Here is a 57,671-nt window from a genome sequence, read left to right as displayed (position 1 = left end):
ATCGTACGAACTACGAGTCGTCGAAGGTCCAACGTTCAGCTTCGATCCTTCTAAGGGAACCATGAAGGGTGGAACTGCTATTTCGCCATATGACGACCTTACTATTGATGGCGATTACATTAAGTCAGAGGCACAAGCCGGACGAATGCGGCCCATCATGTATGCGGTCGGCTGGCGTGCTACAGGTCGTCCTGGGAAGCGGCCAGGAGCTTTGACGTTTCGGACTCCGACGGATGTCGAGCAGCGCGCATTAGAACGCGCGAGCGAGGCAGTTGCGGTAAGCATGGACGAGTGGGCCCGCCTAGACCTCGTACCAAGCGAGGATATACCTGATGTGTCGAACTATAATCGAGGGCACCGCCTGTATGGAATCAATAACTGGCGCTCCATGTTCACCGATCGCCAGTTACTCACACACGTAACTTTCGTCCAACTATATCAGGATATAGTTGGCGAGGTTCGTGCCGAGTGTGGCGAACATGCTGAAGCGGTCTTAAATTTACTTACCCTAATGCACGGAAAGATGCTTGATTACAACAGCCGTATGTCGGCATGGAACATTAGCCAGAGATCGGTGCAGCATACCTTTGAGAGTCACAATTTCTCATTCAAAAGTACTTTTGCCGAGAAGATGACTCCGGGCCACCTACTTCGCTGGGCTTCTGCCCAGGTCACTAAGGCCTCCAGGATATCGTCCGAATTGCTTCAACAATCGCGAGGAGAACACGACCCCGAGGTAATCCTCTTCCAAGGAAACGCGGCGAACATCCCTGGCGTCGAAACCGGGTCCATCTCGCATATTTGCATTGATCCACCATATTATGACAATGTGATGTATGGAGAATTATCGGACTTTTTCTATGTTTGGCACAAGAGGACTTGGGGGCGAATCGTTCCTGAGGTGTTTCCTCAGGAGTTAGCAGATGTGGATAATGAAGCAATCGCGAACTATGCACGTTTCGCTGCAATGGGAAGACGCAAAGCCGAGTTAGCAGATGCCGACTACGAGGCGAAGATGACGGCGATATTCGCGGAGTGCAACCGCATGCTCCACGACGATGGTGTCTTGTCAGTCATGTTTACACATAAGCGGGCCGAGGCTTGGGACACGCTTGGTATGGGTCTGTTGCGGGCGGGTCTTATTATCGAAGCTTCGTGGCCAGTGAACACTGAGTTTGAATTTTCAATGCATCAGGCAAACATGAACTCCGCGGCATCGACGATAATGTTGGTCTGCCGGAAGCGTGATACTGCCCCCAGTTCCGCACATGTGTACCTCGAAGACATCGAGGGGGAAATTCGAGGTGCTGCAAGGTCTGCTGCACAGCGATTCCAGCACGACGGTATCGACGGCGTGGACTTGCTGCTCTCAACCTACGGGCCGACGCTGTCGGTGATCTCGCGGAACTGGCCGGTCTACTCGTCGATTCCGGACGCAGACGGTAAGGATCAACTGCTGCGCCCGGAGGACGCTCTAGACCTCGCCCGCGAAGAGGTCGTTCAACTTCGTCGGTCGAGGTTGGTCGGCAAAGCAGCGCACGTTGACGACATGACTGACTTCGTCCTCCTAGCCTGGGACATCTTTGGAGCTCGAGAGTTTCCGTACGACACAGCTCGACTCCTGGCACTCGCTGTCGGGGGTGTCGACCTAGATGATCTTGAGCGCGCCAGGATCATTAAGAAGAAGAAAGGCAGTGTTACCTTGCTTGCGCCGAGTGAGCGGCTCCGACGTGATGCGGACAGTGAGTTGCCGGGGGTTCGGCCTGAATCGTCGCATTTCGAGTTCACCATTGACGCCGTCGACACAGCCCTGTACATCTCCGATGTCGACGGGATGCCAACGGCTAAGCGGTTCCTCGACCGGCACGGGTTCATCAGCGACGCCGGCTTCATCTCCACCGTGCAGGGACTCGTCAACGCGATTCCACGAACGAAGGCGAAAGGGGTGTGGGTGATTTCCGAGGCGGGCCTGCTGGACACCCTGTGCACGCTGTACTTTCCCACGGTGACGCTGCCGGAGGCGGAGGACCTGGCTGCGCCGGCAGTGCAGGAATCGTTGTTCGGGGACGACTGACCCGATGAAGCCAGATCCGCAGGAATCACTGCTGCTGGGGCTGCCCGTCGCCGGACAGGCCCACCAGGGGGAGTTAATCGACCACCCCGGTTCGGACGACTCGTTCGTCGGCATTGGGCTGCAGGGCCGCTACAGCCCAAACGATCACCCGCTGAGCTCGTTCTACATCCCAATGCTGTCGCGGGCGATCGCCTATGACCGCGCTGTCGGGTACTGGTCTGCCGCCGAGTTGCAGTTCGCTGCCCAGGGGACGGCACAGTTCCTGGCCAACGGTGGCCGGATGCGACTCATTGTGGGTGCGCAGCTGAACGAAACTGACGTCCAGGCAGTGCTAGCCGGGCGCCCGTTGAGCGATGTTGTGGCGGCGCGACTGTTGGCGGATCCGGCTCTCGAGGGAACGAAGATCGTCGCGAACGAGCACCTGAGCGTGCTTGCGTGGATGGTCGCGCACGACCGGCTCGAGATTCGGGTCGGGGTGCCGCGGGTCGGTGGCAAGCTCCTGTCCTATCAGGAGTCGGGTCGGTACTTTCACACCAAGTACGGGGTGTTCACGGATCGGCTCGGGAACAAGGTCGCCTTCAACGGATCGAATAACGCCTCTGTACGGGCATGGGCCGTAAACCACGAAACCTTCGATGTGTATCCCTCGTGGATGCCAGCTGTGTGGGAGTGGAACGGGCAGGAAGCTGTTCGGGACTTCGAGCGTCACTGGCATGACCAACCGGACGAAGGGTGGGCAATTGTGCCGCTGCCCCAGGCGGTACGTGAGCACCTCATCGAGCACGCCCCCGCCGCGCCACCGCTACCAAAGACGACGCCGGATTCGAACGCCGAGGATGGTGGCGAACCAGCCGCGCCGGAAGGCGAGTCTGTGGATACGAAGGAGGCGTGGGCCGAACTCGTCGACGTCGCTGGCCGACCGACGGCGTCGCCGTACACCGCCGTCGGCACCGCGCAGGTCGAGCCGCTGCCGCACCAGGCGCGGCTGATCGACCGGGTCGTGGCGACCTACCCGCGCGGTTACTTGTTCGCGGACGAGGTGGGATTGGGCAAGACCGTCGAAGCGGGGCTCGTCCTGCGGGAGCTGTTCCTGGCTGGCAAGGTGCGCAAGGCGTTGCTTCTGGTACCAGCGTCTGTGATGCGGCAGTGGCAGGAAGAGCTTCACGAGAAGATGAACCTTGACGTGCCTCGGCTTGAGAAGGGCGAGTTTCTCGATCGGAACGACCAACCGGTTCCTGTACCGGCCGGGCTGAACCCGTGGTCGGCGTTCCCGATCGTGCTCGCCTCGAGCCACCTTGCACGCCGCAAAGACCGCCGGAAGGACATCCTCGCGGCGGGACCGTGGGACGTGGTCCTCGTCGACGAGGCGCACCATGCACGCCGGCGGGGATCCAAACCGAACGACACCCCGAATTCACTGCTCGGATTGTTGCTGGAAATGCGGGACAACGAGATGTGGGGGGCACTGTACCTTGCGTCCGCCACTCCGATGCAGATGAATCCGCATGAAGCGTGGGATCTCATCTCGCTGCTCGGGTTGACCGGGAGGTGGGCGGTGTCCGCGTCCAACTTCTTGGAGTACTTCGAGCGGTTCCGCCATAATCCACGATCCCGCGGCTGGAAACTGCAGTGCGAGATGCTGGCCGACTACTTCGCGGACCCGAGCGCCGAGCGAGACCAGCATCTCGACGATCAGATCACCGCGGCGCTCGGGTTCGTCGGCGCTTGGGCGGTGGCCGAGCTACACGTGAACCCACCCTCAGCGGAGGCACGTTCGCAGATGCCGAACGACACTTCCGAATGGATGGACAAATGGTTGCGCCGCCACAACCCGATGCGGGATCGGGTGTTCCGAAATACCCGCACAACCCTGCGTGAATACCAGGCAGCGGGAATCATCGCCGACGACGTCGTCATCCCAAACCGACATGTGAACGACGCGTTCATTCAGCTCGCACCCGACGAACGGAAGCTGTACGACCGGATCGAGGAATACATTCGGCGCCATTACAACTCGTACAAGAAGGACCAGTCCAAGCAGGCGCTCGGTTTCATCATGACCATCTACCGGCGTCGCCTTACCTCGTCGTTCGAGGCGATCAAGAAGTCCCTCACACGCCGACTCGACGTCCTCGAACAGGGCAAGAGTCTGGTCGATCTTCTGTCGGAAGACGACGACATCGATGTCGAGGACTCCCTCTTCGAACCCGAAACCCTCGAAGGGTCGGCCAGCCGCCTTCAGGACGAAATCCACGAACTCCGGTTGTTCCTCAATGCTTTGAATAAGATCACCGGTGAGGACACCAAGGCGACACGACTGGTCACCGATGTCAACCAGGCACTCCTGACCTATAACAGCCTAGTTGTGTTTACCCAGTACACCGACACGATGGACTACGTGCGCGAGCGTCTAATCGCAGCCGGGATCACCAAGATCGGCTGCTACTCCGGCCGCGGTGGACAGATCTACAACGACACAAACAAGACCTGGTCGGAAGTCAGCAAGGCCGTGATCAAGGACCAGTTCCGTGGCGGCGAGTTAACAGTGCTCATCGGCACGGACTCGATGAGCGAGGGCCTCAACCTGCAAACGTCCGGCCGACTCATCAACTACGACATGCCCTGGAACCTTATGCGGGTCGAGCAACGCATCGGCCGCGTCGACCGCATCGGCGCGTCCTTCAAGGACATTGCCGTCACGAACTACTTCTACGCAGACACCGTCGAACAGCGCGTCTACGAAGGAATCGCCGAGGACTATGGGGATTTCACCGACATCATCGGCGACGCAGCCCCCGTGCTCGCTAACATTGAGAAGGCGATCGAGCAACTCGCCCTCGGAGATGCCAGCGACGAGGCGATCGCGAAACAGGTCGACGCGCTCAAGGGTGAGGTCGAGAACCTCAACAACAACGCCATCAAAGCAACCGATCTTGGTGACTCACCAGAAGTCATCGGGCACGTCGAACAACCGCCCGAGCTGCGTGGCGAGACCGACATCGCCGATCTGGAGACGGTGCTCACCACCAATCCTTTAACCTGCCCGCACCTGACTCCGGTCGATGGGATGATTGGGGTGTATCGACTCACGCCGCCGGTGCCAGTCGCGTCGAACTCGTTCTCAATGAACTCGGGAACGACCGCGGTGGCAGATTACCGACAAGTGCCACAGGCGAACGGCGAAGTCCTCGTCACTTTCAACCGCGACATCAGCGACCATAGCCCCGAGGGCGTCATTCTGCTCACTTACGGGACCCCTGAGCTTGAGGCTCTTCTGCCAGCACTGCGCGGAGTGAGCGCGCCAAACAACTAAATCTTGTGTCCTTGCTGGATCCGTGGTGGGACGCTGGCCACCGCTACAAACCGTACTGGCCTTGACCTCCCACAGTGTGTCTGTCTGCCTACGCTTCGATGGCACCCATCGAAGGAGAACGCAATGGATGACGCCGGTTCCGCACTGAGCGCGACCCATCCCGGGAACACCTGGATAGCATCGGGCGTGAAATTGAAATCCATCGACTCAACAGGTCGTCGATATCAGCCTCGGTAGGCGCCTTGAGAATCGGTGCAATCTGGTGAAGCACCGAACGCTCATTTCGTTGCCGCCGTCGCCGAGGGCGTGATGAGCGCCAGCGTCAGCACGTAGCACCGAAATCCCACCCGGCATCCAGAGAGGAACGTCACCGGAACCTGAAACGCCGTGCTCGATGCGACCTTCCGGAACCAGCCATGTGAGCGGGACCGCTCCGGCGGACGAGCTGAACCCCAGGGCCGAGATGGCCACGAACCCCGCCGCCACGGCGGCGAAGGAACTGTCACTACGAACGCGCATGCGCCGGCCTACAAGGGCATCGCGGCACTATTGCTCGGCAACCGACTCTTGATCCTGCTCGGCGTGTTCGGCGCTCTGGACTGGATGGAGCACAAGGCCCTCGACAAGGTGCAGCACGTCCACCTCGCCGTCGACATCCATCTTATCTGGCGTTCGTGTCAGGTTTTTGAGCATCAAGGATCCCGAGCTCAACATTAGATCGAAACGGAGATCGCCAACGGCCTGCTGTGGCCGACGCCGTGGCTGGCACTGAATTCTGGGTTCGATAGTCACTGCGATCCCGGTGCCGGCACCCGGAACGTCTCGTCAGATAGGGCGATCACGGCACGCCGTCCCGCGATCAAGTGCCATCAGATGTCGAGCCGCCCGATTTGTGCAGAGGTGGCACAACCGCTTCCCGGGTTGGTGGGCGGACAGTCCGGTAGCCTCGCGACCCGGCGTGTCAGATGGCTCGGCGGGTCGCGCCGCTGAGGTCACTGTCCGCGCTAACCGCTTCGCGGATCACCGAAACCGTAATGACGCCGCGCGTTTCAACATCCCCCTCGTACCCATAAGCGATGATGACGAGATGATGGGTGATGCGTACGCCCGGTTGGCCGAGGCCGTGGATCGGGCCAAGTGTGGTTCGCCGCTGGCGGCCGTCACCGTGGTGGTGCCGAACTTCGGGGTCGCCCGGGACGTGCTCGTGTCTCTGGCGCGCACGGCGGGTGTGGCGAACACCAGCGTGCTGACCGTCGATCAGGTGGTGGCCCGACTTGCCTCGCCGGTCCTCGCGCCCCGGGTGGCGTTGCCGTACCCGTTGCTCGAGGGTGCGGTGCAGAGGGTGCTGGCAGAGGCGCCGGGCGTGTTTTCGGAGGTCGCTGACCAGCCGATCACTGCGCAGACCCTTGCGCATGCGTCGCAGCAGCTCGGTGGGGGCACGGGTATCGAGCCGCCGGATCCGACACCACTCGTTGCGGAGGTGATCAGGATCCACCGCCAGGCTACGACTGCTCATTCCGATCGTTATTTTCTGCCGCATGAGGCGTACGCCGCGGCGGGTGCCCGCGTGCACACGCTCGGGCAGGTCATCGTCTTCCTGCCGTGCGAGTCGGACCCGGCGGGTGCTGAATTTCTGGCATACCTTCAGCGGACCGGGACGACGGTCGACGACGGCGCTGATGCCACCGGCACCCTGGTGATCCACGCGTCCGACGCCGACGACGAGGTCCGGGCGGTCACCCGCCTAGTGCGCACTCATCTGGCGGCCGGGGCCCCCGGTCACCGCATCGGCGTGTTCTACGGCAGCGTCGATCCCTACCTGACGCTGCTGCACGAGCACTTCACCCAGGCGGCGATCGCATTCCATGGTCCCGAATCCCACGGCTTCGCCGACCGGGCCCCCGCACGCAGCCTGCTGCGGCTGCTGCAGCTCGATACCAACCTCATGCCGCGCCGGGAGCTGCTCGCGCTGCTCGCCGAACGCGCCGTGCAGTGGCAGGACGAGGACGGGACCACGCTCTCCGGCCGGCAGGCGGAGCTGCTGACTCGGCGCGATGTTCCGATCGTCGGCGGAGACGACTGGGTCAAACTCGACACCGTGGACCCCGGCCATCACCGTTACGGCACGGCGCTGCTGTTGCGGCGCTTCATCGCATCGCTGTGCCGCGACCTCCGCGGCATCGCCGACGCATTGACCTGGGCGGAGGTGTCGGCGACCGTGATGCATCTCGTCGACCGCTACTTTCGGACCGATCCTCGGCACCCCGCAGATGTGGTGGTGCTGCGGGATATCGCCGCCGGGCTCACCGAACTCGACGGTATCGCCGCGCCCCCCACGGCAGGGCATCGTCGACGCCGTCACCGTCCGCGTCGAGAGGCAGTACGCGAAGGTCGGTGCCGCCGGTGCGAGCGTCACCGTCGGGCCGATTCCGGGCGGCAGCGGCCGGGACCTTGATGTGTGCGTGGTGGTGGGGATGGCCGAGGGCATCGTGCCCGCGATTCGACGCGAGGATCCGCTGTTGCCGGACACGGTCACCGGCGTCACCGCGGCGCAGCGCCTCAATTTCCAGCATCGTGAGTTGCAATTGACGATCGCTGCTGGCGGCCGTCACCGGGTTCTTACCTTCCCCCGCGGGAGCCTGCGCGGCGGTGCCGAGAAAGTGCCGTCCCGCTGGTTGCTGCCGACTCTGAACGCGCTGACCGGTGCCGCGGTGAGTACCACCGGTTGGCGACGCGACACCGAGCGGTGTGAGCGCGTGGTCACGATCGAATCGTTCGATGCGGCGACGCAGCGCTGCGATGCACGCGTCGGCGTGGGTGCGGCGTCGGCCACCGAATGGCGGCTGCGGGCCCTCGCCGCGGTGCCGGCCCGGCAACGCCGGCGGTCGCTGCCCGATCCGGTGATTGCCCGGGGTATGGAGATGCGCGGAGATAGATTGTGGGGCAGGTTCACCCGATTCAACGGCAACCTCGCCGACGCGACCGAGCTGATCCGGGTGTTCGACGACCCGGTGGCGCCGACCCGGCTCGAGGACTGGGTCGCGAGCCCGTACGTGTTCTTCGTGCAACAGGTGTTGGGGGTGCGGTTGCTCGAGGATCCCGACGACGTGACGCAGATCGACCCGCTCAGCCGGGGCACCGTGGTGCACACCGTGCTCGAACGATACGTCGAGGAACTGATCGCCGGAGCGGAGGGCACCCCGGACCGACTGCTGCAGATCACCTCCGACGTGCTCGCGCAGGCAAGCGCGAACGCCCCGGGCTGGCTGCCGCAATTATGGGAACGCGACCGCACCCTCATCAGCCACGATCTCGCACAGTGGTTCGGCTACGACCGGGACGACCGCGCCGCGGGATGGGCGCCGGTGGGCGCCGAAACCGGTTTCGGTGACACGGACGAGCCCCCGCTGGTGTTCGATGTGGGAGAGGCGCGGCTTCGGTTCCGCGGCAAGGTGGACCGCATCGACCGCCACCGAGATGGCAGCCTCCGGGTCACCGACTACAAGACCGGTAAAACCGACCGTTACCTGAATCAGTCCGCGGCCGCCCCCACCGCCGGATGCACCCGGTTCCAACTTCCGGTGTATGGGCTGTTCGCGCGGACCCTTACACAAGGAGGCCGGGTGGATGCGCGGTACTGGTTCACCAGTACCAAAGGCAAATTCGAGGAGATCGGATACGAGATCACCGATACCGTGCTCGCCACGCTGCGCGCCGATCTCGCATTCGTGTACCGGTCCATCACCTCGGGGCAGTTCCCACCGAAGCCCGGTGGCCGGTTCGACGACATGACCACACTGCTCGGCCGGGAGGGCATGCAGCGATCCTGGCAGGCCCTGCTCGGGGTACCGGAGCTGGCCGAATTCGTCGCCATCCACACCGCGGAGACCGAGTCCTCATGACCGACGTGGAAGACACTCTGGTCGATCAGATCCCACGGGACCGCATTGAATGCGACACCGCGTCGAGTCTGTTCGTCGAGGCGGGAGCCGGCAGCGGCAAGACGCACTCGCTGGTCAGCCGCATCTGCCGCCTGGTTCTGCACGACGGCGTGGAACTGGACCGCATCGCCGCGATCACCTTCACCGAGAAGGCCGCCGCGGAGCTACGCGAACGCGTGCGTGCCCGGCTCTCCGACAGCGCCGAATCGGACCGACGCGCCACCGCGCTCGGGCAGGTCGACACCGCCGCAATCGGGACCCTGCACGCCTTCGCGGCCCGGATCGTCGCCGAACATCCCCTCGAGGCGGGGGTTCCGCCGCGGATCCGGGTCGTAGACGCGATGGGCTCTCAGCTGGCCTTCGAACGACGCTGGCAGCGGATGCGCTCGGCGCTGTTCCCCGACGATGCCGCAAGTGAGGTAGGGCAGGCGATGAAGGTGATCGTCACCGCCGGAGCGTCCCTCGAGCAGATCCGGGATCTCGCCGACCGACTCGACCGTCACTGGGATCGGCTCGCCCTCCCGGAGCAGGTGCCGGGCCTGCCTGTCCCCGATGTGGATGCGGTGCTGCGCCAAGCCGATGTGCTGCTGGACTGCCTCACCGACTGCACCGACCCCGACGACAAGTTCGCCGAACGGTTACACCTGGTCCGAGAATGGCGCGAAAAACTCGCCGCCGCCCGCGACAGCGACAACTGGGCGACGATGGCGTCGGCGTGCCCGACAGCCGGTCAGGGCGGGGCGGGGAAGAACTGGACCGGCGGAACAGGAAGGGTCAAGGAACTCAAGCAACAACTCAAGGACCTCGGCGCGGACGCCGCAGGCCAGTGTCAGCAGTATTGGGCGGCAGCTTTGGCGATCGTGGTCGCCGAGATCACCCGCGCCGTGCTGGACGCGGCAAACACACGACGACGCAGCGGGCAACTCGAATTCCACGACCTGCTCGTCTACGCCCGCAACGTCCTCGACGACCCCGAAGTGCAGCAGGCCCTGCACGAGAAGTACCAGCGGATCCTCCTCGACGAGTTCCAGGACACCGATCCGCTGCAGCTCGAGATCGCCGAGCGCATCGTCGCCGGCACGTCGGCCGAGGGCCGACTGTTCACCGTGGGTGATCCGAAGCAGTCCATCTACCGATTCCGCCGCGCCGACATCGCCACCTACATGGCCGCCCGCGATGCGCAGCACCCCGACGCCGTCGTGCGGCTGACCACCAACTTCCGCTCCACCCGGCCATTGCTCGAGTGGGTAAACACCGTCTTCGGCCGGTTGATCACGGCGGAGCGTCACATTCAGCCCGAATACACCCCGCTGGACTCGGCGCCCGGCCGGCCGCAATGGCAAAGCATTTGGGGACCCGTGCCATTCGTGTTCGCCAGCCCCCCAACCGACTCCGACACCACCCGCTCCGCTGAGGGGCTGCGCGCGGCCGAAGCTCGCGACGTGGCCCGCGTGATCGCCACTGCCCTCGAGAAGAACTGGCACAAGGAGGTCGGCGGCCACGGAGGGTTCGAACACGTGCCCATCAGCCTGAGCGACATCTGCATCCTCATCCCGGCCCGCACGTGCCTGCCGTTCCTGGAGAAAGCACTCGACCACGCCGGCCTCGAGTACCGGGCAGAGGCCTCCTCCCTGGTGTACTCGACCCAGGAAATCCACGACCTCCTCCTCACCGCACGGGCGTTGGCGAACCTGGCCGACGAGGCGGCGTTAAGCGCCGCGCTGCGAACACCGCTGTTCGGATGCGGGGATGACGATCTGCTGCGGTGGAAGACCGCGGGCGGGCGGTGGTTGCTGCACGCGGACACCCCCGAAGGCCTCCGGGATTCGCCGATCGCCGAGGCGCTGACGTACCTGCGGAATGTGTGGCTGGACCTGGCCGGCCTGAATCCGGGAAACCTCCTGAGCCGGTTGGCGACCGAGCGGCGGGTGTTCGAGGTGTCGACGGATTCGCCGCGACACCGGGACGTGTGGCGGCGACTGCGGTTCGTGATCGACCAGGCGCACGCCTGGTACCGCGTCGACGGGGGCGATCTGCGCGACTACCTGGCCTGGGCGGCAACCCAGCAGGACGAGAACGCCCGCGTCACCGAGGCGGTGCTCCCGGAGATCGGCGTCAACGCCGTGCGGATCATGACCATGCACGCGGCCAAGGGGCTGCAGTTCCCGATGGTGGTACTCGCCGGAATGAGCGGAGGCTTCCGCAACACCGCCGAGTCCGCGCTGTGGGACACCGACGGCCAGCTACACGTGAACCTGTCCAAGAACGTCAAATCACCCGGATTCCGGACGGTGTCTGCGACCGAGGCCGCGCACACCCGCGCCGAGCGGGTCCGGTTGCTGTACGTGGCGTGCACCCGGGCGGAGAGTTTGCTGGCCGTGTCCGGGTACCAGCCGCCGCGGGGCGAGGGCTGGGGGACGATTCTGGCGGAGGGTATCGCGGGGCTGCCCGACACGACGCCGGCGCTGGTCGATCCGACGGCGCCGGACACCGACGGGGCCGACGCAGAGGCGGACGGGATTTCGTGGCAGCAGTGGTCGGCGGAGACCCTCAGCGTGACAGCGGCGTCGATGGTGCCCTCGTCGATCTCGGCCACCCACATCGTCCATGACGGGTCGGAGGTCGGTGCGTCGATCCTCGCCGACTATCGGCGGCGGGATCTGATCCCCCCGCCAACATCGGTGGAGACGGTGCGCGCGGTGATCGACGCGACCGAGAGCGGCACCGAGGTGGGCATCGCACTGCACGCCCTGCTCGAGTCGGCCGATCTCGCGATGCCGCTCGATGCGGAATTCGACGTCCGTGCGGTCTCGGCCGCTCGAGCGGCGGGATTACAGGACACCACGCGGTTCGTCGCCGTCGCCCGGTCGGCCTTGATGTCGGAACCGGTCAGACGTGCCGCGGTGCGGGAGCATTGGCGCGAGATGCCGCTCGCGGGGACAGTTCCGGGCGTCGACGTGGTGGTCGAGGGCATCGCCGATCTGGTGTATCGGGACGACGACGGGTCACTGGTGGTCGTGGACTACAAGACCGACCTGGGCGTGTCGACCCAGACGCTCGAAGCGTACTGGGCACAGCTGTCGGTGTACGCGGACCTGCTGACGCGGGTGGCAGACGAACAAGTCAGCGCCCTGGTCCTTGTGTTCCTGCGGACAGCGGAAGCGGAGGTGCTGGAGCGGCGTTTCGGGTAGGAATTGCCAGCACCCTCACACCACATGCGCCTCGGCATAAACCGCTCCAACCGCACCGCAACCAATACGAACCTGCGGCGGCGCAACCTGGCCAGTGCTCTGGCAGACGTGCGGGCGCCTCCGGCCGCACCCGCGCCATCGCCGCCGCGATCCGCACCGGGCCAACAACCATGAGGATCCGGATGCCATCGACCGGAACAGCGGAGCCCGGGCCCGCATCCGCGGCAACCCACGGCAGACGTGGCCCCCGAACTCCGGGGCATTACGCAGCAACCGGAGACCCCGGGGCGGCCGGCGGCGTCGAACGCGGCGACGACCTGCGCCCACCGAACGAACGCACACGGCGGGCAGCTGGTGTGGTTGGTGGTGAACGGCAGCGCCCTGATCCCGCCGGCGCCTTCCTGGTCGGTCTTCGACCGGCGCAGCCGGATATGGATGCCGTCGAACCGGTGCACGCCGACGTCGCCGCAGTTGAGGGTGACGAGTTCGCTGCGCCGGAACGCCCCGGCGAACCCCATCAGCAGCAGAGCGGTGTCCCGCCGTTCGTGCACCTCGGCCGCCCAGCCGGCAACAGCCCGCCGGGCGGAGTGGACGATGGTGACGATGTCGTCGACGAGCAGTGGAGCCCGCCTGGTGTGCGCGGTCCCACGCGGCGGCGTAGGTGCGGCGGATCCCGGACAGGATCGAGCGCACCAGCTCATGGGTGTGCGGGGTGGAGTGCCCGGTGGCGCGGTGGTGATAGCCGATGGCCGCCACCCAGCGGGCCAGCGTTGCAGGGGCGTAGGCCCGCTCCCCCGCCGGGTCGTAGGTGTCGGCGGTGTCGACCAGGTAGGCAGCCACGGTCACCGGATGCGCCGGCAATGCGGTATGCCCTTGCGCAGTGCACCATTTGTCGAACCGGCGCCACGCCGACGCGTCGGTGCGGCGGATCCCCTCGGCCCGCGACGAGGACACCGCCCCGGCGATCCGGACGGTCGCCTCCCGTCAGCTCCGGCGCCGACCCCACCCGTCGGCGCGGGTGACATCCGGTGCGGCGGCGGGGTCCCGGCGGTCTGTTCGATCGTCACGATTCCGAACCCTACCGACGATCACCGACAGGGCCGCTGTACCCGGAAAAAGGTGTCGCGACATGCGGTTTCGAGGTGATGCTGCGGAAAATCTGGTGTGGCGCGAGCCCTGAAATCGTGGACGGCGGCGAGCGACATCATTCACGCCGAGGCAGAGCCGCCGCGACCTATCGTGGCCGTTTGGAAACCGATTTCTTCGCCGGCAGTTTCTTGGCCGGAGCAGATCCTTTCGGCGGAGCACCGAGCACATGCTGCGCGAGCTGTCGCCAGGCGGGTACATCGACGCCGCCTCGGTCGTCGGTCCACACAAGCGCGCCTTCCGGCCCGCCACCGTCTTGTATCGGAAGCACACCGTTGGCGCGATACCACTTCTTCTTCGCTTCCCAGTTCACCGCGTACTGCGGGTCGTCGAGCATTCCCAGGTGTTCCCAGACGATGCGGCGTCCGGTGGTGGTCACGATGGTGAAGTCGGGGTACCGGATGGTTCCATCCGTGCCGACCATCTCCTGTTCATACACCCACCGACCTGGTGCGACCGACTCCAGAATGTCGGCCAAGATCACCTCGTTCTTGCTGCGTACGAGGGCGCCGGTTCCGGTGACGTGCACCAAGTTCGAATCGACCCGGTGGGTGCTTCCCGCGACCAGGATCTCCCGCGGGGTCGGTGGGCGGAACAGATCGGTCAGTCGCGCCGCGGTTTCGGATGCGGACGGACGGGCCAGGGTACGCAGATCGTCGACCGTGCCGTCGTGCAGGATCACCACGCGATCGGTGTGCCGTGTCAGTGCCGTGTAAAGCAGTTCTCTCGATACTCGCGCCCGGGCCGGCAGTATCAAAAAAGTCTTGCCGAATTCGGATCCCTGCGACTTGTGTACGGTCACCGCCCACGCGAGTTCGAGCGGCGGATCCTCGGACGACGAGGGCCAGTAGCTGTAGGTCCAGCCCACTTGTGACGAATATTCGACGTTCGCCGGGAGGTTCTTTTTCTTATTCAGCCTGCCGACGACGACACCGATTTCGCCGTTGGCGACGTAGTCGAGGCCGGTGCCTTTGGGCCAGGCCTTCATTCTGCTATTGCGGGTGTGCATGACCTTGTCGCCGCGCACGATCAGTTCGGGCCCGATCGGTTTGGGGATGTTCCACTGCCGCGTCTTGGAGGCGAACTGGGTGTCTCGGGTGCGGAAGGTGCGCTTGAGGTGCCGGTTGAGCTCAACGCTGCCGAACTGGCGAGACCGGGTCGGGGTCAACACCTGCCATTTCTCCGAGTTCTCGCCAGCCCCACCCGGCCCCGTCTCCCAGTTCAAATAGGGATCGTTCCAGGTGCCGCCGTAGGTCAACGCGAACGCGGTCTCCGGGTCGGGATGCGCATCAAGGTCGAGTTCCTCGTGAAGGATGTCGATGAGGGTGCCTCGGGGCTTCGATCATCCCAGTTCACATGGCGGACCGTGGACAGGTCTTCGGTGCGGCGCAACTGCTCCCAGATCGCATCGTCGTCGGGGCCGAGTTCGCCGCCGCCGAACCACTTCGCCAGGGCGAGGTCAGCGCGTCCGAGACCGCCCTGCCGGCGGGTCACCTGCAGCTCGATGTAGCCGGGTCCTACTCGTTGCACCGTGTCGAATCGGCCGGGGCGCAGATGCTGGACGAGGTCGACGAACGGGCGACCGGCACCGATGGGCGGGAGCTGGCGCGGGTCCCCCACCAGCACAAGTCTTTTGATGCTGGAGAAGGAGTCGAGTGTCGCGGCGAGCATCTCCTCGGTGAGCATGGACGATTCGTCGATCACCACCAGGTCCGACCGCTCCCGCGTCGACGGCTCGTCCGTGACGCAGTACAATCCGGTGCTTCCGTCATAGCGCCCGGATCGGCTCAGGTGACTGGCCAGGGTGCGGGCCGGGTAACCAACCTTCTGCTGCAACTGGACCCGCGCCTTGCCCGTGGGGGCGAGTAGGACCGGTGCGCTGCCCGCGATACCGGGCAGGGACACCAACGCCTTGAGTAGCGTGGTCTTCCCGGTTCCCGCCGGACCGATGAGCACCGAGAGCGGGGAGGCGTAGAGCTCATCGAGGCCCACCGCCTTCTCGCTGCGGGCCGCCTCCTCCTCCAGATCACCGCCCACAGGGGAACCGATGACCTCGTCGATGACGCTGCGGGCCTGTACCAGCGACCCGAAACGAGGCGCGGCCAGGCGCGGGATGACCCAGGTGCGGATCACCTCGGCCACCTCGGCCAGACGCAGCAACTTGTAGGCCGGCACATCCTCCCCTGTGGCAGTCCCGAGAATCGGCGTCCATTCCTCCTGGTCCACCAGTGAGGCTTCGCCTCGGACCGCCGAGGTGGGGGTCTTGTCGAGGCGGTGAGCTGCGGTCACGCTGGTGGTCATGGCTGCACTGACAACGGTGAATGATCTGCTCGACGGGCATGTGATGCTCGACGTTGAGTGTCTGGACCGGATCTACCTGAACGCGTATGTGCCGAGTCTGCAGGTCGGTGGGCAGGTGGTGTCGTTCATGACCGCACACCTGGGTTACCCGATCCCGTCGCCGGCGATCCTGGAGAGGATCGGCACGGCATTCCGCCGGGCGGTGCGTCGTTTCGCCGACGACAACCACATCCCGGTGGTGCGGTTCGGCAAGCACGACCGCAAGATCGACGTGATGCGGCCGTACCTGAGCAGGCAGGCGAAGACCGGTCGGCCGGGGGTAGCCGCAATCGGCGTCGCGCAGGAGTTCGCCCCGGTGTTCACCGCGACCAAACGCACCGGGCGGACCACGGGGGTGTGGTTCTCCTTCACCAAGACCGACCGGCGAGTGACCTGCTACTACTTCTACCTCTGGGACGACGACTTCGGGCCGGCGTTCGTCAAGGTCTGCGCCTACTTCCCGTATCCGGCCAAGATCTGGGTCAACGGGCACGAGTGGGCCAAACGGCAGGCGGCCAAGGCCGGGATCGGCTTCACCGAACTGTCCAACGGGTTCGCCTCCTGCACCGACCCCACTGCACTACAGGCGATCTGCGACCGTCTCGGGCCCGGCACGATCGGGGTGTTCGCCGAACGGTGGTGGTCGATCCTGCCGCTGCCGCTCACCGGTGCCGACCGTGCGGCGGGCTACTGGTGGCAGCTGTCGATGCGGCAGGTCGAGGTCTCACGCACGATGGTGTTCGATGCGCCCCGACATGCTCGCGGATTCTTCGAGGCCCTCGTCGCAGACAATCTCGACATCGGCCGCCCGGAGGTCATCGAGCTCATCTTCAAGCGAGGCCAGCGGCGGGGACGTCCGGCGGCCGGGCAGTTCAAGACCAAGATCGTCACCTACGGCACCGAGGTCAATGTCAACGCCTTCTACCGGCACTCGCGGATCAAGCAGTACCTCAAGGACGGGCGGGCGCTGCGAATCGAAACCGTCGTCAACGACCCGGGCGACCTGGGCTGCCTACGACGACTTCCCAACCTCGACGAACTGCAGACCCGTGCCCGTGCGGTCAACCGTCGCCTGCTCGATACTGAACGTGTCGGCCAGGGTTGCGCCCTTGTGAGTCCAGCCTTTGAGCGGATCGCACGCCCCACCCTCACCGAGGACGGCAGGAGGGCCCCGGCTCTGCGGTTCGGCGACCCTCGGGTCCAGGCCCTGGCCGGCGCCCTGTGCACCACCACTCTCGCCGTCACCGGCATCACCAACAAGCGCCTGCGAGCCTTGATGACCGGACTGCTCGGCGGTGCGAACTACTCCATGAACCAGGCCAGCTACGACCTGGCCCGCCTCCGGACAAACGGGCTCATCACCCGCATCCCGGGCCGAAACACCTACCGCCTCGACCCAGACGGCCTCCGATTCGCGATCTTCTACACCAAGGTGCACGACCGGGTGCTGCGCCCCTTGCTCGCCGCCGACCAACCGCCGGCTCCATTCGCAATCCGTAAAGCACTGCACACCATAGATATTCACACCAAGCAATGCATCGATAACGCCAGGCTGCTGCCCACAGCAGCTTGAAACTCGAGACAACTCTCGTAGCGCTAGCGACCAAGGTTCGCAAGGTTCGCTAGCGACCAAGGTTCGCTAGCCGGTTAGCCCATGCTGCTTCCACCGTTGACGCTGAGCACCTGCCCGGTGATGAAGCTGGCCTCCTCGGAGGCCAGGAACAGCACCGCGGCCGCGACTTCGTCGACGGTGGCCGGGCGTTGCATCGGGATGAGCTTGACCGCGATCTCGGTGATCGTTCGGAATTCCTCGGGTAGGGTTCCCTCGGCCAGGCCGGTTTCGATTTCCGGGGTGAGCGTGTAGGAGGGGGCCACGGTGTTGAAGGTGATACCGCTGGTGGCGTATTCGCGTGCCAGGCCGACGGCGAATGCGTGTACGCCGCCTTTTGCCGCGTTGTAGATCGCGTGGCCGTCCAGACCGTTGCGCACCGATTCGGCGCCGATATTGACCACCCGCCCGTAGCGGGCCGCCCTCATCGGGGGGATGACGGCCAGCGTGGAGTTCAGCGTGGTCCACAGATTATTGTCGATGGTGCGCCGCAGGGTCTGCTCGGTGTGGCGATCGGTTGCGGTGATCACCCCGCCGCCGGCGTTGTTGACCAGGATGTCGACGCCGCCGAGGTGTTGGAGAGCCGCTGCGAGCAGTCGCTGCCCGGCCCCGGGGTGGCTGAGGTCGTCCACGTGGCCGGCCACGACGTGTCGGGGGTCTGCCGACAGTCGCGTCGTGGCGTCTTTGATCGCCGTGTCGTCGGGTCCGGCGATCAGCACCGCGGCCCCTTCGGCGAGGAATCGACGGGCGACGCCGAATCCGATCCCGGTCGCGCCCCCGGTGATCACGGCGCGGCGGCCGGTGAGTCGGCCGCCGCTCACAGGATGATGCTCACGGCGCCGGCGGGGCGAAGCACGGTCATGTCCATGACCGCGCGTTTGTAGCAGATCTGCAGGGCGCCGTCGACGCGGCGCAGCCGATAGTCGTAGCGCCCGACGTAGTGGTCGTCGCGGCCGTTGCGGAATCGCCACACCGTGAAGTAGGCGCTGGCGCGCACCTCATCGCCTGTTTGCCCGTGGATGCGCACATTGCTGACTTGGTGGCGGGTGGTGGCATGGGGGTATTCCCGGTGGGCTTTGCGGCTTTTGAGGCGTTCCACGCGGGCCAAGAGCCGGAACTTGTTGTCGTTGACCAGGACCAGGTCGTGGTCCGGTTCGGGATCGGGGAGATCGTTGGCCGGGATGAGGTATTGGGCATCGTCGGTGTACAGTTCGACCCATTCATCCAGGCGCCACTCGTCGAGCAACTCGGCTTCCAGGTACAGTAAATCCTCGACCTCGCCGCGCCGGACCGCGTCGCCTGCGGCCGCGTCGGCGCCGTGTAATGCCACAGCAGTACCCTGCTCGATGGTCATGCCACCACCTCCCGGTGCGGGCTGACCTGTTCGCGCCACTGCCGCCAGAAGGCCCGCATCTGCTCCTCGTCGGTGGCTTTGGGTTCACGGGACATGCCGCGGGAGATATCGTTCCATTCGATCCCACCGCTGACGAAGCCGTCTTGGCATGACTCCAGCGCTTCCACGTCGTCGGGGGTGGCCAGCCCTCCGGGGCCCAAGAAGCTCAGGAAACTCTCCAGCCGCAACGCCCGCGCCTGCGCCGGCTCGGAGCCCGGGGCCAGATGCCAGGCGCTGACTTCCATGTTGTCGGCTGCCGTCGGCACGAAGGTCCGGACCGTGACAGCCTGGATGTCGTTGATGATCAGGTTGGGGTAGATGAACAGGTTGCGGTTGTTCTCCGCCATCGCCTCGGCTCGTTCAACGCCGTACCGATCGACGAGCCGGGAACGCATGTTCTCCATCTCGGGCCGCGAGTCTTCGCCGAACTGTTTTTCCCATTTGGCGATCGGCCGCCCCCACGGCGCCTTGTACTCCATGACCGCGTGGCCGTGGCCCAGCGCGCGACCCCGCCCGGCCAGCCCGCCGGCGACGTCGATGCCCATGGAGCTCAGGTACTTCATGTAGGTGTCGTGGGTGGGGGCCGCGTGGTAGCCATCGATGCTGTTTTCCACCAAGAGCTTCCAGTTGGCTTTGATGGAGTACTGGTTGGAGCCCTTGATGATCTCCCAGTCCGACTCCGACTCGTCGACGAGCAGATCGAGGTAGTCGCGGGCACCGGCCAGGTAGTCGACGAGGCTCTCAGCGGTGGGGTCGAAGGTGACGAACACGAACCCGCGATAGGACTCCACGCCGGCCACCTCCTTGAGCCCCATCTCCTCGAACCGGAATGCCGGCCCGTAGCCCTGGCGGTCGGGCACTCCGACCAACTCGCCGTCGGTGTTGAACGACCAGGCGTGGTAGAAGCATTGGAACACTTTGATGTTGCCCGAATCGGTGCGGCACACCGTGGCCCCCCGATGTGGGCAGGTGTTGTGAAACGCCCGGATCTGGCCGGTCTTGGCGCTGCGCACGAAGATCAGCGGCCGCCCCCCGACCGAACGCCGCACGAAGTCGCCTGCCGCCGGGATCTCGGATTCGTGTCCCAGATACAACCAGCAGCGGTTGAACACCAGGTCCCGTTCGGCTTCGAAGATTTGCGGCGAGGTCAACGCCGACCGGTGCACGCGAAACACGCCACTTTCCGGGTCGTCAACAATGAGCTGTGTGGCAACCGCTACCATGATGGGTTCCTTTCCTGACAACTATGCCTGTTGGGTGCGCGCTCGGCGGCCGGTCATGTCTGCCCCGCAGTAGGTGACGGGGGGTTTGGGTGCTCGACCGCGACCGCGCACGGTGCTGCGCTCTTAGGCGGCGCCGCGTCCGGCGTGCCGGTCGGTCGATGCGTTGTGCCATTGCGGCCAGCCGGCTTTGCGGTTGGCCGCCATCGCCAGTTCCTTCTCGGCCGGGGAGGCGAAGTGCTCGTCCCAGTGCCGCAGCCGCGGCTTGGCGATTTTTGCTTCCCACAATGGCGGCACCAGGGCGCACACGAAACACAGGAACGCGCTGGGCATCTGCGCGCCGTCCGGGCGCGGCTTCAACTCGTGGTACTTGTAGCGGCTGTCGAAGTGGTGCTCGATGTGGGTGGTGATCTCCATGCCCAACGGGCGGATGATGGCGCCGAGGTGGTTCCAGGCGTGGTGGATCCGGATGGGCGAGCCGGGCACGCGTGCCATGCCGTAATGCTGCAGGTAGTTGAATCCTTCGGCGAGCAGCTTTGAAAACACCATGGCTCCGGCGGCCACGGCCAGCCCGCGGGGCCCGGCGACGGCGTAGACCGCGGCGCCGAGCGCGGCCAGCAGGCCGATTTCGACATAGACGGCGTTCTTCGGGTGAAACACCGACATGTCCCGTTTGCGCAGCGAGGTCAGCGAGGTGACGACGCCGTCCTTCCAGGCGCCGTAGGACGCCTGCCACATGAACGCGTAGATCGTCTGGCCGCGCCGCGGTGTGTCGCTGTCGACCTCGGTGCACAAGTCGAGGTGGTGGGTGAGCTTGTGGCCGACGTCGCGGTTGGGATCCAGGAAGACGGTGCTGTAGACCTTGGCCACAGCGCGCGGGAACAGCGAACGCCGGTGCATCAGTTCGTGCGCGATCGGCAGGTTGGGCACCGCGCCGATCCACCCGACCGACAGCACCATGCCGACGACTCCGGCGGCGCCGACGGTGCCGCCGGGCAGCGCCACCGCGGTGTGCCCGGTCCAGGCGCCCAGCCGCAGCGCGAACAGTGTCCACAGCGCGACCATCAGCGGCAGGTGCAGATACAACGGCACCTCGGCCAGCCAGGGCGCGCGGATGTTGCGGATCTTGTGGTCGGCTGGCAAGACGATGTCGAGCAGCATCAGTATGGGGAAGGTGGCGATGCCGGCCCACACCCAGCCGCCGCCCAGCCACAGCCCGACCACGGCCACCCCGACAACCAGGCTGACCACGTAGTAGCGCAGAGTATCCATTGCTTTCACTTTCTCAGGGTCGGAGGCACGTCAGGCGTGCGGGTCAGTACAGCACCACCGGTTTGATCGCGCGGCCTGTTTCGGCGTCCTCGATGGCGGTGTTGATCTCGGAAAACGGGTAACGCTCGATGATCTTGTCGAAGGGGAACCGGCCCCGCAGGAACAGCTCCACCAGGCGCGGGATAAACAGGGCGGGCACGGTGTCGCCTTCTACGATGCCTTTGACCGTGCGCCCGAACAGCAGGTGCATCAGATCCAGCGACACCTCCTGGCCGACCGCGTTGGCGCCGACCAGACCGGCGGTGCCGCCGATGTTGAGCGCGGTGACGGCCTGGCGCAGGGTGGCCGGTAGGCCGACGGCGTCCAGCGCGAAGTCCGCCCCGCCGCGGGTGATGGCCTGAATCTGTTCGACGGTGTCATCGGCGGCCCGTACCGCGTGGGTGGCGCCCAACTCGACCGCGGTGTCCAGTCGCGACGCGTTCAGGTCGACCGCGATGATAGGGTCACAGCCGGCGATGACCGCGGCCATGACCGCGGCCAGCCCGACACCGCCGGCGCCGAACACCACGATGCTGCTGCCCGCGGGTGGGGCCAGCGCGCTCAGCACCGCGCCCGCCCCGGTCTGCAGGCCGCATCCCAGCGGGCCGAGTAGTTCCAGCGGCGCCTCGGTGGGAACCTTGACCGCGCCGCGTTGCGGCACGATCACGTGGTTGCTGAACGAGGACTGGCCGAAGAAGTGGGCGTTGAGTTCGGCGCCGGTGCTGTCGCGGTAGGCCGTGGAGCCGTCGGCGCGGCGGCCACCGAAGTTCAGCGCAGTGAAGGAGTCGCAATTCATCGGGTGTCCGCGCAAACAGTTGCGGCACGCGCTGCACGACACCGGGGCCAGCACAACATGATCGCCCGGTGCGAGCCCGTGCACCTGGGAACCGACCGCCTCCACCACCCCGGCGCCTTCGTGCCCCAGGATCGCCGGCGGCCCGGGGGGCAGCACCTGGTCGCGCACGATGATGTCGGTGTGGCAGATGCCGCTGGCCACGGTGCGCACCAGCACCTCCTCAGCGCGCGGCTCACCGAGTTCGACGTCTTCGATCTGCAGCGGCCCACCTTTGGCGCGGACCACGGCCGCTCTGCTGGTTGTCATCACCATCTCCTCACGCCTCGTTCTGGGTGGCGGATGCGGCGGGGTCCAGATAGATCGACTGCTGCTGCTCGTAGGCGGCGAGTCCTTCCGGTCCCAGTTCGCGGCCCATGCCGCTGGCCTTGACCCCACCGAACGGCGCGGTCGGGTCGGGCAGGTAGTTGTTGATGCCGATCGTGCCGGTCTGGACCCGACGGGCCACCTGCACCGCCCGCTCAGGGTCGCTGGTCCAGATGGTGCCACCCAGGCCGTAGTCGGAGTCGTTGGCGATCCGCACCGCCTCCTCGACATCCGCGTACGGGATCAGCGACAACACCGGGCCGAAGATCTCCTCACGCGCCACCGAGAAACCGTTGTCCACGTCGGCGAACACCGTCGGCTCGACGAACCACCCCTTGTCCAGCTGCGACGGCCGACCGCCGCCCACGGTCACCGTGGCGCCCTCGGCGCGTCCCTGGGCGATGAAGCCCTCGACGTGCGCGCGGTGCTTGGCGCTGGCCATCGGGCCGATCTGGGTGTCGGGATCGAGCGCGTCGCCGACGGTCAGGCTCTCGACGAAGCTGGTGACGGTGTCCACGATCTGGGTGTAGCGGCTGCGCGGCGCCAGGATCCGGGTGGACAGGTAGCAAGTCTGGCCGTTGTTGAGCAGGGTCGCGCCGAACAGGTTCTGCGCGACGGCCCCTAGATCGAGATCGGCGTCGTCGAGGATGATCGCCGCGGATTTGCCGCCCAGCTCCAGGGTGACCGGGCGCAGCAGCCGCCCGCACGTTTCGCCGATCTGGCGGCCGGCGGCGGTCGATCCGGTGAAGGCGACTTTGTCGACCCCGGGATGGGAGACCAGATACGCGCCGACGTCGCGGCCGCCGGTGACGATGTTGACCACACCGGCCGGCAGCTCGGCCTCTTCTATGGCCTCGGCCAGCAGATAGCTGTCGAGCACCGTCTCCGGAGAGGGCTTGATGACAACGGTGCAGCCCGCCGCCAACGCCGGCGCGTACTTGAAGGCGGCCAGTGTCTGTGGGAAGTTCCACGGCACAATCGCGCCCACCACGCCGATCGGCTCGCGCCGCACCAGGGTGGTCCCCCCGAACAAACCTGGACGCCTCTCCTCGGGTTCACGGTCGGCCACCATGCCCGCGTAATAGCGCAACAGGGTGGCCGGAAACACCCCTTCCAGCTGTTGAGACACCGCGATCGGCATGCCGTTTTGGCTGCTGACTCGCTGCGCGATCTCCTGCGAGCGCTTGTCCAGGGCGGTGGCCAGGCTCTGCAGCGCCTCGGCGCGCCGCGCCGGTTCCCACCGCGACCAGCCCGTCGGGTCGTCGAACGCCGTCCGCGCCGCCGCGACCGCCGCGTCGACGTCTGCCCGACTGGCTTCGGGTACCTGCCCTAGCGGCTCTTCGGTGCTGGCCGACACCACCGTGATCGGCTTGTTCTCGGCCGGCGGCACCCACTGACCACCGATGAACAGCGCATCATACGCCAACGTCATCTCGTCTCCTTTGACCAATGAAGCAGGGACCCCGCATACCCCCGATATGGAGTGTGCGACAGCTCACAGTAAAAGCAGCTTAAGGTTACAACACCGGATAGTCAACTATCAAAACTAAAAGGGGATGGTCGGTACTCGGCAAGAGTGGGGCGCCGGGAAACGATCGACCTGTGTGATGGCCGATGTCGCGAGCACAGGACCGTGCAAGGCCGCCGCCCCGGCTCGCGGGCGGGCGGCGGCCAGAACGGTGGTGTGGTTCAGATTCTGGCGGCGGCGAGCGCTTCGGCGAGGTGAACGTATTTGATCCGGGGTCGTGCGGTCTCGGCGCCGCGCTTTTGCTCGGCGGTGTTGATCGCCTGCCAGCCTTGCCAGTCCACTGCTTCGACTCCCCGCCTGCTCAGCAGCTGCGGCAGTGCGTCACGGTCGGCGAGATCGCGGTCGAGCAGGCCCGCGTCGAAGTCCTCCCACAGCTGTGCCACGGTTTGTTCGGCGCAGCCGCGGTTGGTCCCGATGACGCCGCGGGGTCCCCGTTTGAGCCAGCCGGTGACGTAGCTTGCCGGCACGGGCCGGCCGTGCTGGTCGTGGTCGAGGATTCGACCGTGGTCGTTGGGCACCCGGGCGGTGACCGTGTCGAACGGGACACCGGGGATGGGGGCGCTGCGGTAGCCGATCGAGCGCAGCACCAGCGTGGTGTCGATGATCTCCGTCTGGCCGCTGTGCCGCTGGATTCGCAGGCCCTGGACGCGGCCCTCACCGAGGAACTCGACCGGGGAGACCCCTACAGATCGTCGCTGTCGATGACGATGTCGATGCCCTCGATGGTGGTCAGGGCGAGGAACTCGGCCACCGAGAAAGGTTACAACACCGGATAGTCAACTATCAAAACTAAAAGGGGATGGTCGGTACTCGGCAAGAGTGGGGCGCCGGGAAACGATCGACCTGTGTGATGGCCGATGTCGCGAGCACAGGACCGTGCAAGGCCGCCGCCCCGGCTCGCGGGCGGGCGGCGGCCAGAACGGTGGTGTGGTTCAGATTCTGGCGGCGGCGAGCGCTTCGGCGAGGTGAACGTATTTGATCCGGGGTCGTGCGGTCTCGGCGCCGCGCTTTTGCTCGGCGGTGTTGATCGCCTGCCAGCCTTGCCAGTCCACTGCTTCGACTCCCCGCCTGCTCAGCAGCTGCGGCAGTGCGTCACGGTCGGCGAGATCGCGGTCGAGCAGGCCCGCGTCGAAGTCCTCCCACAGCTGTGCCACGGTTTGTTCGGCGCAGCCGCGGTTGGTCCCGATGACGCCGCGGGGTCCCCGTTTGAGCCAGCCGGTGACGTAGCTTGCCGGCACGGGCCGGCCGTGCTGGTCGTGGTCGAGGATTCGACCGTGGTCGTTGGGCACCCGGGCGGTGACCGTGTCGAACGGGACACCGGGGATGGGGGCGCTGCGGTAGCCGATCGAGCGCAGCACCAGCGTGGTGTCGATGATCTCCGTCTGGCCGCTGTGCCGCTGGATTCGCAGGCCCTGGACGCGGCCCTCACCGAGGAACTCGACCGGGGAGACCCCGAACCGGAACACGATCTTCTTGTTGGCGGGATTCGGTGTGCGCTGGGCGCACTCGCGGGCGATTTCCAATTTGAGGGTGCGGTCGAGATCGTCGTCGGGCTGCGCGCACAGATCGTCGCTGTCGATGACGATGTCGATGCCCTCGATGGTGGTCAGGGCGAGGAACTCGGCCACCGAGAACGCCGCGTCCCGCGGTCCCCTGCGCGCCAGGATCACCACTTCCCCAATCCGGCTGGCCGCCAAGTCGTCCAACGCGTGCTGGGCGATGTCGGTGCGGGCCAGCTCATCGGGGCCGGTCAGCAGGATGCGGGCCATGTCCAACGCCACGTTGCCGTTGCCGATGACCACCGCCCGCGGGCCGGACAGGTCGAAGACCGCGCCGGCGTGATCGGGGTGGCCGTTGTACCAGCCGACGAACTCGGCGGCGGCGTGACTGCCCGCCATCTCCTCACCCGCGAGCCCGAGGTCCGCGCTGGTGGCCGCTCCGGTGGCGTATATGACGGCGTGATGGTGTTCGAGCAGCTCCTGGTGGGTGAGGTCGCGGCCGACCTCGACGTTGAAGTGGCATCGCAGGCGGGGATGCGCCAGTGCGGTGTCGAACAGCTCGGCGGCGGCCTTGGTGTGCTGATGATCGGGGGCCACCCCGGCGCGCAGCAGTCCGTAGGGCGTCGGTAGCCGGTCGAACATATCGACCTCCACGCCGGCGATGCGGGTCAACTCCCCGGCGGCGTAACAGCCGGCGGGGCCGCAGCCCACGATCGCCACGCGCAGCGCACCGGGCCGTACCGGGGGGTGGTCACGGCGCGGGGCCGGCTGATCGCCCGCCAGGGGATGTTCCCGGAAGTAGCGGGCGTTGATGTCACGGAACCGCAGCTGCTGCGGCGGCAACTCGTCTTCGTGGTAGATGGCGCCGACCGGGCATTGCTGGACGCATGCACCGCAATCGATGCACGCCGCCGGATCAATGTAGAGCATGTCGGCGGCGGTGGCCTCCCCCGGCGCGGGAACCGGCGAGATGCAATCCACCGGGCATACCGACACACAGCTGGTGTCCTTGCAGCAGCTCTGGGTGATCACATACGCCATAACAGGGCCTTTCCAGGAAATCGTTTCGGCTAGGGGGTCGGTGCGGCGACGGTCAGCGCCCGGAGGGCGGCGGCACCGGTACCACGGCACCCTCGAGCACGTGGCCTTGGCCGTTGTTGTTGACCGCGGCCAGCGGCGGGGTCGGGGACGGGCACGGAGGGGCCGCTTCGACCGAGGCCCGCAGCCGGTCCAGCAGCTGCGCCAGCTGGCGTAGCTCATCGCTGGTCAACCCGCTGGTCAGCGCCTGCAGGTAGCGCCAATGGTGGGGCAGGAACTGCGCCAGAAACGCCTCGGCGGCCGGGGTGATCTCGACCAGAAACGACCGCCGGTCGCCGGGGTTGAGCACCCGCTGCACCAGCGACCGCCGCGCGAGCGTGTCGATCAGCCCGGTGAGGTTGGCGCGCCGAACCGACAGCAACTCGGCCAGCTCACCCATCGTGACCGGCCCCTGCGCCCTGTGCAACGCGCTGAGCGCCTGAAACTGGCTCAAGGTGAGTTTGTGCGGACCCAGCTCGGCCGCGTGCGTGCGGTCCACCGCCGCCACCGCGCGGTAAAGCAGCAACATCACCGTCAACGACTCCGGGTCGAAATCGTCACCGGCTTCACGGGCGCTGCGGGCGACCTGTTCGGCCACCGACAACCGAAACGGGTCATCTTTGCCCGCCTCTCCTGATGATCTCGCGCTCACTGCACTCCCTGAGGTGAAAGCCGTCCGCCGACCCTAACACGATGCGTATTGACCGAGATATTTATATCACTGTACTATCAATCGCCAAGAGGATCTACTCGGTTCGAGCTGCACGACGACGACAGGAGGCTGGTCATGGGTGAGGTGCTGGGAATCGGATTGTCGCATTATCCGCCGCTGAGTGGCCGTGACGAGGACATGGCCGGCCTGCTGCGCAAGGCCCTCCAGGATCCGGGCATTCCCGCCGCGGAGAAGGATCCAGCGAATTGGCCGGAGTTAATGCGGCGGGAGTGGGGTTCCGACGAAGGGCGGTCGGCCGCCGCGGCTCATCGTGCCTCCCTGGTCGCCGGTTTCGAGCGTGCCCGCAACGCCCTCGACGAATTCGCTCCAGACGTGGTGCTGATCTGGGGCGATGACCAGTACGAGAATTTCCGCGAGGACATCATTCCCCCGTTCTCGGTGCAGGCCTACGACGACATGGAAGTCCGGCCCTGGGCGCACGCTGATCACTCCTCGGACATGGTCGACCGCCCCAACGTGTGGGGCGAGGCCGCCGACACGGCGGTGTTCAAGGTCCGGGGCCGCCGAGACGTGGCCAAGCACCTGGTGAGTTCGTTGCTCGAACGCGGCATCGACGCCGCCTACGCGTATCAGCCGCTGCACCATCCGGGCCTGCCCCACGCGTTCCTCAACGCCATCCTCTATCTCGATTACCACCGCACGGGTTTCGACTATCCCGTCATCCCGTTTCCCATCAATTGTTACGGGCGCCGGGTCATCAGCTATCAGGGGTTTGCCAGCCGGGTCGACGACATCCGGGAACTCGATCCGCCCTCGCCGCATCCGGCCCGGATGATGGCCGTCGGCGCGGCGGTCGGCCAGATCATGGCCGAGTCGCCGTGGCGGGTGGCGTTGGTGGCTTCGTCGAGCTGGTCACATGCCTTCTTGTGTGACAAGACCTGGCGGTTGCGGCCCGACACGGCCACCGACCGGCACCTGTACCAGCGACTCACCGCCGGTGATGTCGACGCGTGGCGTGCGGTGTCGGTGACCGATCTGGAGGAATCGGGCCAGCAGGAACTGCTCAACTGGTTCCCGCTTCTGGGAGCCATGGAAGCACTCGGAACTCCGAGACCGTCCTGGACAGAGTTCGTCGAGACCGACGTGTTCAATTCCAACAAGGTCTTCGCCCTTTACCATCCCTGACCCGGCCCACTACCCCACCATGGGGTCGCATAACAGTTACGAGGAATCGAGTGTGATGGCACAGCCGACGGTGCGGTCGGAGCGGCTCGCGGGTCTTGCCCCGGGAATGATCGATTTTCACACCCACGCGATCGACCCCGATCTGCCCGACGTGGGGGCCACGCACGCCGGGCGCTTTCCCCGGGTCGAGCGCACCGGTGAACGCAGCGCCCAGATTGTCCTCGGTGACCGGGTGTATCGCAGCATCGACGACACCTGCTGGTCGACGGCGGCGCGGATCTGCGATATGGATCGTGAAGGCATCGCCGTGCAGGTTCTTTCCCCGATCCCGGTGACGTTGTGCCATGACCAGCCCGCGCCCGGAGCCGCGGAATTGGCGCGCGTCCAGAACGACTTTCTGGCCGCCATGGTCGCTGCGGCGCCACGCCGATTCGTGGCCCTCGGCGCGGTTCCGATGCAAGACCCAGCACTCGCCGTCACGGAACTGACCCGGTGCGTGACCGAGCTCGGATTCGTCGGCGTCGAGATCGGCACCCGCGTGGGGGAACTCGAACTCACCGATGACCAGTTCACGCCGTTCTTCGACGCCGCGTCGTCACTGTCTGCGGTGATCTTCATTCACCCGGTCGACCGCGACCTTGATCCGCGTGCGACCAAGCTGGGGTTGGCGTTCGGCTTGGGCATGCCCACCGAAACCGCGGCCGCCGGCGCTGCGCTGCTGTCCTCCGGCGTCGTGCAGGCCGCGCCCGCAGCGCGCATCGTCCTTGCGCACGGAGCGGGTGCGCTTCCCGCCCTGCTGCCACGTCTGGACCGCGGGCAACATCTGACAACCGCCGCCGAAACCGGCGGGCCGATCTCTCAGACGGCGCGCCGGTTGTGGTGCGATTCGTTGACCTATGACGACGCGAGCCTGCGACTGGCGGTGCACCGCTTCGGTGACGACCACGTTGTGCTGGGCACCGACTACCCCTTCGCGGCGCGCGAACAACCCGCCGGCGCTGTCCTCGCGCATCTCGAGTCACATCTGCGGCAACGCATCGGCACCACCAACGCCTGCGCCCTGTGTGTGGGTCGGACCACCCGAACTGTGACGGCTGGGACGTGACAACGCTCGCCACCTCACCGAGCCGACACCCGCACTGCGGGCCTGGGAAAGGACATTCAGGATGACCACCAAAGTCGCGATCATCGGATCCGGCAACATCGGCACCGATCTGATGTTCAAGGTCAAACGGACGTCAGCCGTGCTGGATGTCGCCGCCCTCGTCGGCGTCGATCCGGACTCCGATGGTCTGGCACGGGCCCGCCGCCTGGGCATCCCGACCACCTCCGACGGGGTCGCCGGCCTGATCGGTATGCCGCATTTCGATGACATCGACATCGTCTTCGATGCGACGTCGGCCAAAGCGCATATCGCCAACGCCGAGGCGCTGGCCCCCTATGGCCGCCGGCTCATCGACCTCACTCCGGCGGCGATCGGTCCGTTCACGGTGCCGCCGGTCAATCTCGAGCAGCACCTCGACGCCCCGAACGTCAATATGGTCACCTGCGGCGGGCAGGCCACCATCCCGATCGTGGCCGCCGTCGCCCGGGTCACCGCGGTGTACTACGCCGAGATCGTGGCCTCGATCGCCTCGAAGTCAGCCGGGCCGGGCACCCGCGCCAATATCGACGAATTCACCGAGACCACCTCCGCGGCGATCGAACTCGTCGGCGGCGCGCAGCGCGGTAAAGCGATCATTGTTCTCAATCCCGCCGAGCCGCCGCTGATCATGCGCGACACCGTGTTGTGCCTGACCGACCGCCTCGATTCGGGGATGCGGGACAAGATCTGCGCATCCATCGACGAGATGGTGGCCGAGGTCGCCGGCTACGTTCCCGGCTACCGCCTCAAACAGCAGGTGCAGTTCAGCGACCGCACGGCATCCGATGATGTGCGCACACTCAACCCGGACCTGCAGCCGGCCGACCGGACCCAGGTCAGCGTCTTCCTGGAGGTCGAAGGCGCGGCCCATTACCTGCCCGCCTACGCCGGCAACCTCGACATCATGACATCGGCCGCGTTGCGGGTGGCCGAACGCCTCGCCGCCGTCGAACTCACCAACCGTATCCAGCCAACGGAAGGCCTCCGATGACAGCATTCACCGACCCGGACGGCGGACCCCGGGTGTACATCCAGGACGTCACGTTGCGCGATGGCATGCACGCCGTGCGGCACCGCTACACCCTCGAGCAGGTCAGCGCGATCGCCGCCGCCCTCGACGCGGCCGGCGTGGACGCCATCGAGATCGGACACGGCGACGGGCTGGCCGGCACCAGCCTGACCTACGGGCCCGGGGCACACACCGACGCCGAGTGGATCGGCGCGGTGAGCGGCGCGGTCAAGCGTGCCCGCGTGACCACCCTGCTCGTCCCCGGCATCGGCACCATCAGCCAGCTCGAGCGCGCCCACGACCTCGGCGTCACCTCGGTCCGGGTCGCCACCCACGCCACCGAGGGAGACGTCGCCGCCCAACACATCGCCAAGGCCCGCGACCTGGGCATGGACGTGTCCGGGTTCTTGATGATGAGCCACATGGCGGCACCGGATGCGCTGGCTGCGCAGGCCAAGCTGATGGAATCCTACGGCGCCCACTGCGTCTACGTCACCGACTCGGGCGGGCGGCTGACCATGCACGGAGTCCGCGACCGGGTACGGGCCTACCGCGACATCCTGCAACCCGGCACCGAACTGGGCATCCACGCCCACCAGAACCTCTCCCTGGCCGTGGCCAATTCCGTTGTCGCCGTGGAAAACGGTGTCACCCGCGTGGACGCCTCGCTGGCCGGGATGGGCGCCGGCGCCGGCAACTGCCCCATTGAACCGTTGATCGCCGTGGCCAACATCTTGGGCTGGCGCCACCGCTGCGACCTGTTCGCCCTACAAGACGCCGCCGACGATCTGGTGCGGCCCCTGCAAGACCGGCCCGTTCAAGTGGACCGCGAAACCCTCACCCTCGGCTACGCCGGGGTGTACTCCAGCTTCCTGCGCCACGCCGAACACGCCGCATCGACATACCGCCTCGACACCCGCGACATCCTGCTCGAAGTCGGTCGCCGCGGGCTAGTCGGCGGACAAGAAGACATGATCGTCGACGTCGCCCTCGACCTCGCACGCCAGAACGGACAACCCTGAGATGACCGCCAACACCGACACCACCAACCCCGCCATCGGCGCCACCGTCGACGCCGGCGCAATCAGGACCAACTATCTGGCCGCCGGCGACCCCGCCGCCGCACCCGTGGTGCTGTTGCACGGCTCCGGCCCGGGCGTGTCGGCCTACGCCAACTGGCGACTGACCATCCCCGCCCTGGCCGCAGCCCACCACGTCCTAGCGCCTGACCTCGTCGGTTTCGGCTACACCCAACGCCCCGACGGGCACGACTACACCATGGACAACTGGATCGCCCACATCGAGGCATTTCTCGACACGCTCGGACTGACGTCGTATGCATTGGTGGGCAACAGCTTCGGCGGTGCGCTGGCGCTGCGCATCGCCACCCGACATCCCGACCAGGTGCAGCGGTTGGTGCTGATGGGCAGCGCCGGGATCCCCTTCCCGATCACCGAGGGCCTCGACGCGGTGTGGGGCTATCAGCCTTCAGTGCCGGCGATGCACCAGGTGTTGGACTTCTTCGCCTACAACCGCGACCTGATGACCGACGACCTGGCGGCCGCGCGCTATCAAGCCAGCGTGCAACCGGGCTTCCACGAGTCCTACGCGGCGATGTTCCCCGCGCCCCGCCAGCGCTGGCTCGACGCGATGATCACCGACGACGACGCCATCCGTCACATCCCGTGTCCAACTCTGATCGTGCACGGCCGCGAAGACCAGGTCATCCCGCCTGACACCTCGCGGCGACTGTTCGAGCTGATCCCCAACGCCGAACTGCACATGTTCGGAAAATGCGGGCACTGGACCCAAATCGAACACGCTGCGTCCTTCAACCGTCTGGTCGCGGCGTTCCTGGCCAACGAGCAATAACCCACCCGCCAACCCCAGGCCACTGCCCCGAGGACAACCCCCCATGAAACTCTTCTCCCGCAGCAACAGTCAGGGACCACGCACCGCCACCATTGCCGGCACCAACAAAGCATTCGAGGTGCCGGGCAAAGACTCCATCCTCAACGAGGCCCTGGCTGCCGGCATCCCGTTCCCGCACAGCTGCACCGTCGGCACCTGCGGAACCTGCAAATCCAAACTCGTTCACGGCAGAGTCCGCGAAATCGTCGATTCCGCCATCGCCCTGACCGCGCAAGAACTGCGCGACGGCTACATCCTGCCCTGCCAGAGCATCGCTCGCACCTCCATCGAACTCGACGTCGCCGGGCTCGCGGACATGCCCGAACACCCCCTGGTCCACACCGACGCGGTGATCAGCGCGCACCGCGCCCTCACCCACGACATCGCCGAGATCGTCGTGACGCTCGACCACGACCTGGAATACACCGCCGGCCAGTACGCCGAACTACGGATGGACGGCCTGACCGGCCCCCGGTCATACTCCTTCGCCACCGCCCCCGACGACACCGACCGGCGCCGCGCCACCTTTTACGTCCGCCACGTGCCAGGAGGGCAATTCAGCGACTGGCTGTTCGACACCGGCAGGGAAGGCGCCCGACTGCAATTGGCCGGCCCGTTCGGCGACCTCTGGCTACGCCCCGCTGAGCAGCCCCTGCTCTTCGTCGCCGGCGGCAGCGGGCTGGCACCGATCAAGGCGCTGCTCGAAGACGCCGCCCGCCGGGGCTGTGCGCGTCAAGCGGTCCTGCTGTTCGGGGCGCGGACGCAACGCGACCTATACTGCCTGGCCGAAATAGAGGACCTGCGCCGAAACTGGAACGCGGAATTCGAATTCCGCGCCGTCCTGTCCGAGGAGCCACCGGAATCGACCTGGACCGGTGCCCGTGGAATGGTCACCGACGCCGTGCACAAGCTGCCCGGCCAGTTCCTGCACGACAGCCACGTATACACCTGCGGCCCGCCGGCGATGATCGACGCACTCGAAACCGCTATCGGCGAGATCCGCACCGACATCGAGCATTTCTACGCCGACCGGTTCACCACCCGCTACCCCGGGATCGCGCAAACGGTGTGACCCGTGCCTATCGGCGCACAACACCAACAGGGCGGCAAGCCCCGCCGCCAACGACCACCACAAGCGAGGCGCACGATGACGACCGAGGCCCGATCCCGCGCGATCGACCTACTGCTGACCGCCTATCGCAGCGGCGAGCCGATCGAGCCGTTGACCGACCACTTTCCCGAGCTGACCGTCGACGACGCGTACGCCATTCAGGTGGGCCAGGTGCAGCGGTGGCTGTCCGAAGGCGCGTCGATCAAGGGCCACAAGGTCGGCTTGAGCTCCGCGGTCATGCAGCGCCAGATCGGGGTCGATCAGCCCGACTTCGGTCACCTCACCGACACCATGTTCTTTCTTGAATCCCAGCCGATCGACTCGTCGGCGTTCCTCGCGCCCAAGGTGGAGCCCGAGATCGCGTTCGTACTCGGCAAGCCGCTGGCCGGGCCGGGAGTCACAGTCGCCGAGGCGATGGCCGCGGTGGCGTTCGTAACCCCGGCGCTGGAGATCATCGACTCCCGGATCCGGGACTGGAAGATCAAGCTGGTCGACACCGTCGCCGACAACGCCTCCTCGGGCGCGGTGGTGCTGGGCAGCACCGGCGTTCCGCTGGCTCAGGTGGACGTCCGGTTGGTCGGCGGGGTGCTGCACCGCAACGGGGAACTCGTGGGCAGCGGCGCCGGCGGCGCGGTCCTGGGCTCGCCGCTCAACGCGCTGGTCTGGTTGGCCAACACCCTCGGACCGCGCGGAGTGGTACTCGAAGCCGGTCATGTGGTGCTGCCCGGCTCGGTCACAGCGGCGGTGCCGGTGACCGCGGGCGATGTGGTCACCGCCGTGTTCGGCGGGCTGGGCTCGGTCACGGCCAAATTCACAAACCACGGCGGGACTCGATGACCACCCCAAGTCATAGGTCGAGCACATTGTCCTCATCGCCGGTCAGTGCGGACAATCCCGACCCAAACGCACCGGCCACACTACGGCGACACCGGCACATCCACGGGAACCACACGTTCAGGGTGGTTCCGGCGAGCAGCCCTAGCGCCAGCTGCCGACGCGTGCCGTGTTGGCAGGGTGAAGCTTCCAACAACACCGCCCCCGGGCCGGAGTGTCTTTCCGTGTGCGCGCCACCGGACCACTACCCGTCGGCGGCAACATCTAGAGCGCAGATCACCACGGCGGCCATGGGCGTGCACGCGCTCCCCCGGAAGAAATGAGGTAGGTCGTGATGAACGAGGAAGGCCAGAGAATCGACGTATGGGATGTGGCGCGGGCGGCGGCGGTGCTGCTGGACGCGGAGGCCGCGCGTGTTGATCGCGGTCCGATCACTGCCGAGTGGCCTGAATTGGATCTGGCCACTGCTTACCAGGTGCAGGACGAGATCCTGTGCCGCAAAGTGGAATCGGGGCAGCACATCGTCGGAGTAAAGCTCGGGCTGACCTCGCGGGCCAAGCAGCGGCGCATGGGGGTGGATTCGCCGTCGACGGCGTGGCTGACCGATCGGATGGTGCTGACCGCCGGTGCGCCGCTGGTCGTCGAGCAGTTGATTCATCCGCGGGTGGAACCGGAGATCGTGTTCGTGCTCGGCGAGCGACTGGCCGGACCCGGCGTCACCGCGGCGCGGGCGATGCAGGCGGTATCCCATGTGTACGGCGGGCTGGAGGTCATCGACAGCCGCTATACCGATTTCAAGTTCACCCTGCCCGATGTGGTGGCCGATAACGCCTCCTCGGCGCGGTTCGTCGTCGGGGGCGTGGCCCGCCGGCCCGACGACATGGATCTTGCTTTGGAGGCGTGCCTACTGTCGGTGAACGGTGAAGTCGTCGACTCCGCCACCGGCGCCGCGGTGCAGGGCCATCCGGGGGAGGCATTGGCGTTGGCGGCCAACGCCCTGTCCAAGCGGCAGCAGGCGTTGGAGCCGGGCTGGGTGGTGCTGACCGGGGGGATGACCGATGCCGTGTTCGTCGAACCGGGCAGTACCGTCAGTGCCGACTTTTCCAACCTGGGTTCGGTCACGTTGAGGTGTCAATGATGCCGCTGGTGGAGATCACGCTCGCCGAGGGGCGCCGTCCCGAGCAGATCCGGGCGCTGCTCGCCGAGGTGCACACCGCGGTGCATCGGGCCATCGGCGCGCCGGAGACCAATATCCGGGTGGTAGTGCGCGAAGTCCCGGCCACGCACTGGTCGGCCGGTGGGGTGACCCTGGCCGAACGGGCCGCGACGACATCGACAACGACCAAGGAGGCTTAATCGGCATGGAGTTTTTCGGGCACATCATCGACGGGGCGGAGGTCAAATCGGCCTCCGGTGCGACGTTCGCCTCTATCGACCCCTACACCGGTCAGCAGTGGGCCGAGATCGCTTTGGGTGACGCCACCGATGCCGCCTACGCGGTGGCTGCGGCGCGGCGCGCCTTCGACGAAGGGCCGTGGCCGCGGATGGGCTACGACGGGCGGGGCCGCATCCTGCACCGGCTAGCCGACCTGATCGAGGCGCACGCCGACGAGCTGGGCATGGCCGACACCCGCGATATGGGCAAGCCGATCAGCCAAGCCCGCGGCAACGACGTGCCCCGCGCGGCGGCGAACATTCGGTTCTTCGCCGATCATGCGCGGCTGGCCACCGCTGAGGTGCTGCCCATGGACAGCGGCCACCACACCTACACCCGCTTCGAGCCGGCCGGGGTGGTTGCGGCCATCGCGCCGTGGAACTTCCCGCTGATGCTGGAGACCTGGAAGATCGCCCCGGCCTTGGCGTGGGGCAACACCGTGGTACTCAAACCGGCCGAGGACACCCCGGTTTCGGCCACGATTCTCGGGCGGCTTGCGCTCGAAGCCGGTATGCCGCCGGGGGTGCTCAATGTAGTGCACGGCTACGGACCCGACTCTGTTGGGCAGGCGCTCACCGAGCACCCCGATGTCGACCGGATCACCTTCACCGGTGAATCGGGCACCGGCCGGATCATCGCCCAGGCGGCAGCCGGCAACCTGACACCGGTCAGCTTGGAACTCGGCGGCAAAGGCGCCAACGTGGTGTTCGCCGACGCCGACCTCGACGTCGCCGTCGAGTGGTCCATCAAGGCGATTTTCACCAACACCGGCCAGGTGTGTCTGGCGGGATCGCGGCTATACGTGCAGCGCGACATCTACGACGAATTCCTGCGGCGGTTCACCCAAGCCGCGCAGGCGATGGTGGTCGGCGACCCGAAGGACGAGGCCACCCAGATCGGGCCGCTGGCCTCCCAGGAGCACTACCACAAAGTGCGCGGCTACATCGACACCATTGAGTCCGAAGGCGGCTCCATCCTCACCGGTGGCCCCGGCGACGGCTGGGGCGTGCTGCCCACCATCGTGACCGGACTGGGCCAGCAGGCCCGCTGCAGCCGCGAGGAGATTTTCGGCCCGGTGGCGGTGGTGATCCCGTTTGACACCGAGGCCGAGGCGATCCGGCTGGCCAACGACACCCGCTACGGCCTGAACGCGATGCTGTTCACCGACAACGTGCACCGCGCCCACCGGGTCTCCGCGGCGCTGCGGGCCGGCACCGTATGGGTCAACTGCTTTTTCATCCGCGACCTGCGCGCACCCTTCGGCGGGGTCGGCGACTCGGGCATCGGCCGCGAAGGCGGCACCTTCAGCCGCGAATTCTTCACCGAACCCAAGGCCGTAGTCATGCAAATCCAGCCCGGCTGAGCCCGGCCGGCGGCGCGATGCTCCGACCCATCGCCCAGCCTGCCCCAAAACGAGAAATCACGCCTACCGAACCGTCCTGGACGAGACCGAACCGTCCTGGACGAGGTGGAGACTCCTGATCTGACAAGGAGAATGCCGGTATGCCTGCACCGAGAAAGTACGACGCCGAGACCCAGGACCGCGCCGTCCGGATGTATCGGGACCGGCGGGAGACAGCCGAGTGGGTTCGGTAAGTTCAACGCGGACCGGTTGCACTCGTCGATCGACTATCTCCCGCCGACCTGGTACGAGGCCCGCTATCGTGAACAGCGTCCCCCGGCTGCCTCAACCCCCGACGTGGCCTGAACCGGAGTCTCCACTCGATCCAGGGCGATTCAAAGAGCAACCCGAAGAAACGCGGTGCTGCGCTTGTCCCCGTGTCGGCCGGCGAAGCGCCAGATCTGTTGCCTGCTGGACGGGTTGACCAGGTCAGGGTTTGCCGCTGTGGTCGGCAAACTCCTACAGGGACGCACACCTGCACCGAGGATAAGAGCTCCGCGGTTGCCCGGCCCCGGTCGGTCAACCGGCTCGTAGCGGACCCGCCGAAATCGCTACGGAAATGCCAACTACGCTGTCCGTCAACGTCTCGATTCCTCGTCAACACAGTTGGCATTCCCAACAGGTCGCGTATGCCAACTCGATTGACAGCGGACAACAACACCAGCTGTGGTTCCTTCCGTTCCCGAGCATCGGAGCCGCCGAGACAACCCCACGTCAGGAAACTGTTTTAATGAGATCGGGTACCGGTTACGCCTCGTCTCAGATACAAAACCGAATACCCTGTTTCGAGGTATACCGAAGACGCCGAAGTCGGTGCCGCGACCGCTCCTCCTCCGCGCCGGGGCGGCGTCGGCGGTGATCGTCGCCGCGTGCCCCAGTGTGGTCACCGATGTATCGAAGCCTTGTCGAGAAGGGTGTGTACCGCCCGTCATCGGCGAAATCCGGCAGCGAGGAAGCGCAGCCGGGGGAACTACTGCGCAGCCGGGGGAACTACTGCGCAGCCGGGGGAACTACTGCGCAGCCGGGGAACTACTGCGCGGCAGGGCGGTGCAGACCGAGGCGAAGGGCCTCTCCGGCTCGTCGGGGTCCTCGATCAGTTCGTCGAGCTCGCCGAAGAATGCGCCCGTGCAGGACCCCGAAGAAGAGCCGGTGAGAGCGCGACGCAGGGAGGTCCTCGAGCGGGCGCAGCACCCCCAAGGGCCGGCGCTGAGCCAATGATCGAAGACCTGGTTTTCCGCCCCCGTCCGCATACCAGGTCGCCGAGGTGGCCACCCGCTACGCATTGTTCGGGTGCGATCACACTGTCGGTCACGTGAATGATTCTCGGTGAGCCTGCCAAGAATTTTGGTGGAAAGGCTTCCGAAAAGTACTGCGGATGTCTAACGTTCCTCGACACCGCCTCGTAGGGAGGTGGTGGTGGCCGGACTCCCTCGTTGCCATTTCTTCGGTACTGACTCACATTTCCGAGTTGTGGTGCTTCATCCGGGGGATCGGTCGCAACGTGACGGGGCTGATCGCCGGACCGGGCATCCCGACCTCGGTCCGGCGAAGCGCTCCCGAAGCGCAGAACGCCCCCACTCGCAAGGGGTGGGTGGGGGCGTTCTGAAAGCTGCCGGCACGGTGCTCACCTATGTGGCTCCGCCCGGGACGCGACCGCCCGGTCAGATCGGAGGTGGTGGGTATTTCCCCGAGTTCTCGCTCAGACTTCACCGTGGTCTCGTCCGGGGTTTCGGCTGGTCTGTCGCTTCATCGGCCGGCCTGTAACAGGCTCGACGGTCCTCGCCGATGAACTACCCGTGGGCGGTATTCAGCACCATCGACATGCCGCTGCCGTTGTCTCACCTCTCACCCCGATCCCTTAAGGACTCAGATCATGGACATTCTCGAGAGCCTCGTGCAGATCCTCGCCCTCCTCGCCCCGATGATGGGTGGTGGCGGAGGAACCGGATCGTTCGGTTCCTGACGTCGATTCGTCGACAGGAGGCTCACCGGCTGTTCGGTGGGCCTCCTGTCGTGTTCCCGGCCAAGCCTCGGCCATCGGGACCCCCCTCACCGCATGCACGTGGGGGGGTTCATAGTTGCCAAGGCCGACCGGATTAGGGGTGTTGCGGTGCCGGGTCCGGTCTGGCCGCGGTCAAATGAGGCACTTCGGGGCCGTCCGCCGGGCGCGGGGTGACTCGGGGCCGCCCCGGTGGCCACGAGTCAGGCCTGCCTCATCCGACCCGAGGACGGTATTCGGGGCGGCGGAGCAGCGCGCGCACGTACCCCGCTTCCGCCACCGAGGTCACCGCGTCGAGTCTGGCGAGTTCTGACGGTTCCGCAGTGTCGATGTCGAGATGCATTTGTTCGGCAATCCAGTGCCGAATCTCGTCGTGGGTAGTCATACGATCACCGCCTTCGCGTGTTGTACCCACCCGGTCTTGGGCGCAATCAGGCCTCGAATCCCATCGTCGGCGGGGGACGAGGGGCTACACACTTCCGCGCTGCACCGCCGCCCCCGCCTCATGAATTTCATAGTCCCGTCCTGACCTCTGCCCGATCGGGAATCCATGGCCTACACGGTGGTGATGGGCGATCGCGGCCACCCATGTGGTCAAGGCGGCAGTGGCCGGCGCATACACCCGAACGCCGTCCGGGCCGATGGTGTCGGCGCCGCCGACGAGGTAGGCCGGCCACCGTCGCCGCATGCGCCGGCAACGCCGCATGCGCCGGCAACGAGGTATATGCCACTGGGCGGTGCATCGCTCGAACCGCCGCCACGCCGACGCATAGGTGCGGCGGCTCATCGTCGCCGCCACTTCGCGGACCCCCGGGAAGCGGGCAGGTTCTGGTCAGCCACCAATCAACCGGCAGACCATGAACAACTTGATGCGGATCCACGGCAGCGACCGTCGTCGGTGCCCTCGGACCGAAACTCGGCCACCGACCGCCCGATCCACCCCGCCACCCGCCTCCGACAGGTCCGGGAACACTGCGGCGCCGGTAACAACAGCCGTGGGCAGCACACGGAGGCGTTGGCCCTGGTCGATCGTCATGCCGGGACGGTAGCGGCAGCCTCCGACCGGGACCGGTACTGACCGAAATTCCTTCGGCCGCGGCCGCCCTCGGACTATCGTCGAACCTCGATGGCGACCACATGGGACGAGGCAACGCTCACCGCGCTGCGGGTCGCGCTGTACGCCGACACGAGCGCGCTCGTGGACCTGGTGCGCGACCGACTGACCGACGAGATACTGCAGACAGTCGGCGACGCCCTCGTCACCGCGGTCCCGATCACCGAGGTGGTGCGCGGGAGGTGGCTGTCGAGATGCAACGAAGATTGGCAGGACACGCCGCTGCATATTGGCCGATCCCGGGCATGCCGTCTGCGCTCGTCAATGTAGGCGTGTCCCTTGATGCGATGTAGGAGCGGGGCCTCCCCGCTCTCGTGGTTCCCGGCGAATGCTGGGGGTGTCACTTCAAACACGACGGAGGAGGCCCCTATGAGCGAGTATGACGGAAAACAGGTCGTCGGGATCGATCTGCACCGGCAACGGTCGGTGATCGTCCGCCAGACGGCGGAGGGGGAACAGTTGTCGGCAGTACGCATCGTCAACGATCCGGTGGCGTTGGGCCTGCAGATCGAGAAGGCCGGCCCGAACCCCGAGGTCGTCCTCGAAGCCACTTACGGCTGGTACTGGGCCGTCGACACCCTCGAGGCGGCAGGTGCCACGGTCCACCTGGCGCACCCGCTGGGAGTCAAAGGGTTTCGGTACCGGAGAGTCAAGAACGACGTGTGTGACGCCGGTGATCTAGCGGACCTGCTGCGGATGAACCGACTGCCCGAAGCCTGGATCGCCCCGCCACCGGTGCGTGAGCTCCGCGAGCTGGTGCGCTATCGGGCCAAGCTCGTCGCACTACGCTCCGGACTCAAAGCGCAGGTACACGCCGTGCTCGCCAAGGCCGGCGTCCTGATCCCGGTGTCGGACCTGTTCGGTGTCGCCGGACGCACGAAGCTGGCCCGCGTGCCGCTCGGTGACCCTATGCCCAGCGCGTGATCTCGCTGCTCGAGCTCATCGATGTTCTCGATGCACACGAGGCCCGGTTCGTCGGACTGATCGCTGCCGAGTTGGGCGGTCACCGCGGTTACACGGCCATCCAGGAACTGCCCGGCGTCGGTCCCACCCTCGCCGCGGTGTTCGTCGCCGAGATCGGAGACGCGCACCGGTTTGCCGACTCCGCGCACCTGTGCTCGTGGGCCGGGTTGACCCCCAAGCACCGAGAATCCGATACGGTCGTGCACCGCGGTCACATCACCAAGCAGGGCTCCAAGTTGGTGCGGTGGGCGGCGGTCGAGGCCGTCCAACGACATCCGACGACGGCGAAGATCTCCGCCGACAAAGACCGCATCGAAGCCCGTCGCGGCAAGAACATCGCCAAGGTCGCCGCGGCCCGCAAGTTGCTCACGCTCGTCTACTACGGACTCCGCGACGGACATATCCGCGCCCTGGCCCGGGATCGGGCGGCATGAGCACCTCGGACGCAGCACGTGCGTGGCCGCTGTTTGTCATGACCCCCGGACGGCGTGGTCGCCCGCTTGATTGACCCCACGTGTTGTAACCGCACCGCTCCATGCCCGCGAGTGCCGGGCGAAGGGATGACCGGTAGCCGAGGAGCCTCGGCCTACCCCAACCCATGCATCATCAGTTGGAGACGAAAGCCTCAACCCCACATAGCCACCCGCGTCCACTGAATTCGACCACCCCCGGATTCTGCGCCGACTCGGGCCACCGTCAACGCCGTTCGTCCTCGCTACGCTCCGGGCGCTCCGCATTGACCCTGGCCCGCATTCGGCGCTGCCCGCATATGAGGTCGAACCGCTAAATCTCCAGCATTGACAGACCCCGCTCCTACAGGGATGACAGGGAATTAGCAGTAAATCTAACAAGAACCCGAACCCGAATGTGGCCGCATTCAGGCATTGATGCAGCTCAGACCTGAGAATTCCGTCGGAGTGTCAGTAGCGATTCCCGTTTCGATGTCAGGGGCCGAGTCAGACCTGGTATGGCAGCATCCGGCGCTGCTCTCCTCGACCAGGACGGATGCATCAATCTCTTCCTCCGCCCCATTCCCCAAGTCAACCTCAACGCCCCGGACCCCTGACATCGAGTGGGAAAATCCGCTGACGCAGATGGGGAAAAGCCCAGTTCACCCCACTGACATCCCGACGGGAAGTCTCAGTTGTTAAACAAGTGGGGTCAGCTTGTTAATCTTCGCTGCATCATCTCGACAACAAGCAACAGCTTCCATGGGCGGCTCCTACCCTACGCCCCGTAGCGGCTTACTTCCGCTTTGTGCGCGGTCGGTGACGAGAATTCCGCTTCCCGCGCCGTCTCCACCGAAACCGCACCTCAGCGCGTTTTTCACGGGAACGTGGCCGATACCGTGCTCGGTAGGGCGCGCGAACGTACCCGGGTTCGTCCCCGTGAGCTGCATGCGACCACCCCGGCCGAGCGGTGGGCGTGGCCGTTACGCTCTACGTGGCCACCTGGTCGGAATCGCCTGGGGTGTGTCGAGCGGTGTCCGTCCAGGCTGACCGGTGCTCCGACACCAGCCGGTACCGGCGGACCTGCTTGCGGGCCGCATCGGGCGACTGAGCCCGCCATGTCCTGGTCTGGGGATCCGCCCGGTGGCTCAGCCACGTAGAGCCGGAATTCCGGGACTGGGGACGAACTCCACCAGTTCCAAACGCCGCACGAGACCATGAGATAGCAGTTACCGTTGATCTCAATCTGCGTCGGGGCGGGTCTGAGTAGTCGTTTCAGTGAACGAAAGGCTCACACCATGCTCAAGTCCACGCTCGTGAAAGCATTCACTGTCGCCGCCCTGGTGGCTACACCACTAGCTATCTCACCCAGCACGGCGTCAGCAGCGCCCACTGTGAACAGCTTCCAGATTCCGCTCGTCTGGAGCAACGGCCTCTTTACGGGGTGTGGCCCGATCCTCAACCTATGCGCTAGTACCCCGACGGCAATAGCAGGTGAGAGACCCGGCACCGTCACCTTCCCCGTCATCTCACCCAATAGCGAAAGCACTTACTGGATGCACTGGAGAAACCTAGCGACGGGCGCCGCTGGAGTACTGACTGTCCCGTACAACGAGTCTATGAGCGTATTCACGGGTGCGGGACCGGTGACTGCCTCGATGACTACCGGGCACGAGATCATAGCGGGGACTGGAGTGTTCTGGGTGCCGTGACCCTTAAATGATGTCGCGCAGGGCCGCGGAGTCGCCGCCCTGCGCGACATAAGGACCGCGACAAAAGGACGCTGTGACTGCAGGCGGGATCGGCGCACACCATTTGTCGCACAACACCTCCTCTCAGTCCAGGCTAGGCATTTGCTGCAGGCGTCCCCACAGTTGCCAATCTCCGTCGCTTGTCTTCTGCCATCCATCCGGCTCGGGACCGTGCTCCGCGAACCGTAGAAAGCGGGCTTCCGCCCACTCCGCGAATTTCTCTCGCGCCTCGCCGAATAGTCCCGGGAGGACCGCAGCCTTCATCATGAGGCCTTCATCGAACTGCCGCACCAGGAGGCATCCGCTGACTTCGGGATCGCCCTCGGACCCGAAGTCGGTCACCTCAAGGGGCAGGCGAAGGCGGCCGACGAGAACGACGCACACGGAGGAGACACATCACAATGGAGGGCACTCACGGTCCTGTAAGGGTAGAGCGAACTTACACCCACAGAGGGCCGCATTTAGGATGCGGACATGACCACGACACGCAAGCGGATCGACCGCAAGAAGCTCCACGCGCTCACCGAGCTGGGCGAGCGGCGTACCGCGCTGCGGGCCGAGCTGGCGGCGGTCGAGGACGAGATCGACACCTACCTCAAGCCCGTCTTCCTCGAGGGGTGGTCCTGGGACCAAATCTCCGAGGCGTCAGGCATGTCCCTGCAGACCGTCTCGAACCGGCTCAAGAAGCAGGGGGCGATGGATGGCGGGCAGTCGAGCGGGCGGCCCCTCGACCAGTTCAGCAAGGCGGAACTGCGCAGCAAGCGGGCCGCCGAGATCACCGCCGCGAAGCGGCGCGGCAAGAAGAAGACCGGCACCCCGGATACGGCGGCCCCGCACGAGATCGAGGCGACGCAAGTAAATCACCGAACGAACCGACCTGCCGAAACGATGGACACCCGCGCCGCCATGCCACCATCCTGAGCCGGGCACGGGTCTACCGTTATGCGTTGCGGCACCGCGGCACGAGTACACGCCGCCACCACCGGGGCTTCTCCACTTCCTCTATCGCGTCCAAGAAGGGCACGAGAGAAGCCGGCGTCTCCAGCGCATCGAACGCCTTGTGCGCGTTCCTCGACTCTTTCATGTACTTGGCGTGCGGGACCCCGAAGCCAAAGGAGACGATGGCGCAGATCCACGACGCGAGCCACCAGTAGTCACCGTATGCCGAGTTGAGTGCCACGCCGATACCGGCCAGGACGACGAACAGCCCCTGCCACTGCAGCATTCTCCGGCCTCTGGCGTTCGCGTGCTGCATCCCGGAGAGGTGGAACGACATGTCGAGTGCATGGATTTCGATATCACGCTGGATGTTGTCCAGCTGTTCCCGGAACGGATCGTGGTCAGCGCGGAATCCGTCGTCATCCATTGCGTTCTCCTTCGATTAGTACCCATCGAAGCGTAGGCGTCGAGCGGTGAGTGGCGGCCTGGATGCGCTCGTCAATCCGCCTAGGGTTTTTTAGGTGGGGCCGGCCGATCCGGATGTCGGCCAAGGTGCGGTCGGCGGGCGCGGCGGAGGTCGGACAGAGGCCTGGCAATGTTGCGCCTCCGCCGGTCGTACCCCGCTGCTTTCTTGCTATCGCTGGGCATGGCACCAACAGCGATGATCGTTGCTGGGGTCAGTGGTCGCAGCACGACTTCTCGTCGCTTCGACGCAGACAGCGTGACATCTGAACCGGACAATTTGCCTTCATGGCGAAACGACTCGCGGTGTTAGACCTCGGCAGTCGAACCACTCCGAGTTGGATCGTTACCGCGGTCCACAACCCAATCAGCTGCTGCCTGCGGCAATCGAATCTTTCGTGGTGTCGCTATAAGAAGCATTCAAACAACCGATACTTCGCGGTCAGTCGTTGTGGTTTGATGCCTGAGGCGGAACAGCCCAGTGAGGATCCAGAGCTTGGGCGCGCTTGGTAGGACTCAGTCTCGGACTGCGGGAGTGGTGCCAAACTGGCGGGTCGTCTGGCCTGGGGCGTCGGTCGACGGCGGAGCCTTTTGTCGGGAGCCCCACCTGACATTGAAACAGCGGAAATCACGACCAGAGGAAACACGGATGCTGCGACCTGTACCCCACCCGCGCGTTTTGCGACGACTCGCGACTGCCGTCTTCGGATGTACGGCTCTCCTCGCCATATCCGTTGCTCCAGCGACTGCTTCACCCTTTCCCTGGATTGACAGCCTCTCCGCTGCACCGGTGCCTCCTGGTCCCGAAGTCAGCCTGAACGCCTACTGCGACGATCGTGACGCAGTAGGACATCTGGCAGATGGAAGGACCGTCTACTGCAGCCGAGTAGCTCGCACCGACGCCTACGTTTGGGCCTATACGCCTGACCTGATGCCCATCGACCCGAACACCCGCAAGTACACCTGTGACAACGACGTGTGCCGCTACCCAGACGGTTCCATTGCGCCGAACTACCTCCGCTGTGGAACCCTCTGTGGGGAGCCTCCCACTTCCGGCGACATTCAGTCGGGCTTCTATGACTGCTTCAACTCCGGTGCGAGTTATGAGGAGTGCCGTAATCGCGCACCGCGTTGACTGCGCGCACGTCCAGGCGATTCTTCGAGGGGTTTGATGCCGCGTCACGGGTGACACGGCGAGTGCGGACTCACGCAGCGGTGTGCTGGTCGGGCGCGCTCGCCCTGGGCCGAATCAACGCGCGGGGTGGTGTATCGGTTGCCGACTCCAGAACTCTGATTGGCAGGCAGATGACTGTCATGTCGCTCTGGTAAAACTGTGCTCACTAGCACGTCAGCCCGATACGTGCCCCGGCGACCACAAACAGAGGGAGTCCATGCGCGATTCCGATGCTCGCCCATACGATGCGGCGTCAGCCGACCCGCGGACGGCGGACCAGTGACTGGCAGCCCGAAGATACCGGAGTCCACCACCTGGGACGGCATGACTGCCTGGCTCGTCGAGTCGTTCACCGATCAACCAATGGGACTCCTCATCGATCTCGGCCCACGCGAATTCGTGCAGTATGACGATGAAGAAGACGAGGCCGTAGACGAAGTCGAGCACCAGGTGGTGTGCGCCCAGGTGCACGTGCTAGCGGATGATGTACTTCTTGTACGCCGCTCGCGGACGGTGCTCAACCGATTGAGGTTCGACTCTCACGTCGTCGAGGGTCTTGATGTCGACCGGTGGTACTTCGATGACTACTTCGACGATTGCACCGACGGATACCTCCTCACCCGCGATGTCGCGATTGCTGCCGACGCCTGCGTCGCATGGTTTCGAGATGTCCCAAACGCGCCAGCGCTGAGCGAGCTTGGATGCTCCTGGGAATTTCCACATGCTCTGCCAACCGGCGACGAAGAACCGAGGCACACTCTCGACACCGTGCCGCGACCCATCGACACACAGTCAGACGTCAAGCAAACGCTGGTCGATCATCTACTCGAGCGCGCTATCCTGAACAGCCAGGTGTGCGGGGAACTCGAACGTTCCGATGGCGACTACGCTAGCCGTCGGCCAAGGGTTGCACTTAACCTTCTCTCGCAGTGGATGAAACAAAATTACGGCCTCGATCCCGATCGGCACGTCGATTTCGAATACCGCCTGAGGGAGTTCCCAGTGACCGAAGAAGCCGCGGCGCTGTTAGGCGAGCTACGCCTCGGCGCCCGGGTATGCCGTGACCTGGCCATCTTGTATACCGCCGATACCCCTCGCGAATACGAAAGCGACGTGGAGCATTTGAGGCAATCCCTCGGCGAGTACGCAGCTTTGATGCATCGATAAGTGATTCGCCACAACTTAGTTGAACCGTCACCCCGGCCGACGACCACAAGCGCGAACTGAGCGCAATCCCGCTGGCTATAAGGCAGTTCCGGAGGCTCGACGAGGCCGCGGCTTCTACCTCAGCAAGGCCACCGCGGCCGTCGTGAGTCGAACCCAAACTAGGTCGGGCTGCTGCTCAGCAGGAGTGCAGGACCTGCCTCATCGCATCCTTCTCCGCCTGAGTCACCCACAACCGGTACAGGGCCTTCACGTCGATCTGCCGGGAGACGTAGGTGCACCGGTAGCTCTTGTTCGGCGGCAACCAGGATGCGGCGTCGGAATCGGATTTCTTCGAATTGGTCGGGCCATCCACAGCCTGCAGGTTTCGTGGGTCGTTCGCCAGGTCGCGGCGCTGCTCCGGGCTCAGTTGCTGGGCGCCCTTCTGCCACGCATCCGACAACGCGACAACATGGTCGATCTGCACCGCGGTGGAGGTGTCCTGCCCGCGGACAAAGCCGATGGTGGTACCGGTGTAGGGGTCGTGCAGGGTGCCGGTCGCCACCACGCAGTCCCGGGTACTGGACTTGTACGTCAGGTCCACCAGGTCGCGGCGCAGGATGTCATTGCGGGTGTCGCACCCGTTGTGGCCGCCCTCGACCCCGTTGTCGTCGGACCACGACGGACCGAACTGCTCACGCGTGTACCCGGTCTTCGGGGCGCGGCCCTTGACCGCCAGGGTGTCGAGCTTGGCCAACGCCGGCGCCGCATCAAACCCCACCGACGGGCCGGCCAGTGCATCCCCGATCGATCCGGTTCCCGGATTCGCATCGGCGATGGCCGAGCACCCGGTCAGGCCGAGCACGGTGACCGCCACGAGGGCGAGAAGAGCGGCCCGGGGTCGATAGCGCATGCGTCTGTTCTCCTGTTACCTGTGTGACTGATGTGCACACGAGTATCACCGGTACCTCCGACAACCGCGGTAGCGGGCCGGACCGAAACGCATTGTCGCGAGCCGAACGTCGAGGATGCCTGCACCAAGGAGAGTTCGGGTCAGGCTCTGTGATCAGCCGCCAGCCGCGGCGTGCGGCGACGAGACCGGAGACCGCCCTGAGAACCGCACTGAATATCAGGCCCTGATGGCGGTCGCTGAAAATTTCGCTAGGTACTTCGACCTGAAAAAGTCGGGGTGTGGCGGTGCGTGATGAGCCGGTCCTGAAACGGGACAATGGCCTCAACCCCTTGGGATAGAAGGGATTGAGGCCATCGTGTTCCGTACCGTAGGCGATCAGCCGTCGTTGTTCGAGTCGGTGCTGCCGCAGGAGTTGCTGCGGCTGCCCGCGGAGCTCGAGCGAGTGGATGCGCTGTTGGATGATCCGGCGTTCTTCGCACCGTTCGTTCCGTACTTCGACCCGCGGATCGGTCGTCCGTCGACGCCGATGGAGATCTACCTGCGGCTGATGTTTCTCAAGTTCCGCTACCGACTCGGCTTCGAGAGCCTGTGTCGCGAGGTGAGCGACTCGATCACCTGGCGGCGGTTCAGCCGGATTCCCTTGGACGGATCGGTGCCGCACCCGACCACGTTGATGAAGTTGACCACCCGCTGCGGCGCGGCGGCGGTGGACGGGCTGAACGAGGCGCTGCTGGCGAAGGCCACCGAGGCAAAGGTGCTGCGCACCACCAAGTTGCGGGCCGACACCACCGTGGTGCCCAGCAACGTGTCCTACCCCACCGACTCCGGTTTGCTGGCCAAGGCAATCCGACGGATCGCGGCCACCGGCAAGCGGATCCAGGCCGCCGGTGGAGCGACCCGCACCACGGTCCGGGACCGATCCCGTGCGGCGGGCAAGCGTGCGCACGCGATCGGTTTCAAGCTGCGGTCGCGCAGCGCCGCGGGCCGCGACGAGGCCCTGGCCGCGGTCCGGCGCACGACCGGGGAGCTGGCCGACCTGGCCGAGACCGCCGCCACCGATGCCGAACGGCTGCTAACCAACGCAAAACAAGCGCTCCGCCGGGCACGCGCCAAGGCCACAGCCCAGAAGACCCAGGGCGAGCACGACGCAGCCGCCGGACGCCGGCGCGGACGCCTCACCCGCGCCATCAACGACCTCGAGGACCTGGTCACCGCCACCCGGCAGATCACCACGCAGACCCGACAGCGGCTGGCCGGGCAGACCCCGGACGGAGCCACCCGGCGAGTCAGCCTCCACGACCCCGACGCCCGGCCCATCGCCAAGGGACGACTCGGCAAACCAGTCGAATTCGGCCACAAGGCCCAGCTCGTCGAAGGCGACGACGGCGTGATCGTGGACCACAGCGTCGAACGCGGTAACCCGGCCGACGCACCCCAACTGACACCAGCCGTGGATCGGGTCCGTACACGCGCCGGCCGCCCGCCACGCACGGTCACCGCCGACCGCGGCTACGGCGAGAAAGCTATCGAGGACGACCTCCGCGACCTCGGCGTGCGCAACGTGGTGATCCCTCGCAAGGGCAAACCCTCGGCTGGCCGGCGAGCAGAGGAACACCGCCCAGCGTTCCGACGAACAATAAAGTGGCGCACCGGCGTCGAAGGCAGGATCAGCGCCCTCAAACGCGGATACGGCTGGGACCGCACCCGCATCGACAGCACCGAAGGCGCCAAGATCTGGGTCGGCCACGGGGTCCTGGCGCACAACCTGGTCAAGATCAGCACCCTGGCAGCGTGAAAGGCGCCGATCGGTGGAGTCTGTGGCCAACCCAATCCCGACCGGCCGAGAACAGCCGAATCATACTCACCGAGCCGCCTCGTTTTTCAGGTCGAAGTAGGTAGATAGAATCAGCGGACTAGGAAGTTTCCCGAAGGGGCCCTCAATTGATCAACGAAGACAAGCTCATCAGCCAGGCCGATACCGCCGTCTGGGTTGACGGGGGTTATGAGGCAGTTCCGCTGAGCGGTCCCGGACGGTGGATGACGTTCCCGGACGGGACGATCATCTACACCGACGACGACACCAAGCTGTTCGCGAAGAACGACGAGAGCTTCACGTACGGCCTCATGGAGGCCATCCTCGCGATCGAAAAACTCTGGGCAGCGGGCAAGACGGCCACCGAGGCGTTCGAGACCCTGCGGGGCAACGTGCCTGTTCCCGTGGTGTCCGGAGATCTCTCCGAGATCGCGTGAGCTGAGGCGGCTCCACAAGCTGCTCAGTACGTGCCCGATAGCGACCCCGGCAGATAGCTGCACCGCTCACCACTGCTGCCTTGGTCTCAGTCCTCGTCAGTATCAGCCAGCCTGCACCACTGCTCACACCAGCCGGACGGATAGCCCGGAGGGAGCTCGTCCGGCTCCTCGCGCTGGGGTCCTCCCAGTTCAGAGCCGCTGTGGCCCACCTGCACCAGCTCCTCGTTCGACTCCAGCAGCGCTAGTCCCAACCTTCGGGGCAACCGCGACCCCCCGCGGGTGTAGCCCGATTCGGGCATCTCCGCAGGTCAGGCACCCAGGGGGTTACCCCCTACCCCCTCTTCCTGCGGTTATGCGGTTGAGCCGTTATCTACGGGTTCCCAAGTCAATCAGGACAGTCGGTGCCACGTCCGGTCGAGCGTTTCGCCCGCCGCCGCTCAGGCCAGTCGCCCCCGACTCACCAGTAGCGGAAGCAGGCAATCCCGCCAGAGCTGGAGAGAAACGTGACCGCTAGACATGCCGCCGTGCGCGAACTCTTCCCGATACACGTTCTCCGCTGGCTCGGTCAGCAAGTCCACACCCACGACCGAGGTGAAGGCAGTAAGGAGCAAGCCCTCCAACGCTGCGTCCTCGCCGGGGATGGGAACGCCAGTCAGGTGCTCCCGGAGTGCCTCCCACGCATACGGGTCGCCGCGCAGGCCCCAGTGCTCCGGCTGCTCCTCGAAGAGGTGGTCCATCGTCATCTCCGCATAATGTCAGAGCCACCCATGGTGTCGATCGTTCAGGCGGCAGTTCCTAATCGTGTGGAGTGGCCCCTTGAGCTGGCCCGGCGCGCCCTGAACGTGGACCGACTTCCCGAATTGCCCCGGCAAGGTTGCTTGACGCGCCAGCGGCGACCGATTACTGGGCGCGGTGCGCTGATCATCCGACTCCAGTGAGCCAATCGACGCCGACGACAAACCGATGAGGGACAGATCACGTGGAGGCGGACAACGAACTGTTGAGGGTGTCGATCGGACCTCCCCAGAGTGGCGCAGCAAGTTTGCACGGCTCGACACTGGCCGCCCCCGACTCCGCGAGGCCGGCTTCATCAGCACGAACCTGCTCAAGCGCGGCGTCTAGGTCCTTCTTGTGGAGGATCCGCAAGCTGCGGGCACCCGACGTCGCAGCGAAGTACTGGCCAACCATGCCATCTCCCCACTCGAATACCTCTCGACGCAGACGGCCCTTGCCGTTGCTATAGTTGATCTCCGTCGCCTCCACCAACTCGGTGGGCTCCAGGCTCAACCGAAGTGCCTCTGCCGCAGCGTTGTTGCCAGGTTCGGTTTCGAAGTAGCCGTGCGGTCGCGGCAGTGGGCTGAACATCTCGATCAACAGATTCGGATTGCGTTTCGGCAGGTCTGCAGTGGTGAAGTGCAGTCCGAAGGCGATGGTAGGGTCGCCGGGTGTCGACCCGTCGATGCGTGCGATGCCGTCCTTCGGGATGTCGTATCCGAAGGGGAACAGCCCAGCAGCGATCTCCGCCAAGTAGTCGTTACATGTCCTTTCCGACAGCAGCAGGTCAGCACCCGCAAGCGCCTTGATGAAGCGTTCGACCTGGGGATCCACGCGATGGGTCAACAAGAGCTGCTGCATGTAGGACCAGTCGCTGAATGAGCTCTTGCCGTGGGAATGCGGCTGGATGTGACGGTAGATTGTCATACCAAACACGGCCGCAGGAACCGCGCCGTTCAGCACATCCGCCAGGTCTGCGATGTCGGCCACACGTGACTCGACACTTCCGCCTGTGCGGCTGGCGAACTGCTCGGCAAGCCCGAGTGTCATGGGATGCGAATCGATCGCGATCACTGGGACTTTCAGCGCCGCCGAGATGATAGCGGCGGCCGCCCCAGCTCCCGCTCCGATTTCCACGAGGAATGGCTCGTCATGGCCCGAGCGTGTGATGGCATCCCGTAGCCGGGGCAGCATCCACTCGCATTCAGCAATGAGTGGCGACGATCTCCAGCCCACCGAGAAATGCATCGCCCGCTCAAACGAGCTGTAGCTGAAGTCGTATGCCGCATCGAGGCCGGCACTCTTGTCGAGCCATTCGTTCATATCATCCTCGCCGACGTACCTGCCGACCTGCTGGCTCCACGCTTCCAGATCGAGCCTGGAGTCGACGAGGTCCAACGACCGGAGGGCTCGCCGGCAACACTTGAGATCCGACTTCGATCCTGCATCCTCAGCCTTACTCGGCCTGTTTCGTTTTGCCACCCGGCGAAGATAGCCCAGCCCACCGACTGAGTCTCTGTCCGATGCCATTTGAGGCGAGGCACGAGCGGTTCGATGACCTGGGATGCCTCAACAATGTGGCCGAGCGGCTCGCTGATTTCCTGCCACACTCTTGCGGTAGCCGTCCGCCGGATGGGGCGCGCAGTCCAATAAATGCGCAGGTCAAGCCATGCTTGCCTCATCTTTGTGGCAGAAGCCCTGCACGTGCCTCGGACGCGATGGCAATACCTCAGATTATTTGGCAGTGGACAGTCTCCATGGACCACCGCACAACTGTAGGTTCTCGCCCGACTTGTCAGTTGGCGACAGAGTTTGCCTGCGGCTTCTCAACACCATGCCGGACCGGGAAAGATCTCGAAGATGCCCTGAACTGGGCGAATGCTGAGATTAGGGCTGGGCTCCTGACACGAAATTGAGAAACCAAAGCGCCACTGACAAGCAGCTGACATGAAATTGAGAAGGCTGACACCGAACTCGAGAACCTACAACAACCGGACTCTAGGCCCTCTCCATGGCATGGCCCCGTGTCACTCACGGTTTATGAGCACTTGGTCGCGATAATTTCAATTATCGCACCGTCTCCGCCGAAACCCCATGTCAGCGCGTTTTTGCTCTGCAGCATGTCGGTGCACCCCGGTAGCCTGCGTCGGTGACGATCGAACCGGTGAACGAGGCCCTGCGCGGGCCGGTAACAGCCTCCGCGGGGCCCGCGCTGCCGGAGGAGGTGGCGGCGCGGATCGCCGGTGCCATCCAGCGGTCGCGGGCGGAGAACACCCGCCGCGCCTACACCTCGGACTGGGAGCGTTTCGTCACGTGGTGTTTCTCCCACGGGCACACTCCCCTGCCGGCGCACCCGATGGTGGTGGCCGCGTATCTGATCGACGCCGCCGACACCTACACCCAGGACGGTGAGCGGGCCTACTCCCCCGCCACCCTGTCACGCTGGGTCGCCGCCCTCGGGCATCACCACCGCCGCGGCGGGCACCCCGCCCCCGGGGGCCACGAGATCGTCGCCGCCACCCTGTCCGGGATCCGCCGCGACTACGCCGCCAACGGTGACCGGCCGCGCCGCCAGAGTGCCCCGCTCCTGGTCGACGACCTCGTCACCATCGTCGCCGCCGCCCGGCTGGCTGTTACCGGGTGGGCGTCGGAGGTGCTCGAACGCCGCGACACCGCCCTGCTGCTGATGGGATTCGCCGGCGCCTTCCGCCGCGGCGACCTCGCCGACCTGCTCCGCGGGGATGCGAGCATGCACCGACTCGACGGACTGCACCTCCGGTTGCGCCGGTCCAAGACCGACCAGGAGGGCGACGGAACCACGCGGGCGTTGCCGTTCACCACCTCCCACACCAGTTGCCCACCGTGCGCCTACCTGCGGTGGGTGCAGGTCCTCGCCGCCCACGACACCTACGGCCGGCCAGGGGTGATCCGGTTGCTGCGCAATACCCCGCCGTTCGACGGGCACGTCTGCAAGGGCGCGGTGCCCCGAACAGCGGCCCGCTCCCCGCTGTTCCGCTCGATCCAGAAGAACGGCAACCTCTCCGAGAGTGCTCTGTCGGGGGCGGCGATTCACAAGGCGGTCCGTCGCCGCGCCGAACAGGCCGGGTACGACCCCGCCGTCGTCGCCCAGCTCGGCGGGCACTCGCTGCGCGCCGGATTCGTCACCCAGGCGGTCCGCAACGGCCGCACCGCGCAGGCGATCATGCGGCAGACCGGACACACCACCCCGGCGATGATCGAGGTGTACACCCGCGAGAACGCGCCGCTGATCGCGAACGCGGTCACCGACATCGGCCTCTGACAGTCGCACCGGGTTGGGATTGCATCCGATGACACAGGTGTAGCCGATCACGCCGCGCCCCGCGTGCCCGGGCGGTTCCCCGCGCCACCCCGCACATTTGATGTCGGACAGAGCCCCTACCCTCCCGGTAACAGCACCGCGGACGCGGAGGGAGAGCCGGATGGCAGTCGCAGAGGACGTTGTTCCGCTCCCCGGGATGCCCGCACATCAGTTGGTCTCGGCGGTGGAACAACTCGCCCTGCTCGGTCAACCGCAACCGGTCCGGGTCCCCGAACGACTGTGGCGGTCCTGGCTCGACGACCCCTCGGTGCTGGCCCGGTTCGACGCCAAATGCTATGGGAGAGAATCGGGCCGGTGCACGGTCTGGCTGGGCAGTGTCTCCTCCACCGGACACGGCTCCTTCCGGGCGGCGAGCCTGCCCGGGCCCTCCCGCCGCGGCACCGTCCCGGCCCATTTGTTTGCGTATCAACGCGAATACGGGATCATTCCCCGGCTGGGATGGTCCGGGGCGGAGGATGCGGTGCTGTGTCATCAGTGTGACTTCGCCGGGTGCGTGAATCCCCACCACCTGCGGTTGGGCACCAACGCCGTCAACCGCACCGAATACCACCTGCGGCGGCGCAACCTCGCCAGTCCCCTCGCCGACGTCCGCGGGCCGGCCGGGCGTACCCGGGCGATCGCCGCCGCGATCCGGACAGGCCTTCGCCGCGGCGAGGACTCGGAGAGCATCGAACAGCGGATCAGATGCGCCGAAGCGGCGGGACTGCCGCTGACCCTCTGGTAATCGGTCGGCACCGCCCGAAACTGCGCCTAGGCCATGCAGAGTGGGAGCCGACCACAACCGTGTGGCCGCCGAGGTTGCCGCGAGCGGGTGAGAGACTGCTCCGCGTGCATGCGTTCATCGACGAATCCAAGCGGGGCGAGTACGCCCTGTGCGCGGTGACGGTCGCGACCGGCGACCTCACGGCCCTGCGGAAGCAGATGAACGCGCTCCGCCCGCCCGGGCACTCCCGTATCCATATGACCGGTGTCGGGAAGAAGCTGACACCGAAGATCGTCGCCGAGGTCGCCCGGCTGGAGGCGAACAGCCGGATCTACCTGATGAGTTCACGCAAGGTCAACGAGCGCCAGGCCCGCGACGTCACCCTGGCGGCCGCGGTACGGGATCTAGCCCAGATGCCGGTGACGAACCTGGTCATCGAGTCGTGCGATCAGGACCACGAGGACAACCGCGTCATCCGCGACGAACTCGGCGCCGCAGCCCCGTTCCGATACACCCACGATCGACCCTCGAACTCCCTCTTATGGATCCCCGACGTCCATGCCTGGGCATGGGGCCGCGGCGGCAGCATGCGCGCGAAGATCGCCCACCGCATCACCGTCGTGCGGGTGTAGAGAACACGAGAACGCCCCTCGAATTGCGAGGGGCGTTCGCCGTATGTGGGTGGGCGCGCAAGGCTGGAAACCGCTGAGTGGGGCTGCCTACAGGGGTACTTACGCCCCGGAGACCTCCTACACGAACCACTTCCCTCGGCTACTGCCTCGGGCACCCACATTATGGCGGTGCCGGTTGCGTCGACGCAACCGCGAAGACTCACCTGCCCCGCACGGAAACCCTCACTGCGCATGATCACCGGTGGCAGGTCGCGTGCCTGTCCGCTCCGCACCGACGGGTTCCGGCATGATTCGACCATGAACGCCTCCCGCCCCTCGGACCACATGCTCCGTGACCCGGTGCGACCGGCAGGGCCATCAAATGGGTCCCAGCGCCGCTTGGACCGGGCGTCCCGGCACGTGTGGGCGTTGTTCACCGACTGGTGTGCCGCCGCCGACCTCGAGCCGGCACCAGCCGACCCGGTGACCGTGGCCATGTTCCTCGCCGAAAACCCGGCCAGCCGCCCAACGCAGCGCCGGAGAGTGGCTGCCATCAACGCCGCCCACCGCGGCGCCGGCCTGCGGCAACCCGGCCGAAGCGAACTCGTGCGCGCCGTACTCGGGGCTGCCCGCACAGTGCGGCGAGAACGGGCCGCCCACGCGGTCGCCGACCGAGTGCAGCAGCTGCCGGTCACCGGGTCACCGGCAGGCCTCTTCGGTCGCCGGGACGGCCTGCTGCTCACCCTCGCCACTACCCTGCACTTCGAGCAGATCGCGCGCCTGCGCCGGAACCAAGTCCGCATGGCCGCCAATACCCTGCTGATCCACCTCGACGAGGAGGAACCACGCCGAATACACCTGCCCACACTCGATGCCGCGATCGTCTACCGACGGTGGCTCGAGATCCTCGGCTTCCTCGACCGCCACCCCAGCACAGCCCTTCTCGCGCAATACCTGGACGCAGGAAAGGACCTGAGCGCGCACGCAGCGACAGCCTTGCTCGATGAACGCCCCTTGCTGACCCCGATCGACCGCTGGGGCCACACCCCCTACGTCGCTACCCCGCTGACCGGGCAGTCAGTGGCCACCCTCGTCCGGGCACATCTGACCGGTCACGCACCCACCCATCACCGACCTCCTCGACGACGGACCGAACCCGCAGACGCGCCGACATCCACCGAGGGTGAGGACATCGTCCTCGACAACTGCTACTACGAGCGCGGTATCCGCGCTCGTGCCGACGCCCACGCCTCGACGGCCAACATCACCGACGTCCTCGACGACGTGGAACACCAGGCCGATCAGCTACTGGCCGATCTACTTGCCCTCCTCGATCATTCGGACTGACGTCCGGCAGATCGCCTCACTGTCCTGACTCAATGAATCTGATGCCGCAACGATGAGGCGACCTGCGGTGGCGTTATGCCCTCAGAACTCCTTAGCGGCGCGATGCCACCCAACCCTGCACTGCACCGGGGCATTGCAACGTTGCGCCGTTCTAACGCCACAACACCAAGGCATGGCGGCGGACACGGAATAATGCGGTCCGAACGTTCTAAC

At 65.7% G+C, this 57,671-nt stretch carries 49 protein-coding genes and 1 pseudogene (1 of these 50 only partly in view); 31 read left to right on the top strand and 19 right to left on the bottom strand.

Annotated features, from left to right (window positions below):
• From ACH49N_RS27405 to ACH49N_RS27380, 6 genes are all read left to right on the top strand, one after another.
• Positions 1–2,074 carry the 3' portion of a DUF1156 domain-containing protein gene (locus ACH49N_RS27405; RefSeq protein WP_358275700.1) on the top strand. It extends 803 nt beyond the left edge of the window, so the window shows 2,074 of its 2,877 coding nt (coding positions 804–2,877); the start codon falls outside the window, past its left edge; its stop codon occupies positions 2,072–2,074.
• A 4-nt stretch (positions 2,075–2,078) separates the two neighbouring features.
• Entirely contained in the window at positions 2,079–5,387 is a 3,309-nt protein-coding gene (locus ACH49N_RS27400; RefSeq protein ID WP_358275698.1) for an SNF2-related protein, read from the top strand.
• Positions 5,388–5,774: 387 nt separating this feature from the next.
• Positions 5,775–6,104 carry a hypothetical protein gene (locus ACH49N_RS27395; protein ID WP_358275696.1) on the top strand — a complete coding sequence of 110 codons (330 nt, stop codon included), beginning with the start codon at positions 5,775–5,777 and terminating at the stop codon, positions 6,102–6,104.
• A 370-nt stretch (positions 6,105–6,474) separates the two neighbouring features.
• Positions 6,475–7,842, top strand: a complete 1,368-nt coding sequence (locus ACH49N_RS27390; protein WP_358275694.1) for a hypothetical protein — start codon at positions 6,475–6,477, stop codon at positions 7,840–7,842.
• A gap of 19 nt (positions 7,843–7,861) precedes the next feature.
• Positions 7,862–9,289 carry a PD-(D/E)XK nuclease family protein gene (locus ACH49N_RS27385; protein WP_358275693.1) on the top strand — a complete coding sequence of 476 codons (1,428 nt, stop codon included), beginning with the start codon at positions 7,862–7,864 and terminating at the stop codon, positions 9,287–9,289.
• On the top strand, positions 9,286–12,519 hold the full coding sequence (locus ACH49N_RS27380; protein ID WP_358275691.1) for a UvrD-helicase domain-containing protein: 3,234 nt from the start codon (positions 9,286–9,288) through the stop codon (positions 12,517–12,519). The genes ACH49N_RS27385 and ACH49N_RS27380 overlap by 4 nt, the downstream gene beginning before the upstream one ends.
• A 186-nt stretch (positions 12,520–12,705) precedes the next feature.
• Here the strand turns inward: ACH49N_RS27380 and ACH49N_RS27375 are convergent.
• From ACH49N_RS27375 to ACH49N_RS27365, 3 genes and pseudogenes are all read right to left on the bottom strand, one after another.
• Positions 12,706–13,485: pseudogene (locus ACH49N_RS27375) on the bottom strand (integrase); the annotation flags it as partial.
• A 268-nt stretch (positions 13,486–13,753) separates the two neighbouring features.
• Positions 13,754–14,890, bottom strand: coding sequence for an ATP-binding domain-containing protein (locus tag ACH49N_RS27370; RefSeq protein WP_358275690.1), 1,137 nt, complete (start codon positions 14,888–14,890; stop codon positions 13,754–13,756).
• 29 nt (positions 14,891–14,919) lie between these two features.
• Positions 14,920–15,966, bottom strand: coding sequence for an AAA family ATPase (locus ACH49N_RS27365; protein WP_358275688.1), 1,047 nt, complete (start codon positions 15,964–15,966; stop codon positions 14,920–14,922).
• Between ACH49N_RS27365 and ACH49N_RS27360 the strand changes: the two genes are divergently transcribed.
• On the top strand, positions 15,965–17,578 hold the full coding sequence (locus ACH49N_RS27360) for a hypothetical protein (RefSeq protein WP_358275686.1): 1,614 nt from the start codon (positions 15,965–15,967) through the stop codon (positions 17,576–17,578). The genes ACH49N_RS27365 and ACH49N_RS27360 overlap by 2 nt on opposite strands.
• A 74-nt stretch (positions 17,579–17,652) precedes the next feature.
• Here the strand turns inward: ACH49N_RS27360 and ACH49N_RS27355 are convergent, their stop codons facing one another.
• The 7 genes from ACH49N_RS27355 to ACH49N_RS27325 form a co-directional block, all read right to left on the bottom strand.
• On the bottom strand, positions 17,653–18,435 hold the full coding sequence (locus ACH49N_RS27355) for an SDR family NAD(P)-dependent oxidoreductase (RefSeq protein WP_358275684.1): 783 nt from the start codon (positions 18,433–18,435) through the stop codon (positions 17,653–17,655).
• Complete coding sequence (locus ACH49N_RS27350; protein WP_358275682.1) at positions 18,432–18,968, bottom strand: aromatic-ring-hydroxylating dioxygenase subunit beta; 537 nt, start codon at positions 18,966–18,968, stop codon at positions 18,432–18,434. The genes ACH49N_RS27355 and ACH49N_RS27350 overlap by 4 nt, the downstream gene beginning before the upstream one ends.
• Positions 18,965–20,230, bottom strand: coding sequence for an aromatic ring-hydroxylating dioxygenase subunit alpha (locus ACH49N_RS27345; protein WP_358275681.1), 1,266 nt, complete (start codon positions 20,228–20,230; stop codon positions 18,965–18,967). Before ACH49N_RS27345 ends, ACH49N_RS27350 begins: the two co-directional genes overlap by 4 nt.
• A 123-nt stretch (positions 20,231–20,353) precedes the next feature.
• Positions 20,354–21,499 (bottom strand): fatty acid desaturase, encoded by a 1,146-nt coding sequence (locus tag ACH49N_RS27340; protein WP_358275679.1) that lies wholly within the window; start codon positions 21,497–21,499, stop codon positions 20,354–20,356.
• A 43-nt stretch (positions 21,500–21,542) separates the two neighbouring features.
• The gene (locus tag ACH49N_RS27335) at positions 21,543–22,646 is read right to left on the bottom strand and encodes an NAD(P)-dependent alcohol dehydrogenase (protein ID WP_397504802.1); all 1,104 of its coding nucleotides are present in this window, start codon (positions 22,644–22,646) and stop codon (positions 21,543–21,545) included.
• A 4-nt stretch (positions 22,647–22,650) separates the two neighbouring features.
• Positions 22,651–24,129: an aldehyde dehydrogenase gene (locus tag ACH49N_RS27330; protein WP_358275676.1), complete on the bottom strand. Its 1,479-nt coding sequence runs from the start codon at positions 24,127–24,129 to the stop codon at positions 22,651–22,653.
• A gap of 257 nt (positions 24,130–24,386) precedes the next feature.
• On the bottom strand, positions 24,387–24,812 hold the full coding sequence (locus ACH49N_RS27325) for a hypothetical protein (protein WP_397504801.1): 426 nt from the start codon (positions 24,810–24,812) through the stop codon (positions 24,387–24,389).
• A 33-nt stretch (positions 24,813–24,845) separates the two neighbouring features.
• Between ACH49N_RS27325 and ACH49N_RS27320 the strand changes: the two genes are divergently transcribed.
• Positions 24,846–25,001 carry a hypothetical protein gene (locus ACH49N_RS27320; RefSeq protein ID WP_397504800.1) on the top strand — a complete coding sequence of 52 codons (156 nt, stop codon included), beginning with the start codon at positions 24,846–24,848 and terminating at the stop codon, positions 24,999–25,001.
• 156 nt (positions 25,002–25,157) lie between these two features.
• On the opposite strand, the gene ACH49N_RS27315 is transcribed toward ACH49N_RS27320, so the two are convergent.
• Both ACH49N_RS27315 and ACH49N_RS27310 read right to left on the bottom strand, forming a co-directional pair.
• Positions 25,158–26,765, bottom strand: coding sequence for an FAD-dependent oxidoreductase (locus tag ACH49N_RS27315; RefSeq protein WP_358275670.1), 1,608 nt, complete (start codon positions 26,763–26,765; stop codon positions 25,158–25,160).
• A 52-nt stretch (positions 26,766–26,817) separates the two neighbouring features.
• Entirely contained in the window at positions 26,818–27,453 is a 636-nt protein-coding gene (locus ACH49N_RS27310; RefSeq protein ID WP_358275668.1) for a MarR family transcriptional regulator, read from the bottom strand.
• A 135-nt stretch (positions 27,454–27,588) separates the two neighbouring features.
• On the opposite strand from ACH49N_RS27310, the gene ACH49N_RS27305 reads away from it, so the two are divergent.
• The 12 genes from ACH49N_RS27305 to ACH49N_RS27250 all read left to right on the top strand — a co-directional run bounded on the left by ACH49N_RS27305 (position 27,589) and on the right by ACH49N_RS27250 (position 39,111).
• Positions 27,589–28,659: an extradiol ring-cleavage dioxygenase gene (locus tag ACH49N_RS27305; protein WP_358275667.1), complete on the top strand. Its 1,071-nt coding sequence runs from the start codon at positions 27,589–27,591 to the stop codon at positions 28,657–28,659.
• A 55-nt stretch (positions 28,660–28,714) separates the two neighbouring features.
• A complete protein-coding gene (locus tag ACH49N_RS27300; protein WP_358275665.1) occupies positions 28,715–29,764 on the top strand; it encodes an amidohydrolase family protein in 1,050 nt (349 codons plus the stop codon).
• 61 nt (positions 29,765–29,825) lie between these two features.
• The gene (locus tag ACH49N_RS27295) at positions 29,826–30,794 is read left to right on the top strand and encodes an acetaldehyde dehydrogenase (acetylating) (RefSeq protein WP_358275663.1); all 969 of its coding nucleotides are present in this window, start codon (positions 29,826–29,828) and stop codon (positions 30,792–30,794) included.
• The gene (gene dmpG / locus ACH49N_RS27290; protein ID WP_358275661.1) at positions 30,791–31,834 is read left to right on the top strand and encodes a 4-hydroxy-2-oxovalerate aldolase; all 1,044 of its coding nucleotides are present in this window, start codon (positions 30,791–30,793) and stop codon (positions 31,832–31,834) included. The genes ACH49N_RS27295 and dmpG overlap by 4 nt, the downstream gene beginning before the upstream one ends.
• 1 nt (position 31,835) lies before the next feature.
• On the top strand, positions 31,836–32,684 hold the full coding sequence (locus tag ACH49N_RS27285) for an alpha/beta hydrolase (RefSeq protein WP_358275659.1): 849 nt from the start codon (positions 31,836–31,838) through the stop codon (positions 32,682–32,684).
• 43 nt (positions 32,685–32,727) lie between these two features.
• Entirely contained in the window at positions 32,728–33,795 is a 1,068-nt protein-coding gene (locus ACH49N_RS27280; protein ID WP_358275657.1) for a 2Fe-2S iron-sulfur cluster binding domain-containing protein, read from the top strand.
• A 75-nt stretch (positions 33,796–33,870) separates the two neighbouring features.
• A complete protein-coding gene (locus ACH49N_RS27275) occupies positions 33,871–34,671 on the top strand; it encodes a fumarylacetoacetate hydrolase family protein (RefSeq protein ID WP_358275655.1) in 801 nt (266 codons plus the stop codon).
• 331 nt (positions 34,672–35,002) lie between these two features.
• A complete protein-coding gene (locus ACH49N_RS27270; protein ID WP_358275730.1) occupies positions 35,003–35,806 on the top strand; it encodes a fumarylacetoacetate hydrolase family protein in 804 nt (267 codons plus the stop codon).
• Complete coding sequence (locus ACH49N_RS27265; RefSeq protein ID WP_397504799.1) at positions 35,803–36,024, top strand: 2-hydroxymuconate tautomerase; 222 nt, start codon at positions 35,803–35,805, stop codon at positions 36,022–36,024. The genes ACH49N_RS27270 and ACH49N_RS27265 overlap by 4 nt, the downstream gene beginning before the upstream one ends.
• A 5-nt stretch (positions 36,025–36,029) precedes the next feature.
• Positions 36,030–37,466: an aldehyde dehydrogenase gene (locus ACH49N_RS27260; protein WP_358275653.1), complete on the top strand. Its 1,437-nt coding sequence runs from the start codon at positions 36,030–36,032 to the stop codon at positions 37,464–37,466.
• A gap of 852 nt (positions 37,467–38,318) precedes the next feature.
• Positions 38,319–38,723, top strand: a complete 405-nt coding sequence (locus ACH49N_RS27255) for a hypothetical protein (protein ID WP_358275651.1) — start codon at positions 38,319–38,321, stop codon at positions 38,721–38,723.
• Positions 38,724–38,880: 157 nt separating this feature from the next.
• Positions 38,881–39,111, top strand: a complete 231-nt coding sequence (locus ACH49N_RS27250; RefSeq protein ID WP_358275649.1) for a hypothetical protein — start codon at positions 38,881–38,883, stop codon at positions 39,109–39,111.
• A gap of 607 nt (positions 39,112–39,718) precedes the next feature.
• Here the strand turns inward: ACH49N_RS27250 and ACH49N_RS27245 are convergent.
• Both ACH49N_RS27245 and ACH49N_RS27240 read right to left on the bottom strand, forming a co-directional pair.
• A complete protein-coding gene (locus tag ACH49N_RS27245) occupies positions 39,719–39,889 on the bottom strand; it encodes a hypothetical protein (RefSeq protein ID WP_358275648.1) in 171 nt (56 codons plus the stop codon).
• Positions 39,890–40,336: 447 nt separating this feature from the next.
• A complete protein-coding gene (locus tag ACH49N_RS27240; RefSeq protein ID WP_358275646.1) occupies positions 40,337–40,540 on the bottom strand; it encodes a hypothetical protein in 204 nt (67 codons plus the stop codon).
• Between the two features lie 90 nt (positions 40,541–40,630).
• Between ACH49N_RS27240 and ACH49N_RS27235 the strand changes: the two genes are divergently transcribed.
• The 3 genes from ACH49N_RS27235 to ACH49N_RS27225 all read left to right on the top strand — a co-directional run bounded on the left by ACH49N_RS27235 (position 40,631) and on the right by ACH49N_RS27225 (position 42,015).
• Complete coding sequence (locus tag ACH49N_RS27235) at positions 40,631–40,888, top strand: hypothetical protein (protein WP_358275645.1); 258 nt, start codon at positions 40,631–40,633, stop codon at positions 40,886–40,888.
• 99 nt (positions 40,889–40,987) lie between these two features.
• On the top strand, positions 40,988–41,542 hold the full coding sequence (locus ACH49N_RS27230) for a transposase (RefSeq protein ID WP_358275643.1): 555 nt from the start codon (positions 40,988–40,990) through the stop codon (positions 41,540–41,542).
• Entirely contained in the window at positions 41,539–42,015 is a 477-nt protein-coding gene (locus ACH49N_RS27225) for a transposase (RefSeq protein WP_358275641.1), read from the top strand. Before ACH49N_RS27230 ends, ACH49N_RS27225 begins: the two co-directional genes overlap by 4 nt.
• Before the next feature lie 1,850 nt (positions 42,016–43,865).
• Here ACH49N_RS27225 and ACH49N_RS27220 read toward each other — a convergent pair.
• Positions 43,866–44,123, bottom strand: coding sequence for a hypothetical protein (locus ACH49N_RS27220; protein WP_358275639.1), 258 nt, complete (start codon positions 44,121–44,123; stop codon positions 43,866–43,868).
• Positions 44,124–44,255: 132 nt separating this feature from the next.
• Here ACH49N_RS27220 and ACH49N_RS27215 point away from each other — a divergent pair, with 132 nt between their 5' ends.
• On the top strand, positions 44,256–44,702 hold the full coding sequence (locus ACH49N_RS27215) for a hypothetical protein (RefSeq protein ID WP_358275637.1): 447 nt from the start codon (positions 44,256–44,258) through the stop codon (positions 44,700–44,702).
• Positions 44,703–44,721: 19 nt separating this feature from the next.
• Here the strand turns inward: ACH49N_RS27215 and ACH49N_RS27210 are convergent, their stop codons facing one another.
• Positions 44,722–45,147, bottom strand: a complete 426-nt coding sequence (locus ACH49N_RS27210) for a hypothetical protein (protein WP_358275635.1) — start codon at positions 45,145–45,147, stop codon at positions 44,722–44,724.
• A 1,488-nt stretch (positions 45,148–46,635) separates the two neighbouring features.
• Here ACH49N_RS27210 and ACH49N_RS27205 point away from each other — a divergent pair.
• Positions 46,636–47,523 carry a hypothetical protein gene (locus ACH49N_RS27205; RefSeq protein WP_358275633.1) on the top strand — a complete coding sequence of 296 codons (888 nt, stop codon included), beginning with the start codon at positions 46,636–46,638 and terminating at the stop codon, positions 47,521–47,523.
• Positions 47,524–47,698: 175 nt separating this feature from the next.
• Here the strand turns inward: ACH49N_RS27205 and ACH49N_RS27200 are convergent, their stop codons facing one another.
• The gene (locus tag ACH49N_RS27200; protein WP_358275631.1) at positions 47,699–48,412 is read right to left on the bottom strand and encodes an HNH endonuclease family protein; all 714 of its coding nucleotides are present in this window, start codon (positions 48,410–48,412) and stop codon (positions 47,699–47,701) included.
• A gap of 355 nt (positions 48,413–48,767) precedes the next feature.
• On the opposite strand from ACH49N_RS27200, the gene ACH49N_RS27195 reads away from it, so the two are divergent.
• Both ACH49N_RS27195 and ACH49N_RS27190 read left to right on the top strand, forming a co-directional pair.
• A complete protein-coding gene (locus tag ACH49N_RS27195; RefSeq protein ID WP_208964489.1) occupies positions 48,768–50,207 on the top strand; it encodes an ISNCY family transposase in 1,440 nt (479 codons plus the stop codon).
• A 146-nt stretch (positions 50,208–50,353) separates the two neighbouring features.
• Entirely contained in the window at positions 50,354–50,662 is a 309-nt protein-coding gene (locus ACH49N_RS27190; RefSeq protein WP_358275629.1) for a hypothetical protein, read from the top strand.
• A 437-nt stretch (positions 50,663–51,099) separates the two neighbouring features.
• Here ACH49N_RS27190 and ACH49N_RS27185 read toward each other — a convergent pair whose 3' ends face one another.
• A complete protein-coding gene (locus ACH49N_RS27185; RefSeq protein WP_358275627.1) occupies positions 51,100–51,405 on the bottom strand; it encodes a hypothetical protein in 306 nt (101 codons plus the stop codon).
• Positions 51,406–51,637: 232 nt separating this feature from the next.
• A complete protein-coding gene (locus tag ACH49N_RS27180; RefSeq protein WP_358275625.1) occupies positions 51,638–52,834 on the bottom strand; it encodes a hypothetical protein in 1,197 nt (398 codons plus the stop codon).
• Between the two features lie 751 nt (positions 52,835–53,585).
• On the opposite strand from ACH49N_RS27180, the gene ACH49N_RS27175 reads away from it, so the two are divergent.
• From ACH49N_RS27175 to ACH49N_RS27160, 4 genes are all read left to right on the top strand, one after another.
• Positions 53,586–54,737, top strand: a complete 1,152-nt coding sequence (locus ACH49N_RS27175) for a site-specific integrase (RefSeq protein ID WP_358275623.1) — start codon at positions 53,586–53,588, stop codon at positions 54,735–54,737.
• Between the two features lie 160 nt (positions 54,738–54,897).
• Positions 54,898–55,521 (top strand): hypothetical protein, encoded by a 624-nt coding sequence (locus tag ACH49N_RS27170; protein ID WP_358275621.1) that lies wholly within the window; start codon positions 54,898–54,900, stop codon positions 55,519–55,521.
• 104 nt (positions 55,522–55,625) lie between these two features.
• Positions 55,626–56,132: a hypothetical protein gene (locus tag ACH49N_RS27165; protein ID WP_358275620.1), complete on the top strand. Its 507-nt coding sequence runs from the start codon at positions 55,626–55,628 to the stop codon at positions 56,130–56,132.
• Between the two features lie 297 nt (positions 56,133–56,429).
• Entirely contained in the window at positions 56,430–57,458 is a 1,029-nt protein-coding gene (locus tag ACH49N_RS27160; protein WP_358275619.1) for a hypothetical protein, read from the top strand.
• The last annotated feature ends 213 nt before the right edge of the window (positions 57,459–57,671 follow it).

The organism is Rhodococcus sp. NPDC019647, assembly GCF_044389235.1.
In the GTDB taxonomy this organism is placed as follows: Bacteria; Actinomycetota; Actinomycetes; order Mycobacteriales; family Mycobacteriaceae; genus Rhodococcus_F; species Rhodococcus_F oxybenzonivorans.
Note: the sequence above shows the minus strand (reverse complement) of the source record. Positions and strands in the feature narration are given on the sequence as shown.

Excerpts from the sequence above, each read along its gene's own strand:
- ACH49N_RS27265 (WP_397504799.1), top strand. The coding sequence starts at position 35,803 with ATGATGCCGCTGGTGGAGATCACGCTCGCCGAGGGGCGCCGTCCCGAG.
- ACH49N_RS27295 (WP_358275663.1), top strand. The coding sequence starts at position 29,826 with ATGACCACCAAAGTCGCGATCATCGGATCCGGCAACATCGGCACCGAT.
- ACH49N_RS27235 (WP_358275645.1), top strand. The coding sequence starts at position 40,631 with ATGGCGACCACATGGGACGAGGCAACGCTCACCGCGCTGCGGGTCGCG.
- ACH49N_RS27245 (WP_358275648.1), bottom strand. The coding sequence starts at position 39,889 with ATGACTACCCACGACGAGATTCGGCACTGGATTGCCGAACAAATGCAT.
- ACH49N_RS27285 (WP_358275659.1), top strand. The coding sequence starts at position 31,836 with ATGACCGCCAACACCGACACCACCAACCCCGCCATCGGCGCCACCGTC.
- ACH49N_RS27380 (WP_358275691.1), top strand. The coding sequence starts at position 9,286 with ATGACCGACGTGGAAGACACTCTGGTCGATCAGATCCCACGGGACCGC.
- ACH49N_RS27160 (WP_358275619.1), top strand. The coding sequence starts at position 56,430 with ATGAACGCCTCCCGCCCCTCGGACCACATGCTCCGTGACCCGGTGCGA.
- ACH49N_RS27260 (WP_358275653.1), top strand. The coding sequence starts at position 36,030 with ATGGAGTTTTTCGGGCACATCATCGACGGGGCGGAGGTCAAATCGGCC.
- ACH49N_RS27335 (WP_397504802.1), bottom strand. The coding sequence starts at position 22,646 with ATGGTGATGACAACCAGCAGAGCGGCCGTGGTCCGCGCCAAAGGTGGG.
- ACH49N_RS27385 (WP_358275693.1), top strand. The coding sequence starts at position 7,862 with ATGGCCGAGGGCATCGTGCCCGCGATTCGACGCGAGGATCCGCTGTTG.
- ACH49N_RS27360 (WP_358275686.1), top strand. The coding sequence starts at position 15,965 with ATGGCTGCACTGACAACGGTGAATGATCTGCTCGACGGGCATGTGATG.
- ACH49N_RS27330 (WP_358275676.1), bottom strand. The coding sequence starts at position 24,129 with ATGACGTTGGCGTATGATGCGCTGTTCATCGGTGGTCAGTGGGTGCCG.
- ACH49N_RS27315 (WP_358275670.1), bottom strand. The coding sequence starts at position 26,765 with ATGGCGTATGTGATCACCCAGAGCTGCTGCAAGGACACCAGCTGTGTG.
- ACH49N_RS27365 (WP_358275688.1), bottom strand. The coding sequence starts at position 15,966 with ATGACCACCAGCGTGACCGCAGCTCACCGCCTCGACAAGACCCCCACC.
- ACH49N_RS27275 (WP_358275655.1), top strand. The coding sequence starts at position 33,871 with ATGACGACCGAGGCCCGATCCCGCGCGATCGACCTACTGCTGACCGCC.
- ACH49N_RS27240 (WP_358275646.1), bottom strand. The coding sequence starts at position 40,540 with ATGACGATCGACCAGGGCCAACGCCTCCGTGTGCTGCCCACGGCTGTT.
- ACH49N_RS27300 (WP_358275665.1), top strand. The coding sequence starts at position 28,715 with ATGGCACAGCCGACGGTGCGGTCGGAGCGGCTCGCGGGTCTTGCCCCG.
- ACH49N_RS27305 (WP_358275667.1), top strand. The coding sequence starts at position 27,589 with ATGGGTGAGGTGCTGGGAATCGGATTGTCGCATTATCCGCCGCTGAGT.
- ACH49N_RS27170 (WP_358275621.1), top strand. The coding sequence starts at position 54,898 with ATGGCAGTCGCAGAGGACGTTGTTCCGCTCCCCGGGATGCCCGCACAT.
- ACH49N_RS27215 (WP_358275637.1), top strand. The coding sequence starts at position 44,256 with ATGACCACGACACGCAAGCGGATCGACCGCAAGAAGCTCCACGCGCTC.
- ACH49N_RS27280 (WP_358275657.1), top strand. The coding sequence starts at position 32,728 with ATGAAACTCTTCTCCCGCAGCAACAGTCAGGGACCACGCACCGCCACC.
- ACH49N_RS27270 (WP_358275730.1), top strand. The coding sequence starts at position 35,003 with ATGAACGAGGAAGGCCAGAGAATCGACGTATGGGATGTGGCGCGGGCG.
- ACH49N_RS27185 (WP_358275627.1), bottom strand. The coding sequence starts at position 51,405 with ATGACGATGGACCACCTCTTCGAGGAGCAGCCGGAGCACTGGGGCCTG.
- ACH49N_RS27390 (WP_358275694.1), top strand. The coding sequence starts at position 6,475 with ATGATGGGTGATGCGTACGCCCGGTTGGCCGAGGCCGTGGATCGGGCC.
- ACH49N_RS27230 (WP_358275643.1), top strand. The coding sequence starts at position 40,988 with ATGAGCGAGTATGACGGAAAACAGGTCGTCGGGATCGATCTGCACCGG.
- ACH49N_RS27340 (WP_358275679.1), bottom strand. The coding sequence starts at position 21,499 with ATGGATACTCTGCGCTACTACGTGGTCAGCCTGGTTGTCGGGGTGGCC.
- ACH49N_RS27400 (WP_358275698.1), top strand. The coding sequence starts at position 2,079 with ATGAAGCCAGATCCGCAGGAATCACTGCTGCTGGGGCTGCCCGTCGCC.
- ACH49N_RS27210 (WP_358275635.1), bottom strand. The coding sequence starts at position 45,147 with ATGGATGACGACGGATTCCGCGCTGACCACGATCCGTTCCGGGAACAG.
- ACH49N_RS27200 (WP_358275631.1), bottom strand. The coding sequence starts at position 48,412 with ATGCGCTATCGACCCCGGGCCGCTCTTCTCGCCCTCGTGGCGGTCACC.
- dmpG (WP_358275661.1), top strand. The coding sequence starts at position 30,791 with ATGACAGCATTCACCGACCCGGACGGCGGACCCCGGGTGTACATCCAG.
- ACH49N_RS27250 (WP_358275649.1), top strand. The coding sequence starts at position 38,881 with ATGTCTAACGTTCCTCGACACCGCCTCGTAGGGAGGTGGTGGTGGCCG.
- ACH49N_RS27350 (WP_358275682.1), bottom strand. The coding sequence starts at position 18,968 with ATGACCATCGAGCAGGGTACTGCTGTGGCATTACACGGCGCCGACGCG.
- ACH49N_RS27345 (WP_358275681.1), bottom strand. The coding sequence starts at position 20,230 with ATGGTAGCGGTTGCCACACAGCTCATTGTTGACGACCCGGAAAGTGGC.